The organism is Massilia sp. METH4, from assembly GCF_037094685.1.
Classification (GTDB): domain Bacteria; phylum Pseudomonadota; class Gammaproteobacteria; order Burkholderiales; family Burkholderiaceae_D; genus Rugamonas.
Genome location: NZ_CP146614.1, coordinates 225,359 through 282,342, shown reverse-complemented (window position 1 = coordinate 282,342; position 56,984 = coordinate 225,359). Strand labels below are relative to the sequence as shown.

The following is a 56,984-nucleotide window of genomic DNA, read 5'->3' as shown; positions in this document are numbered from 1 at the left end:
CTGAGCAAGCGGGAAATACTGTCGTTACTTCCGGCAATCACGCCGGGGATAGACAAACCAGCTTGCACTCCTGCTGCGCCGCCACCAGCAGTGTCGTCTGCCTGAGCCGCAGCATGCCATCCGACGGGTGATTGAACACCCGCTCACCGCCTTCCCGATGCAGGACGGCCTGCTCCTTCCAGCAGCGCGAGAAGGCCTCGCTCCCCGCTGACAGGTCCTCGATCAGCGCGAGGAACGCCGCATCGTGCGGGCAGCGGCTGTAATCGGCCCTGAACTCGGCCGCCAGGCGCTGGCAGCGCTCCGGCCAGTCCGCGATCAAGGCCCGCGCGAGCGGCGAGAGAAAGACGAAGCGCATCAGGTTGCGATCCGCGGCGTCTTCATCCAGCCAGCCGCTGAACAGGCGCGCGGCCGGGGCATTCCAGGCGCGCACAGTCCATGTTCGATCGAGCAGGTAGGCGGGCACGGTGACCAGCGAGGGCAGGGCGAGCAGGTCCGCGGGGACGTCGGCGATGACGCTGGCAGGCGATGGGTCGCGCTTGCGGGCCAGGTCGAACATCGACGCGCGTTCGGCCGAGGTGAGCCGCAAGGCATCGGCCAGCCGGGCCAGCGCGGCGGCGGAGGCCGCAACCTCGCGTCCTTGTTCCAACCATGTGATCCAGGTGGTACTGACGCCCGCCGCGTCGGCCAGCTCCTCGCGGCGCAGCCCTGGCGTGCGGCGTCGGCCGACGCCGGAAACGGGTGGCGGCAGCCGCTCGCGGTGGGCACGAATGAAGGCGCCGAGCAGGCGGCGGGGATCAGGCTGGGTCATGGGTACGGAACATGGCGGGATTTATACCAGAATAAGCTGCTATCTTGTACCAGTTAAAAGGCGGGAACACAATGGACTTCCCAACCCTATCTTTGGAGTCTTCATGAACGCCCATAGCCACAATGAACACGTGAACAGCCAGTTCGGTCCGCAGGCACATGCCTATCTCACCAGCGCGGTCCACGCGCAAGGCGAAGACCTGGAGCGGATCGTGAACCTGGTGGGCAGCCGCCCCGATGCGATCGCGCTGGACATGGGCTGCGGCGGCGGGCATGTCACGTTCCGGTTGGCGCCGCAGGTGGGCAAGGTGGTCGCCTGCGACCTCTCCGACGACATGCTGCGCGTGGTGGCCGACGAAGCAGCCCGGCGCGGGCTCGCCAATGTCGTGACCAGGCGCAGCGCGGCCGAAGCGCTGCCGTGCCCCTCGGGTTCCTTCGACGTGGCCGTCACCCGGTACAGTGCACACCACTGGCACGACGTGCCGGCCGGCCTCGCGCAGATGCGCCGCGCGTTGAAAGCGGGCGGAACGATGATCGTGATGGACGTCGCCACGCCGGGCGTGCCTCTGCTCGACACGTGGCTGCAAAGCCTCGAATTGCTGCGCGACCCGTCGCACGTGCGCAATGCGTCGCCCGCGGAATGGCGCACCATGCTGGGCGCCGCTGGATTTTCCATCGCGGAGGAAACGCGGTTCCGCCTGCGCCTGGACTTCCCGTCCTGGGTGGAACGGATGAAGACGCCGTCCACGCATGTGGCGGCCATCCGGTCGTTGCAGCAGCGTGCGCCGAACGAGGTGCGCGATTACTTCGCCATCGAGGAAGACGGCAGCTTTACGGTGGACACGATCCTGATCGCGGCGGCAGCCACGTGACAAGAGAACACCGGTGACAGGCACCGATTCTCAGGAAATGTTTCCCAAGAGGCGGAGCCTGTCACCGGTTTTTAGGAAATATTTCCCAAGAATCGGAGCCTGTCACCGGTGTTGGCAAGGCACCGGTTCCAGGGGGCGCTTCTTAGAACTTCACATGCAGCCGCGCGAAGTACGAGGTGCCGTTCAGGCCGAACTGCACGCTGTCGTACTTGAAGCCGTTGTCGGTTTCGTCCGGGTTTTGTGCGGTCGGCTTGGCGCCCCAGATGTTGTTGGCGCCCACCGTGAACTTGATGTTCTGGGTGAAGCTGTAGGCCACCGACACGTCGGCCGACGTCTTGGCCTTGTAGTACAGGTTCGGCACGCCGGCGGCGGTGCCGCTGAAGGTGCCGAGGGTCTGCGGGCCGAAGTGGATGATGCGGAAGTCCGTATCCAGCGGGCCGGCGACGTAGTTGAAGCCCAGCGTGGCCTTGCGGCGCGGGCCGCCCTGTTCGATGAACAGGCGCTCGCGCTCGGACAGCAGCACGTCCTCGTAGCCGGCCAGCGATGCCGGGGCGTGGATGTCTTCCACCGTCGTCTTCGAGAAGTTCGCGGCCAGGAAGGTGGTCAGGCGGTTGCCGAACAGCGTGCCGCGGTGCGAGGCGGTCAGGTCCAGGCCCTGCGTCTTCGTGTCCACCGAGTTGACGAAGAACTGCGCCTGGCCCACGCCCAGCGTCGACAGGCGCGCCGCCAGTTCAGGATAGTTGTCGGCATCGAAGCGGCCGGACAGCACGATGCGGTCGCGGATCTTGATGTGGTACAGGTCGGCCGTCACGGAAATCGCCGGCGTCGGCGTCCACGTCGTGCCCAGGGTGAAGCTGGTCGACTTCTCTTCCTTCAGCTTCGGAATGCCGGCCAGCGTGGCGACGGCACCGCCGTTCGGCGCCAGCACCACGTCGGTCGGCACGCCACCGATGAAGTCGGTGAACGTGGAGGAGAAGTAGGCCTGCTGCAGCGACGGGGCGCGGAAGCCCGTGCTGGCCGAGGCGCGCAGCAGCGTGGTCGGTGCCACGCGGTAGCTGCCGGCCAGCTTGCCGGTCACGGTGGAGCCGAAGTCGCTGTATTTTTCCCAGCGCACGGCGCCCTGGAGCTTGGCCGCATCGGTCAGGTCCGCTTCCATGTCCAGGTAGGCGGCGGTGCTGTGGCGGCGCGCGTTCGTCACGTCGCCGGGCTGGAAGCCGGGGAAGCCCTGGCTGCCCGCGTTGCCGCCATTGCCCACGCCGTCGGCATCGATGTAGGAACCCGGCTCGCCGGCGAAGATCTTGTATTTCTCGACGCGGTACTCGGCGCCGAAGGCCACGTTCAGGCCCTTGCCCAGCACGCCGTCGAAGTAGCGCGCGAAGTCGGCGTTCGTCGTCCACTGCTCGAACGAGAAGCCGCCCGCATCGAAGCTGTTGGGGCTGATGCCGCGACCGCCAGCGAGCAGGTCGGCATTGGCGATGGAGGCGTTCAGCGTGTTGCTGATGTCGTACATCAGGCGGTTGTAGCCGTAGGTCTGCGAGATGTCGGCATTCCACTCGCCCAGTCGCGCGCGGTGGCCAACGATCGCGTAGCGGTCATCCATGTCGCCATTGATGAACGGGACGAAGCCTTCCGGATACATCGCGGCCGAGTTGCGGCTCGGGATATCGTCGGTACCGATGCCGCCGCGGCCAAAGGCGGCGGACGAGGCGTCGCGCTTCTGCACGCCGCCGGTGAAGTAGAACTTGCCCGTGCCGCCCGCCACGCCGGTCGGGATCTCGCCGTTCACGTACAGCGTCTGGTTTTCCGTCTTCGAGTCGCCGATGATGCGCGGGTTGCCCGGCTCGGAGCGGTCCGAACGGCCGCGATCCAGGTATTCGGCCGTGATGCCGACCACGCCGCCGCCCAGGGCGATACCGCAGTAGGCCGATGCCAGCCAGTTCTCGCCGTCGCCGGCCGAGTACTGGCCATAGCCCGTCACCGCTTCGCAGCCCAGGCTTTTCTTCAGGCCGATGTCCATCACGCCGGCGATCGCGTCGGAGCCGTACTGCGCGGCGGCGCCGTCGCGCAGCACCTGCACGTCGCGGATCGCCAGCATCGGGATCGCATTCAGGTCGGTGCCCGTGTTGCCGCGGTTGCGCGCGCCGAACAGGTTCACCAGCGAGGACGTGTGGCGGCGCTTGCCGTTCACCAGCACCAGGGTCTGGTCCGAACCCAGGCCGCGCAGGGCGGCCGAATCGACGAGGTCGGCACCGTCGGCACCGGACTGGCGGGTCGAGTTGAACGAGGGGGAAATATTGGTCAGCGTCTGCGACAGGTCAAACTGGCCGCCTTTCTCGGCGGCGCCGGTCAGCGGGATCACGTCGATCGGCACCACGGTATCGGTGGCCGAGCTGGTGGCGCGGCGCGAACCGACGATGCTCACGGTCTGCATCTGCTGGGGCGTACTAATTTGCACTGGCGCCTGCACCGGCTCCGTTGCCGCCTGGGCCTGGGCCAGCGCGGCGGGGGAGAAGGCGAGGGCGGAAGATCCATACAGGGCGGACAGGACGGCAAGGCGTAGTGTGGACAAGGGCTTCTCCGAAACGGGTAAATCGGCGATTTTATCGGCCCGTATACATTTGACCTAGGCGCAACATCCACAGTGTGACAATTTTGCAAACGACACAATTTTTATTACCGTGCAATGCCAAAATTCTGGTATGGAGCACTGCTGCCGCGTAGCGGCGCTTGAAGCGGGCCGGAGGGTATAATACTGTATGTTTATACAGTATCAGCGTCACCATGCCAGCCGCCACGCCACCCTTCGGACTGCCGCCCTATGCGGAACTGTTCTGCATGACGAACTTCTCGTTCCTGCAGGGCGCCTCGCACGCGGAGGAACTGGTGGCCCGCGCGATCCAGCTGGACTATGCGGCGCTGGCGATCACGGACGAGTGCTCGCTGGCCGGCGTGGTGCGCGCCCATGGCGAGGCGAAGGGGGCCGGCTGGCATGCCAATCTCCGCATCGGCAGCTGGTTCCGCCTGTCGAACAAGGATGGCAGCGAGGCGCTGTCGCTGCTGGCCATCGCGCAGAACCGCAACGGCTACGGCAACCTCTCGGAGATGATCACGCTGGGCCGCACGCGCGCCGCCAAGGGCGAATACCTGCTGCTCCCCGATGACTTCGCGGCGCCGCCGCCCGAGCGGACGCACCTGCGCGGCCTGCCCGACTGCCTGCTGATCGTGTTGCCTTCGTATCCCGTGTGGGAGCCGGCGGACGTCGACAGGCTGCATGCCCAGGCGGCCTGGATAGCGGCCACGTTCGGCGAGCGCGCCTGGCTCGGCCTCACCCTGTTGCAGCGCGCGTTCGACGAAGGTCACCGGCAAAGCATCGAGGAAGTGGCGGCGCAGCACCGGCTGCCTGTCGTCGCGGCGGGGCAGGTGTGCATGCACGTGCGCTCGCGCAAGCCCCTGCACGATACGCTGTCGGCGATCCGCCTCGGCAAGCCGGTGGCCGAATGCGGCTACGCGCTGGCGCAGAACGCCGAGCAGCACCTGCGCTCGCGGGTGCGGCTGGCCAACGTCTACCCGCGCGCGGCGCTGGAGGAAACGGTGCGCATCGCGGGCATGTGCGCGTTCTCGCTGGACGAGCTGCGCTACGAATACCCCAACGAATTGATCCCCGAGGGGCACACGCCATCGTCCTACCTGCGGCAGGAAACGTACCTGAGTGCGCACATCCGCTATCCCGGCGGCATTCCGGCCAAGGTGCAGCAGCAGGTCGAGGAAGAGCTGGAACTGATCGCCGAGCTCAAGTACGAGTACTTCTTCCTCACCGTGTACGACATCGTGCGCTTCGCCCGCTCGCAGGACATCCTGTGCCAGGGCCGCGGCTCGGCGGCAAACAGTGCCGTGTGCTACTGCCTCGGCATCACCGAGGTGAACCCGGCCGAGAGCACGCTGCTGATGGGCCGCTTCATCTCGCGCGAGCGCGACGAGCCGCCGGACATCGACGTGGACTTCGAGCACCAGCGCCGCGAGGAGGTGATCCAGTACATCTACGCGAAATATGGGCGGCACCGCGCCGCGCTGGCCGCCACCGTGATCTGCTACCGCCCCAAGAGCGCGCTGCGTGACGCGGGCAAGGCGCTCGGCGTGGACCTGGCCATCGTCGAGAAGGTGGCCAAGTCGCACCACTGGTTCGACAGCAAGCATGAACTGCTGAACCGCTTTGCCGAATGCGGGCTCGATCCCGATTCGCCACTGGCCAACCAGTGGGCCAGCCTGGCGCAGAAGATGCTGGGCTTCCCGCGCCACCTGTCGCAGCACGTGGGCGGCTTCGTCATCGCCCAGGACAAGCTCTCGCGCCTGGTGCCCATCGAGAACGCCACGATGAAGGACCGCAGCGTGATCCAGTGGGACAAGGACGACCTGGAGGAACTGGGCCTGTTGAAAGTGGACGTGCTGGCGCTGGGCATGCTGTCCGCGCTGCGCCGCGCCCTGGACCTGATCGGCCAGCGCCGCGGCGAGCAATTCCGCATGCAGGACGTGCCGCGCGACGACACCGCCACCTACGACATGATGTGCGAGGCCGACACCGTGGGCGTGTTCCAGATCGAGTCGCGCGCGCAGATGACGATGCTGCCGCGGCTGCGCCCGCGCCGCTTCTACGACCTGGTGATCGAGGTGGCGCTGGTGCGGCCCGGCCCGATCCAGGGCGGCATGGTGCACCCCTACCTGCAGCGCCGCCTCGACCCTTCGCTGGTCGATTACCCGGAAGGCCTGGAGGCGGCGCTGCAACGCACGCTCGGCGTGCCGATCTTCCAGGAGCAGGTGATGCAGGTGGCGATGATCGCGGCCGGCTTCTCGGCAGGCGAGGCGGACCAGCTGCGCCGCGCCATGGCCGCGTGGAAGCGCAAGGGCGGCATGGACAAATACCGCGGCCGCATCATCCAGGGCATGACCGACCGGGGCTACGACATCGAGTTCGCCGAGCGCATCTGCGAGCAGATCCAGGGCTTCGGCGAATACGGCTTCCCCGAATCGCACGCCGCCAGCTTCGCGCTGCTGACCTATGTGAGTTCCTGGATCAAGTGCCACGAACCGGCCGCCTTCCTGTGCGCGCTGCTCAACAGCCAGCCGATGGGTTTTTATGGGCCGTCGCAGCTGGTGCAGGATGCCAAGCGGCACGGCGTGGAAGTGCGGCCGATCGACATCACCGTGAGCGGCTGGGATTCGGCGCTGGAAGAGAAGGGCGAAGGCTTGCAGCCTGCGGTGCGCCTGGGCATGTCGCTGCTGCGCGGCATGCGTGCCGAGACCGCGGAGCGTATCGAGCAGACGCGCGCGCTGCGCGCGTTCGACAGCGTGGCCGACCTGGCGCGCCGCGCCCAGCTGGACCGCCACGACCTGCAGGTGCTGGCCGGCGCCAATGCCCTGCGCAGCCTGGCCGGCAACCGACGGCAGGCATTGTGGGAAGCGGTCGGCGCGGTGCCGGACAAGGACTTGCTGCGCCCCACCGAACCGGTCGAGGACACCCCGGCGCTGCGCGCGCCCAGCGAAGGCGACGACATCGTGGGCGACTACCGCTCGCACGGCCTGACCCTGGGCCGGCACCCGCTGGCCCTGCTGCGCCCGCAACTGCTGCAAAAGCGCTTCCTGCCGGCCGAGGTGCTGAACACGTTCGCCGATGGCCAGCTGGCGCGCGGCGCCGGCATCGTCACGGTGCGGCAGCGGCCCGGCACGGCGAAGGGCGTGCTGTTCATCACGATCGAGGACGAGACGGGCAACGTCAACGTGATCGTCTGGCCCGACCTCGTGGACAAATTCCGGCGCGAGGTGCTGGGCGCCTCGCTGCTGGGCGTATACGGCGTGTGGCAGCAGGAAGGCATCGTGCGGCACCTGGTGGCCAAGCGGCTGGTCGACCTGTCGCCGCTGCTGGGCAGCCTGCCCACATCGAGCCGCGACTTCTGTTGAGTGCCGGAGGGCGGACTTCGGGGGTAACATAGCGAACCAATCACCGCGAATCAATCACCGCGACCCAATCACCACGAATCCATTACCGCGAACTTATTACCAATACAAGGAGGAAAAGCCATGAACCAGCCAGAGGCGGATGAACGCGTGCTGACCACGCTGCGCATCGAAGTCGACCCGTTCCCGGAAAACGCCAGGGCCGCCCGGTTCACGATGGTGGACGAAGGCGGCGAATCGCTGACCGCGCCGATTTCACTGCGCGAAGGCGAACTGGAAAACCTGCACGACGTGTTCGCCAAGATCGCCGCGCACAACTCGCCCGCCGCCGGCGCGCTGCCATTCGGCATGCCGGACGAGGCCCGTGTCATCCTCGGTTTCGACGACTACGTGGCGCCGAACTTCCTCTTCTACTGCACCATCGCCTTGCCGTCCGGCGACGGCGGCTACCAGCCGACGACCGGGCGCGCCCTCGTGCCCGACGCCGCGCTGGCGCGGCTGGTCGACGGCTTGCGGCAGGTGAAGGATGCCGGGCAGGGCACGGTCGACTGGACCGTGGCGGACTGAATCGACATCGTGGCGGGCGCACGGCAGGCGATGCCGCGCCGCCCGCTCCGGGTGCACTGAACGTTTCCTCCATCGGCCTTTGCTGGCACAATGTGCCGATGGACAATTTGACAATACGCCCCGCCACCGTCGCCGACGCGCATGCGATCGGTTCCCTCATCAAGGACCTGCTGCCGTTCCTGACCGTGCATCCGCAAGGGCTGGGGGCGGAGCAGTTCATCGCCAATGTCGGCATCGATGCCCAGCGGCGCTACCTGGCCCAGGAGTCCTTCCGCTACCACGTCGCACTGCGTGGCGATGAGCTGGTAGGCGTCGTCGCCGTGCGCGACAACACGCACCTGTTCCACCTGTTCATCAAGGAAGCGCTGCACGGCCAGGGCCTCGGCCAGCGCCTGTGGGAACTGGCGCGCGATGATGCAATGGCGCGGGGCAATCCCGGCAATTTCACGGTAAAAGCCGCCGGACGGGCAGTGGGATGGTACCGCCGCCTTGGCTTCGTGCAGGAGGCCGAGCGGATCGAGCACGATGGCATCGTCGACGTGCCGATGCGGTGGGTGAAGGGACCGTAAAAAGACGCGAGCTCCCGAAGGAGCTCGCGTTGCGGCCGGGTTATGGCCGAAGCCGGCGGCCCGCGCAGGACACAACCGGCAAGGGAGATGACGGGGCCGGCCAGCGGCCCGTCATGCCATCAGAGCACGCGGCCGGAGTCGTGACCCAGCGGCGAGCTGCTGGTGGAAGCGCTGCCGGCACCCATGCCACCGCCGAGGCCGGTGCTGCCGCTCGTTCCATAGTAATTGTGGACTTCCGTCTGCCAGGCCTGGTTGGCCATGTCGGGCCAGCGGTCCTTGTCGAAGCCCGGGGCATTCTCGATGCGGTCCTTGTCGATGTTCAGGCGCAGCTGGTGGTTGGCCGTGTCCAGCGCCAGCGCTTCCCAGGGAATCGCGAACAGCTTTTCGCCGATCGTCAGCACGCCGCCCGATGCCATCACCACGTAGGCGACCCGGCCGCTCTGCATGTCGAGCATGATTTCCTTCACGGTGCCCAGGTGTTCATCCTGCATATTGTGGATGTGGTCGCCGATCAGCGTGTCGGCGCCCATCAGGCGCGGCCCCGGCCCCTGGTGGCCCTGGTCGACGTAGTTGCCGTATCCATCGCGTTCGAAACTCATGGTCGCCTCCTGTTGAAATAAAGATATTTTCCGTCCAGGCACGGGCGCAGTCTGTACGTTCGCGCACAATCGCTCGACCGGGGCGGCAGTCCCTGCGGATGATGAAGCCACGGAATTAAGCTATAATTTCAATTTCCCGCATCGCGCCTTTCCGGCGCCCGATCTCGCAATGACCAAATTTGTCTTCGTCACTGGTGGCGTTGTGTCGTCCCTTGGTAAGGGGATTGCCGCCGCCTCCCTCGCCGCTATTCTCGAATCGCGCGGCCTCAAAGTCACCATGCTCAAGCTGGACCCGTACATCAACGTGGACCCGGGCACGATGAGCCCCATGCAGCATGGTGAAGTCTTCGTTACCGACGACGGCGCCGAAACCGACCTGGACCTCGGCCACTACGAGCGCTTCATCAGCACCCGCATGCGCAAGGTGAACAATTTCACCACGGGCCAGATCTACGAATCCGTGATCCGCAAGGAGCGCCGCGGCGAATACCTGGGCAAGACGGTCCAGGTGATCCCGCACATCACGAACGAAATCCAGGACTACATCCGCCGTGGCGCGGAAGGCTACGATGTCGCGCTGTGCGAGATCGGCGGCACCGTGGGCGACATCGAATCGCTGCCGTTCCTGGAAGCGGCGCGCCAGCTGAGCCTGCGCGCCGGCCGCAAGAATTCGGCCTTCGTGCACCTGACCCTGGTGCCGTACATCGCTTCCGCCGGCGAACTGAAGACCAAGCCCACCCAGCACTCGGTGCAGAAGCTGCGCGAGATCGGCATCTCGCCGAACGCGCTGCTGTGCCGCGCCGACCGCAAGATTCCGGAAGACGAGCGCGCCAAGATCTCGCTGTTCTCGAACATCGAGGAGCGCGGCGTGATCTCCGTGTGGGACGTGGACACGATCTACAAGGTGCCGCAGATGCTGCACGACCAGGGCCTGGACGCGATCATCTGCGAGGCGCTGGACATCGACCCGGCGCCGGCCGACCTGTCGGTGTGGTCGAAGCTGATCCACACGCTGGAAAACCCGAAGCAGGAAGTGTCGATCGGCATGGTCGGCAAGTATGTGGAACTGACCGAGTCGTACAAGTCGCTGACCGAGGCGCTGCGCCACGCCGGCATCCACACCGAGAGCCGCGTGAACATCGAGTACATCGACTCGGAAGAGATCGAAGCGAAGGGCACGCAGGCGCTGTCGAAATACGACGCGATCCTGGTGCCGGGCGGTTTCGGCAAGCGCGGCGTGGAAGGCAAGATCAAGGCCGCGCAATTCGCCCGCGAGAACAAGGTGCCTTACCTGGGCATCTGCCTGGGCATGCAGGTGGCGCTGATCGAATACGCGCGCCACAAGGCGGGCCTGACCAACGCCAACTCCACCGAGTTCGAACCGCAGACGGATCAGCCGGTGGTGGCGCTGATCGACGAATGGCAGAACCAGGACGGCAAGGTCGAGAAGCGCGACATCAACTCCGACCTGGGCGGCACGATGCGCCTGGGCGCGCAGGCTTGCGCGGTGAAACCGGGCACGCTCGCGCACGACATCTACGGCGGTGTGGTCACCGAGCGCCACCGCCACCGCTATGAGGCCAACAACCATTACCTGTCGCGCGTGGAAGAAGCGGGCCTGGTGGTGGCGGCCCGCACGCCGACGGAAGACCTGTGCGAGATCATGGAACTGCCGCGCGACGTGCACCCGTGGTACATGGGCGTGCAGTACCACCCCGAGTTCAAGTCGACGCCGCGCGACGGCCACCCGCTGTTCACGTCGTTCATCAAGGCCGCGCTGGCGCACAAGTCGGCCAACGGCCAGGCTGCCAACAATGGTGTGGAACTGAAAGGAGATGCAGCATGAGTGGCAAGATGAATCTCTGTGGCTTCGAAGTCGGCCTGGACAAGCCGTTCTTCCTGATCGCCGGCACCTGCGTGATCGAGTCGCGCCAGATGGCCTTCGACGTGGCCGGCGCCATGAAGGAAATGACGGCCGAACTGGGCATCCCCTACATCTACAAGTCGTCGTTCGACAAGGCGAACCGTTCCTCCGGCACCTCGTACCGTGGTCCCGGCATGGAAAAGGGCCTGGAGATCCTGGGCGACGTGAAGCGCGAGCTGGGCGTGCCGGTGCTGACCGACGTGCACTCGATCGAGGAGATCGAGATCGTGTCGTCCGTGGTGGACGTGCTGCAGACGCCGGCCTTCCTGTGCCGCCAGACCGACTTCATCACGGCCTGTGCGCAGTCCGGCCTGCCGGTGAACATCAAGAAGGGCCAGTTCCTCGCGCCGCACGACATGAAGAACGTGATCGACAAGGCCCGTGCCGCCGCCCGCGCGAAGGGCCTGAACGAGAACAACTTCCTCGCCTGCGAACGCGGCGCCTCGTTCGGCTACAACAACCTGGTGTCCGACATGCGCTCGCTGGCGATCATGCGCGAGACCGGCGCCCCGGTAGTGTTCGACGCCACGCACTCGGTGCAGCTGCCAGGCGGGAACGGCACGTCGTCGGGCGGCATGCGCGACATGGTGCCCGTGCTGTCGCGCGCGGCCGTCGCCGTGGGCGTGGCCGGCCTGTTCATGGAAACCCACCCCACGCCGGCCACCGCGCTGTCGGACGGCCCGAACGCCGTGCCGCTGGGGCGCATGAAGGAGTTGCTGTCCACGCTGATCGAGCTCGATCGCATCACGAAGAAGGCAGGCTTCCTCGAAGACAGCTTCGAGTGATCCGTTTTTGAGCCTGCGTCTGGCTGGCCGCACGAGGACCCAACGGCAGTTTTCTGCCGTTGGGTTTTTTGTTTTTCAGTGGCCCTTTAAGAGTATCGACAGCCCCGCCGCGCTTCCCTCCGAGGCCATCCTCTGTTACGCTTGCTGCAATTTTTGCGCGTGGCTAATGTTGCAAGGCCTTTTACAAGCCAGCATGCAGCGAGCCCGGCCGCGCCGTCACCTGCTTTCCACCACCTTGGAGACTACACATGAGTGCAATCGTAGATATCATCGGCCGCGAGATCATCGACTCGCGCGGCAACCCGACCGTCGAATGCGACGTGCTGCTGGAGTCGGGCGTGATGGGCCGTGCGGCCGTGCCTTCGGGCGCGTCGACCGGTTCGCGCGAGGCGATCGAGCTGCGTGACGGCGATCCGAAGCGCTTCTTCGGCAAGGGCGTGCTGCAGGCATGCGAGAACATCAACACCGAGATCTCCGAAGCGATCATGGGCCTGGATGCCAACGAACAGGCCTTCCTGGACCGCACCCTGATCGACCTGGACGGCACCGAGAACAAGTCGCGCCTGGGCGCCAACGCGATGCTGGCCGTGTCGATGGCTGTCGCCAAGGCCGCCGCGGAAGAAGCCGGCCTGCCGCTGTACCGCTACTTCGGCGGTTCCGGTTCGATGCAGATGCCGGTGCCGATGATGAACGTGATCAATGGCGGCGCGCACGCCGACAACAACCTGGACATCCAGGAATTCATGATCATCCCGGTCGGCGCACCGACCTTCAAGGAAGCGATGCGCTACGGCGCCGAAGTGTTCCACACGCTGAAGAAGATCCTGCACAAGAAGGGCCTGACCACGGCGGTGGGCGACGAAGGCGGCTTCGCACCGTCCGTCGCGAACCATGAAGAAGCCATCAAGCTGATCATCCAGGCCATCGAGGAAGCCGGCTACGAGCCGGGCACGCAGATCGCCCTGGGCCTGGACTGCGCCGCTTCCGAGTTCTACAAGAACGGCAAGTACGAGCTGGAAGGCGAGGGCCTGTCCCTGACCGCGCAGGAATTCACGAACCTGCTGGCCACCTGGTGCGACAAGTACCCGATCATCTCGATCGAAGACGCGATGGGCGAAGGCGACTGGGAAGGCTGGGCGCTGCTGACGCAGGCACTGGGCAAGAAGGTGCAGCTGGTGGGCGACGACCTGTTCGTCACCAACACCAAGATCCTGAAGGAAGGCATCCAGAAGGGCATCGCCAACTCGATCCTGATCAAGATCAACCAGATCGGCACGCTGACCGAAACGTTCGCCGCCATCGAAATGGCCAAGCGCGCCGGCTACACCGCCGTGATCTCGCACCGCTCGGGCGAAACGGAAGATTCCACGATCGCCGACATCGCCGTGGGCCTGAACGCCTTGCAGATCAAGACCGGCTCCATGTCCCGCTCGGATCGCATGGCCAAATACAACCAGTTGCTGCGCATCGAAGAAGATCTGGGCGATATCGCTTCCTATCCGGGCCGCGATGCATTCTATAATCTCAAATAACTGCGTCTGAAGTAATCACCACTACAACCGGCCGGAACTCCCGGCCGGTTCTTTATTGTCTATGCGTCTGATCACCCTTGCCCTGGCGGCCCTGCTGCTGTTGATTCAATATCCATTATGGCTGGGGAAGGGCGGATGGCTGCGCGTGCAGGACCTGGAGCAGCAGGTGGAAGCCGCCCACGCGAAAAACGAGCAACTGCGGCAGCGCAATGCCAAGCTCGACTCCGAGGTGCGCGACCTGAAGGATGGCACCGGTGCCGTGGAAGAACGCGCGCGCTACGAGCTGTCGATGATCAAGCAGAACGAAATCTACGTGCAAATCCTGCGCAAGGGCCAGATCCCGGGCGACGGCGCCACGCCGGCCCCGCCGCCGGCCGAGGAACCCGCCAAGCCCGCCAAGCCCGCCCGCCCCTGACAACGCGCCTGTCCGCCGCGACCACCGCGACATCCTTTCCGCCGGTCGGTGGCTGGCACGTCACGCCGGTAGATCGCGGCGCTACGCAAAAACCCTCATTGGTTCATAGTCCCCAGGCAAGTATGATCGCTGCTTCAGCGTCGAAGCACCGCCCGTTGCAAGCCCATGCAAGCATTTGAAGAGTTCGAAAATGGCCAGTTTGGCTGCCTGATCAGCCAGCTACCCAAAGCGCTCTTCGCGGCGCCGGCAGGGAACCCCTGCCGCTGGACCTGACAAACACTCTGCTCAATGCGGGACGATAGTCCCGCCCTGACACGGCATGTTCGCCATGCCGTCGTTGGATAAGCAATTCCGAACACGTCAGCTCGCGTGCGCACCGCCCCCAGGGACGGTGGGCTGCCGCTTTCAATGATTCCTGGAAGGACCCATGCCATGACTCAAGAACATCGCAACACTCCCGCAGCGCCTGCCAAGGGCAAGCGCTTCTCCCGCCGCAAATTCCTCGGTGCCGCCGCCGGCACCGCGGCCGTACTGGGCGGCGCTTCCGTTGCATTCGGCGGCCAATACCGTGCCGACAAGGCGGATCGCAAGGTTGACGTGCTGCTGATCGGCGGCGGCATCATGAGCGCGACGCTCGGTGTCTATCTGTCCGAGCTGGAACCGAACTGGACGTTTGAAGTGTTCGAACGGTTGGACAAGGTCGCCGAAGAAAGCTCCAACGGCTGGAACAATGCCGGTACCGGCCACTCGGCGCTTTGCGAACTGAACTACACGCCGATGGACGACAAGGGGCAGGTGCATATCGACAAGGCGATCGACATCAACGAGAAGTTCCAGATCTCGCGGCAGTTCTGGGCGCACCAGGTGCGCAAGGGCGTGTTGGGCAATCCCCGCGAATTCATCAATTCGACGCCGCACATGAACCTGGTGTTCGGCCAGGAGAACCGCGAGTTCATGCAAAAGCGCGTCGCCGCGCTGAAGGCTTCGCCCCTGTTCGCCGGCATGGAACTGACCACCGATCCGGCCAAGATCGCCGCATGGGTGCCGATCATGATGGAAGGCCGCAAGCCGGACGAGGTGGTGACCTCCACCCGCTCGCCGCTCGGCACCGACGTCAACCTGGGGTCGATCACCCGCCAGTTCTACAAGCATCTCGGCGAGACGCGCGGCAGCCGTATCACGACCGGATACGAGGTGCGCTCCATCACCCGCAACGACGATGGTTCCTGGCGCGTGTCGGCCTTCGACGTCAACGACGATTCCAAGATCCAGACGGTCGATGCGCGGCACCTCTTCATCGGTGCCGGCGGCGCCGCGCTGCCCCTGCTGCAGCGGACCGGCATTCCGGAAGCGAAGCAGTACGCCGGCTTCCCGGTCGGCGGCGAGTTCCTCGTCACGGACAATCCGGCAATCACGTCGCGCCACCTGGCCAAGGTGTACGGCCTGGCGGATACGGGTTCGCCTCCGATGTCGGTGCCGCACCTGGATACGCGCGTGCTCGATGGTAAGACCGTGTTGCTGTTCGGGCCATTCGCTACCTGGTCCACCAAGTTCCTCAAGAACGGCTCGTACTTCGATATCGGCAAGGCCACCACGGCGTCCAACGTCCTGCCGCAACTCCAGGTAGGCGTGCATGAATTCGCGCTGGTGAAATACCTGGCGGAGCAACTGGAGCAGTCCCGGGAAGACAAGATGGCGGCGCTGCGCCGCTACATGCCCGAGGCAAAGGACGAAGACTGGCGCCTGTGGCAAGCCGGCCAGCGCGTGCAGATCATCAAGGACATTCCCGGCAAGGGCGGCCAATTGAAGCTCGGTACGGAAGTCGTGGTGTCGGCAGACCGCTCGGTATCGGCATTGCTGGGCGCGTCGCCAGGCGGCTCCACCTCGCCGGCGATCATGCTGTCGCTGCTGGAGAAAGCATTCCCGGATCGCGTGAAGACCGCCGCCTGGCAGGCAAAGATCCGTGAGATCGTGCCGTCCTACGGGAAAAAGCTCAACGAGAACGTGCAACTGCTGGCGGCGACCTGGGCGGCCACCGCGGAAACACTGCAGCTGGCGATCGCATCGCCAAGCCTGGAGGGCTTCGCTGGCGGCACGGCGCCGGTTGGTCAACCTGGGCAACTGAAGAAAGTGTCCGACATCGCGCTGTAACGCTGCCACGCTGACACCGTGCAGCAATCAAGAGAGTCCGCCTTCGGCGGACTCTCGCACAATACGCCGACGCGAGCCCGGCCGCCCGGCAGCCTGTCTCACCATGGATGAGCCCCATTTTGGCGCGTCAGCGCACCACTCCAGTGCTGATGAGCTGGCGATAACGGTGCGAAACATCTTTGTTCGCTATCGCGCACCATCAAAGCACTCCACTCCCCATAACGGCACAGTTCTTGCACTCCCTGCGTGCTTTTGCACTTTGTTAGGGAGTGGCTGTCGATGGAGTCGTTCAAGAGCGGTGCCGATGCCTTGTTTGTCCTGCTGGGAGGCATCATGGTGCTGGCGATGCATGCGGGGTTTGCGTTCCTCGAGCTGGGAACCGTGCGCAAGAAGAACCAGGTCAATGCACTGGTCAAGATACTGGTGGATTTTTCCGTGTCGACCATCGTGTACTTCGCGGTGGGCTATGGCATCGCGTACGGCGTGCACTTCTTCGGCCCCACCGATACGCTGGTTGCCAACAATGGCTACAACCTCGTCAAGTTCTTCTTCCTGCTGACGTTCGCGGCCGCCATCCCGGCCATCATTTCCGGTGGTATCGCCGAGCGCGCCAGGTTCTACCCGCAAATGATCGCCACGGCGCTGCTGGTGGGCTTCATCTATCCCTTCTTCGAAGGCATCGCCTGGAACAACCGGTTCGGCATCCAGGCCGCACTGGAATCCATGTTCGGGGCGCCGTTCCATGACTTCGCCGGCTCCGTCGTCGTGCATGCAGTGGGCGGCTGGGCCGCGCTGCCGGCCGTGCTGCTGCTGGGGGCGCGCCGCGGACGCTACGGCAAGGATGGCCGCATCGCCGCGCATCCGCCCTCGAACATTCCGTTCCTGGCGCTGGGCGCCTGGATCCTCGCGGTGGGCTGGTTCGGCTTCAACGTGATGAGCGCGCAGACGCTGGACAAGATCAATGGCCTGGTCGCCGTCAACTCGCTGATGGCCCTGGTGGGCGGCACGCTGGCCGCGCTGGTGCTGGGCAAGAACGACCCCGGCTTCGTCCATAACGGCCCGTTGGCCGGCCTGGTGGCCGTGTGCGCCGGCTCGGACCTGATGCATCCGCTCGGCGCCCTGGCCACCGGCGCGGTGGCCGGTGCCATCTTCGTGGTGATGTTCACGCTGGCGCAAAACCGCTGGAAGATCGACGACGTGCTGGGCGTATGGCCGCTGCACGGCCTGTGCGGCGCCTGGGGCGGCATCGCGGCCGGCATCTTCGGCAGCCACGCGCTGGGCGGGCTCGGCGGGGTTTCCTTCATGTCGCAACTGGCCGGCACGGTGCTGGGCATCGTCATCGCCGTCGCCGGCGGAGCGCTGGTGTACGGCGTCCTCAAGGCCACCGTCGGCCTGCGCCTCGACCCCGAACAGGAATTCGACGGCGCCGACCTCTCCATCCACAAGATCAGCGCCACCCCGGAACGCGAAACGCTGGCCGGCTGATGCCAATCTGCCACGGTACGTACAGAACATACCGAGCCGCGAGACCGGTGACAGGCACCGATTTTCCGGCAATGTTTCCGCAAAACCGGTGACAGGCTCCGCGTTCCAGGAAACATTTCCCGGAAAGGGGTGCCTGTCACCGGGTTTTTTGCAACATTTCTGTCTTGAAAATAAGAATCATTCGCATTAAGATGGTGGCCTTTGCCAGCCACCTGTTCCGATCCAGGAGCCAGCTCCCGACTGACTCTCTGACTGGAACATCATGGATGCACTTACCGCGCGCCGGCGCCTGCTGCCGGCGCTGATCATGTCCGCGCTGGCGCCGCTGGCTCATGCGCAATCTGCCGCCCCCACCACCACCACCGCCCTCGGCGAAATCACTGTCACCGCCGAGCGCGGCCAGGACAAGGCAGGAACGACGACCACCGTCACCGCTGCCGACCTCACGCGCCAGGCGGCGCAGAACATGCAGAACATCACGCGATACGCGCCGCTGATCAGCGTGCCGAATGCCGCAAGCGGCTCGGGCAGCGTGTGGGACAGCAGCGGCAACACGGGCTTCAATATCCGCGGCATCGACGGCAACCGCGTCAGCATGGACCTCGACGGCATTGCACTGCCGGATGCCGCCCCGAAGCCCGATGGTTCCACCCTGTCCAGCTTCGGCATCGGCCGCGATTATTTCGACCCCGAGACATTCCGTGAGGTGAACATCGCGTCCGGCACCACGACCACCGGTCCCGGCACGCCGGGCCTGGGCGGTGCGGTGCGCTTCGTCACCAAGTCCCCCGAGGATTACGTGAGCGCCGAGCGTCCCGTCCATGCCGACTACAAGTTCGGCTACGATGGTTCGAACCACATGCGCATGCACGCCGTCACGGGCGCCGCGCAGGCGGGCGACCTGCAGATCCTGGCGCTGTTCGTGCACCGCGAAGGCAGCGAGGTCGAGTCGGAAGGCAATGCCGTGCTGAACCCGGACGACTGGGATTCCGATGCCTTGCTGGCCAAGCTGGCATGGTCGCCGCTCGCCGGCCAAAAGGTCACCGCCACCATCGACGCCTACCAGGCCAGCCATACCCGCGAGTACATCAACAAGACCAGCGCGCTGTACCCGGAAGGCGTCGACCAGGCGTCCAGCACGCGGCGCAGCCGGTTCTCGCTGGACCACGAATTCATCGGCAAGGCTGCGCTGTTCGACAAGCTCGAATCGCGCATCTACGTTCAGAACGCCGAGGTGGACGACCACACGACCAGCCCCTACGTGTCGACTGGCCAGCGCTACTTCCGCTCGATCGAGACGGGTTACATCAACAAGAGCCGCGGCCTGGCCAGCAACGCCTTCAAGCAGCTCGGCGCGCATCGTCTCGCTTATGGCATCAGCGCCGAAGACGTCGACACGCGGCGGCCCTGGCGCGAAGACCGCACCGTGCTGGCCACCGGCGCGCACCAGATCACGAACAAGAACCGCATGGTCGACACGGACACGACGAAGCTGGCCGCCTTCGCCAGCGTCGACCTGGCACTGGCCGACGGGCTGACCCTGACCCCAGGCCTGCGCTACGACTGGCGTGAGATGGAGCCGAAGAATATCGAGCAGTACGTGGTGGCGGTGCCGGCAGCCCGCAATGAATTACGCAAGCGCAAGGACGACTACTTCACGCCGAGCCTGGAGCTGGCGTGGAAGTTCCAGCCCGAGCTGACGGCGTATGCGAAGTACACGCGCGGCACGCGGCTGCCGACGGCGGCGGAAATTTCCGGCACCTACGATTCGTTCAGCTATACCGGCAGCGGCACCGGCTACGCGGTGCTGGGTAACGCCGACCTGAAGAAGGAAACCAGCAACGCTTTCGAGCTGGGCCTGAAAGGCCAGCCTGCACGCGGCGTGACGATGCAGGCATCGGCCTTCCACACGAAGTACAGGAACTTCATCGAGTACGCGACGCAGCCGCTCGACCCCGTCAATTATCCGACCATCACGCAGGGCCTGTTCCGGCCGGAGAACGTGGGCGAGGCGAAGACGTGGGGCGCGGAATTCTCCAGCAGCCTTGCGCTGGGCGAATGGTACGCCGCGCTGGACGGCGCTAGCGTGACGCTGGCGGCGGGCGTCCAGCACAGCAAGGCACGCAATACCGAAACGGGTGCCGAAAGCGAACTGGCATCAACCCTGCCGCGCAAGATCAGCACCACCTTCGCGTGGGACGACCCGGGCAAGCGGGGTGGGGCGGCGCTGTCGATCTTCAACGTGCGCGGCAAACAGGCCGAGGCTGACGTGATCTCGAATTCGACCGGCGCGCGCTTCGCGGTGCCCGGCGCCACCGTGGCCGACCTGACGGCCTACTGGAATATCGGCAGGCACGCCACGATCACGGCCGGCATCTACAACCTGGCCGACAAAAAATACTGGGACTACGCATCGTCGCGCAGCCTCGCCGCCGGCACCACGGCCGCCACGCTGGCCGACATCGAACGCCAGGCCCGCCCGGGCCGCTACGGTGCCGTCACGCTCAAACTGATCTACTAAGGAGAAAACCATGAAGACCCGCCGCCGTACCCTTCAACTTCTGGCCCTGTCCGGCGCACTGCTGCTGGGTCACGCCCATGCGGCCACGCTGGCCGAACGCTGGACTGCGCTGCGCGCCGAACAGCCCAAGCTCGGCATCCGCGACGCCGCGAAGCAATTGAACGTCTCCGAAGCCGAGCTGCTGGCCACCGGCATCGGCACCACCGTCACGCGCTTGGCCGATACCAGTCATGCGCCGCGCGAGATCATGCGCCGCGCGCTGGACCTGGGCAAGGTGATGGCGCTAACGCGCAACGAGAATGGCGTGATCGAAGTCACCGGCGTGGCCACGCGCATCGCCAAGCAAGGTGACGAAGGCGCCAAGGATGCCGAACGGGAAGCGCGCGAACTGAACATCGCCGGCGGCTACCTGGGCGGGCCGATCGACCTGCGCTTCCACTTCGCCAAGTGGAAGCATGCGTTCGCCGTCGTGCAGCCGGGCAGGGACGGCGCCGTGTCGCGCAGCCTGCAATTCTTCGACGAGAACGGCACCGCCATCCACAAGGTGTACCTGAAGGATGACGGCAAGGTGGCCGTGTTCGACAAGCTGGTGGCCGACTTCCGCCATCCGCAGCAGGACGGCAAGCTGGCCATCGTGCCGATGGCACCGAAGGCCGCCGAGACGCCCGACGCGGCGGTGGACGTGAAGGAGTTCCAGCAGGCGTGGAAGGAGATGTCGGACGTGCACCAGTTCAATCGCATCGTCGCCGAGTTCAAGCTGTCGCGCGAACAGGCACTGCGCCTGGCGCCGGGCGGGATGGTGACGAAGGTGACCGCGCAAGCCGTGCGCCGGTTGCTGGAACAGGCCTCCGCGCAGCAGGTGCCGATCATGGCCTTCGTCGGCAATGGCGCCGTCACGCAGATCTACAGCGGCAAGGTGAACAAGGTGCAGGAATCGGCCGGCTACTTCAACGTGCTGGACCCGGACTTCAACCTGCACCTGCGCGACAAGGCGTTCAAGGCCGGCTATGTGCTGCAGCGGGCCGGCGTGACATCGGTGGAGTTCTACGACGACAAGGGCGAGCTGGTCGTCACCTTCTTCGGCGTGCGCGAGCGGGGCAAGCCGCAGCCGCAGGCGTGGCTGGACCTCGTGGCGGCGCTCCCGAAAGCATAATGACCGGCGCCCGCGGCCAATGGGCCGCGGTGTCCCGCGCGCCGATCGATACCCGTGGCCGATGCGTATCGGTGTCGGACACCATGCATGGTGTCCGACACCGGTTTTCCCCCGCGCTAGCCGCGACGGCGCCCCACCGGCATTGTTGCGGGTAAGAGGGAGCATGCACATGCGTCCCCATGCCGCTTTGGCGCTGGTTCGCGCCGCGCCGGCCGCTGCCGTCAGGGAACCAGCTTCTCCCGCTTCAGCCTTTCGAACAGTTCAAAGAACGCATCCGGCGTGCTCTGGTACTCCAGGAAGCCGGCCTTGCGGCTCTTCGTCATGTCGGTGATGACTTCCATCGGCCGGCCCAGGTCGGCGTCCGTGTGCCACCACGAGGCCAGCCGTGTCACGTCCGGCTCGGCAAGGCCGTGCTGTTGCGCGATCTCGCGCCACAGCGCCGGCGCATCCTGCATGCGCGATTCCAGCGGGCTGATTTGTTCCGGCAGCGGCGCCGCTTCGACACCGAAGTAGTCGGCCAGCTTCGGCCACAGCCACTGCCAGCGGAATACGTCCCCGTTCACCACGTTGAAGTCCTCGTTGCGGCCCGCCCCGCTGGTCGATGCCCACAGCAGGTGGCGTGCCAGCAGCCGGGCATCGGTCACGTCCGCCAGGCCTTCCCATTGCTGGTGGCTGCCGGGGAACACGAACGGCTGGCCCGTGTGCTTGCACAGCGTGGCGTACACGGCGAGCGTCTGCCCCATGTTCATCGCGTTGCCGACCGCAAAACCGACGATCGTGTGCGGCCGGTGCACGCTCCAGGTGAAGCCGAATTGCCGCGCCGCGTCGAACAGGCGGTCTTCCTGTTCATAGTAGAAGTTCGGCACGTCCTGCCGGCCCTGCTCCTCGCGGAACGGCGTGATCGGCACGGCGCCCTTGCCGTATGCATCGAACGGGCCCAGGTAGTGCTTCAAGCCCGTCACGAGCGCCACGTGGCGCACCGTGCCGGCGGGGCCCACGGCGTCCAGCACGTTCTTCACCATGGCGCCGTTGACGCGGATGTTCTCCTCTTCGTTCGCCTGCCGCGACCATGCGGTGATGAACACGTGGCTGGGATCCACCCCCGCCAATGCCTGGGCGACGTCCGGCGAGGTCAGGTCGGCGCTGATCTGCTTCACGCCGGCCACGCCGGGCGTGCGGCCGCGCGATACGCCGTGCACCTCCCAGCCTTCGGCCAGCAACCGCTCGGCCAGCGCACTGCCGACGACGCCGCTGCTGCCGATGATGAGTGCCTTGTTGCTCATGCTTTACTCCTCGTTGGACAAAGCAGGACTGTAAACAAAAACGGCGGCGCCCGCAGGAGCGGTGCGCCGCCCGCAGCTGTTGTAAAAATCTGGGGACAGTCCCCGAATTTTTACAACACTTTCTGTTGTTTTTTTTCGGGGACTGTCCCCAGGTTTTTTACAACACTCAGCCGGCCACGGCTTTCACACCCAGCGCCGGGTCGTCGGTGAAGAACCCGTCGAGCCCCAGCGCGAGGTAGCGCCGCATCTCGGCAATGGAGCCGGCTTCGTTGCGCGCGTGTTCGCCGGCGCCGTCGCGGAAGTCGGCGGCCAGGAAGCGGTTCTCGGGGCGGAAGGTCCACGTCTCCAGCCGCAGGCCCGCGGCGCGGGCGTCGCCGGCGAGCGCGGTGGGGGCATCGAGCCTGCCGTCTTTTTTCAGGGGAATCAGCGCGCGCGTCGGCGGCGAGAACACGTCGGCGTATTGCGCGATCGCGCGCAGGCCGGCCGGCGTGCACATCTCGGCATAGGTGAGCGAGCCGCCCGCAGCTGCCACGTCGCTGGGCCTGACTGGGCCGACGCCGACGAGCTGCATCAGCCGCAGGTTGACGCGCTTGCCCAGCTTTTCGCGCAGCATGCGCAGGTTGGCCACTTCGAAGGACTGGATCTCGACCGGGGCGCGGCGCGTGTATTCGTGCGCCGCGAGCGTGGCGACCAGGCGCTCTTCCAGCGGCAGGCCGAGGCTTGCGAAGTACGTGGAGTGCTTCAGCTCCGGTACCAGGCCGATCACGCGGCCGATGGTCGCCGACTGGGCGGCCACGAAGTCGATGACTTCCTCGAGCGTGACCACCTGGAATTGCCCGTCATATCGGGCGCTGCCCGGGCGCGATTCCGGGATGCGCTCGATCGCGCGCAAGGTCTTGAGCTCGGCCAGCGTGAAGTCTTCGACGAACCAGCCCTCGTGCGTGTCGCCGTCGATCGTCTTGCGCACGCGCCGGCCGGCGAACTCGCTTCGCCCGGCCACGTCGGTCGTCTCGGCCAGGAAGGCTTCGTGGCGGGCCACCAGCACGCCATCCTTCGTCGATACGAGGTCCGGCTCGATGAAATCGGCGCCGTCCGCAATGGCTTTCGCGTAGGCGGCAAGCGTATGCTCCGGCCGCAGCGCCGAGGCACCGCGGTGCGCGAACACCAGCGGCCGCGCGGCCGCCGCTTGCGCGCGCGGCAGCAGCAACGTGCCGGCCGCGGCGGCACCCAGGGCGATGAAGCCGCGGCGGGACAGGTGTCTGGTGCTCATCGGAAGTCGGCCATCAACGTGAGGAAGCCCTGGCGCGGAGCGATCGGGAAGGTATTGTACGTCTTGTCCGCCGCGCCCACGACGACGTTCAGGTCGCCCCGGCGGTCCGCCAGGTTCGTCACGTTCAGGCGGTAGCGCGCATTCTTCACCCAGCCGCCGTCCAGGAAGGGCAGCTTGCCGGAGATGCCCAGGCCCAGCAGGAAGTAGCTGCTCACCGAGAGGTCGTTCGTATAGGTCGCCTGGCGCTTGCCCACGTAGTCGCCCATCAACTGGAATTCGGTGCCACCGAGGTTCACCGAGGCGACGAACTTGTTCATCCATTCCGGGCTGCCTGGAACCTTCTTGCCGGCCGTCGGGACGAGCGTGGCGCCGTTCGAGTAATTGTCGTCGTACTTCGAGCGGTTGTACGAGATCGCGTCGTAGAACGAGAACGTGCGGCCGAAGTGGAACGTGCCGGACATGTCGATGCCGTCCGTCTTCACATTGCCCACGTTGGCCAGCACCGGATTGCCGCCGATGATCGCCGAGATCACGGGCGTGGGACTGATCGTCAGCAGGCGGTCCTTGAAGTTCACGTGGTAGACGTTGACCTGGCCGTCGAAGCCCGTCAACGGACCAGCGTTCAAGCTGCGGCTGGTGCGCAGGCCCGCTTCGAACGTGACCGAGGTTTCCGGCTTCGCCGTGGCCTTGAACAGGTCGAACGCGGACTGGCTGGCGAGACTCCATGGCGAGGCGCCACCGCCGCCGTACGTGACGAACTGGCGCATGTTTTTCTGCACGTTGACGAAGGCTTGATCGGTGCCCGTGATGTCCCAGCGCGCGCCCAGCTGCGGCAGGAACCACTTCTTCGTGTCGATATCGCCTTCCGGCAGGGCGGTGGAACCGCCGGCGATCGCGCCCAGCTTCGGCTGCACCGGCATGCGTCCCTTGGCGAACTGCAGGCTGGACTTGAAGCCGCCCTGCAGCACCAGGTCCGGGCGCACGCGCCACTCGTCCTGCAGGTGCAGCTGCACGACCTTGTTGTCGATCTCGCTGCCGTATTGCGTGATCAGCGGGTTCTCGGGGCGGTCATACGGCGAGCTGGGATTGTTCGCGTCCAGCGCATACCAGCGGCGGTAGGCCGAGGACTCGTTCTTCTCGAACCACAGGCCGCCCTGGATCGTGTGGTCGCCGATTTCGGTGCGCAGGGTCGACAGCCAGCCGGTGCGGTTGATGCGGTATTCGGTGGTGCGCGTGGCGTAGCCGGAATTGCCGAACACCCTCTTCAGGTTCTGGTTCGGGTAGTAGACGGCGAAGAGGGCGGGCAGGCCGGCCACGCCGATCGGGCCGGCGACGACGCCCACGCCGTCGTCATAGTGATAGTAGACCTGGTTCGACCACGTGGTGCTGTCATTGATGTTCCAGTCGTACTTCACATAGCCCAGGTAATCCTCGCGCTGCGCGTCGCTGTAGTAATTGCGGTAGTTGTTGCCTTCCGCTGCCGGCGTGGCGCCCGTGGGCGACAGGTAGTTCAGGGCGGCCTGGAAGTCCGGGTACAGGAAGGGGCGCGTGTATGGCTGGTACTTCTCGGTGGCCGAGTGGACCGTGCTGTCCTCGTTCGGCTCGATCTTGTCGCTGTAGTTGAAGAAAACGGTGAGGCGGCCGGTGGCGTTGTCGTTGACGAACTTGGCGTTGACCTGGTCGCCGCCCTGGCGGCCTTGGAAATCCCAGGCCCGTGCTTCGTGGTGCAGGGCGGAGACGTACAGGCTGGCGTCGCCCATTTTTCCCGAGTCGTAACGCAGGAAAGTGCGCGAGGTCTTGTGGCTGCCCACGGTCTGCTGGGCGGCGAAGTTGCGCTCGGCGAGCGGGTCCGACGAGAACATTTCGATGGTGCCGCCCAGGTTGCTGGTCGACGCGGTCGCCAGGTCGCCGGCGCCCGACGACAACACGACACCGCGCACGTTTTCCGAGATCACGGCGCGCTGCGGCGACAGGCCATTGTAGTTGCCGTATTGCTGGTCGCCCAGCGGCACGCCATCCATCGTGTAGCCCAATTGCTGGCCCGAGAAGCCGTGCACGAACAGCGACAGGTTCTGCTCGTTGTTGCCCCACGGGTCCGCGGTCTGGAAGCTCACGCCGGGCAGCGTCTGCAAGGCCTTCAGCGGGTTGGTGCCGGGGAGGATTTTCTGGATTTCATCCTGCTTCATCGCCACCGAGGAACGGGTGCGGCGCGTGGCCACTTCCACCGTCGCGATCGGCCCGGCCGCTGCCGCCGCCGCCTCGCCGCCCGCATCGGCCGCATTCGCCACTGCGCCGCTCTCCATCGCCGCCACCGCCATCGCCACCTGCTGCGCCATCGCCAGCGGCGCCAGCGCCAGGCTCGCCACCACGGCGGCCTTGATCTGATTCTTCATGTTTGCTCGTCGTCGAGTTGAAAATAAGTTGGTAAGAAATGCAACGACGCGCAGCGTAGCGGTGGGATGTGACGGCGTGATGACGCCCACGCAACAATGTTGCCGGAATTCGAGGACTGCTCCGGCGTTGTTAAAATTCGGGGACAGTCCCCGGTGTTGAAATTCGGGGACAGTCCCCGGTGTTGTTTTGCGACCAGCTCAGCAGTCCGGAATCAAAAACTTAGCGTGTTGTAAAAAATCGGGGACTGTCCCCGGTGTGGTTTTGCGACCAGCTCAGCTGTTGACTGCAACGAAAAAGCCCGCCGGAGGCGGGCTTGGTGTGGAGCGCGGGAGGCTCAGTGCTTGGCGCCGGTGGGGTGGATCAGCGCTTCGGCGGGGGCGTCGCTGGCGAACAGCTGGGCGCAGTCGACGGCGTCGTACTCGTAGTGCTTGCCGCAGAAGTCGCAGTTGATGCCCAGCTTGCCCTGTTCGGCGAGCGCGTCCTCGACTTCGGCCTGGCCCAGCATCTTCAGCATATTGCCCACCTTGTCACGCGTGCAGCTGCAGTGGAAGGACGGGTGCACCGGGTCGAACACGCGGATCGTCTCTTCCCAGAACAGGCGCTTTTGCAGCACGTCGATCGTGGTCGTCAGCAGCTCCTCTTCCTTCAGGGTGCGGCCCAGCATCACGGCGCGGTTCCACGTTTCCAGCGCTTCCTCGTGGGTAAGGGGATTCGCCTCGGCCTTGCCGCCGTGCAGCGGCAGTTTTTGCAGCAGCAGGCCGCGCGCCACGTCGTCGTTCGCGGCCAGCCACAGTTGCGTATCGAGCTGCTCGGAGCGCAGCATGTAGTGCTCGATGACGGTGGCCACGTCCTCGCCGTCCAGCGGCACCACGCCCTGGTACGGTTGCTGGCCCGGCACCTTCTCGGCCGGGTCGAGGGTGATGACGAAGCGGCCCTTGCCCGTCTGGTTCAGCAGGGACGTCAGGCCCGCGTTGTCGGCGATCGGCGCGTCGCCGGACAACTTGGCCGTGGCGCGCATGCGCAGCTGCGAATCGCATTCGACGACCAGCAGGCGCACCGGGCCGTCACCGTGGATCTGCATCACGATGGAGCCGTTGAACTTCAGGTTGGCCGACAGCAGGGCGGCGGCGGACACCATCTGCCCCAGCAGCCGCTTGACGGCCACCGGGTACTGGTGGCGAGCCTGGATCTCGCGCCACGTCTGCGAGATGTCGACCAGCTCGCCGCGCACGGCGGCGTTCTCGAAAATGAATTTTTGCAGCGTATCCTGGGTCATGCGTTATCCAATCTTTTTCAAATTTGTCTTGTACAGCTGCGCGCGTTCCACATAGCTGTCGGCGGCGCCTTTCAGGCGCGCCACGTCGTCCGCCGTCAGTTCGCGCACGGCCTTGGCGGGCGAACCGATGATCAGGACGTTGTCCGGAAACTCCTTGCCTTCCGTGACGAGCGCCCCCGCGCCCACCAGGCAACCCTTGCCGATCTTCGCGCCATTCAGGATCACGGCCTGGATGCCGACCAGCGCGCCGTCGCCGATCGTGCAGCCATGCAGCATTGCCTGGTGGCCGATCGTCACGTCGCGGCCGATCGTCAGCGGGTAGCCCATGTCCGTGTGCATCACCGTGTTTTCCTGCACGTTGCTGTTCTCGCCGATCGTGATCCGCTCGTTGTCGCCGCGCAGCGTGGCGCCGTACCACACGGAACTGTTCGCTGCCAGCGTCACCTTGCCGATCACCGTGGCACTGTCGGCCACGAAGGCGGAAGGATGCAGCTCGGGCGCATCCTCGCCCAACTGGTAAATCGTCATCGGTTGCCTTGTTCGGGGAAAATATTGGCGACATTTTACGCCCTTGCGCCCCGGCATTCGCCCCGTGCACGCTCGCGGGTTTATAAAGCACGATCGTGCTAATATAAGTTTTTCCCAAACGGAAGGCCCGCATATTGCGCCGCCGGCCCCCATTTCAAGACCATGACTCGTTCCCGTTCCGACTTCCTCACCATCCGCGGCCTGCGCACCCATGTCCGCCACTGGGGCCCCGAGGGCGCACCCAAGATCTTCATGCTGCACGGCTGGATGGACGTGGGCGCCTCGTTCCAGTTCGTGGTCGACCACCTGCACGGCGACTGGCACGTGATCGCGCCGGACTGGCGCGGCTTCGGCCTGACGGAGCGGTCCGGCACCGACACCTACTGGTTCCCCGACTACCTGGCCGACCTGGATGCGATCCTGCGCCACTACCAGCCGGAGGGCCAGGTGAACCTGGTCGGCCACAGCATGGGCGGCAATATCGCCGGCATCTATGCCGGCGTGCGGCCCGAACGCATCCGCCGCTTCGTCAACCTGGAAGGCTTCGGCCTGACGGGCGCCAAGCCCGAGGACGCGCCGAAGCGCTACGCGAAATGGCTCGATGAATTGCTCGACCCGCCGGTCATGAAAAGCTACCCCACGCAGGCGGCCGTGGCGGCGCGGCTGCAGAAGACCAACCCGCGCCTGACCGACGAGCGCGCCGCCTTCCTGGTGCAGCACTGGGCGGCGCCGAACGCGGCCGGAGAATGGGAAATCCTGGGCGATCCGGTGCACAAGCAGGCCAGCCCGCTGCCTTATCACGCCGAGGACATCATGGCATGCTGGCGCCGCATCACCGCCCCGGTGCTGTGGGTGGAAGCGGCCGACACCAATATGTGGCTGTGGCTGGGCGGTACGGAAGAGGGCAGGCGCGAGGTGGACCGCCGGATGACGAACATCGCCGACGTCACCGCGAAGATGATCCCGGACGCGGGCCACATGCTGCACCATGACGAGCCGGAAATGCTGGCATCGATGATCGCGCAGTTCCTCGCATAAATGGCCCGCGCCGGCGCGGCCTGGCAGGGGGCGGTACAATGACCGTTCGTTACCGTTTCGATCCCGCCATGCTGAAAGTCGACCTGCACTGCCATTCCAATGTTTCCGACGGCGTCCTCGCGCCCGCCGCCGTGGCGAAGTACGCGCGCCAGTCCGGCGTGGACGTCTGGGCGCTGACCGACCACGACGAGGTGGGCGGTATCCCCGCGGCGCGCGCGGCGGCGGCGGAGCTGGGCATGCGCTTCGTGGCGGGCGTGGAAATCTCGATCACCTGGAGTGGCGAGACCGTGCACATCGTGGGCCTGAACATCGACGAAAACAATGCCGCGCTGGTGCGCGGCCTGGCCGCGACGCGCGAGGGGCGCGACGCGCGCGGCCGCGAGATCGGCGAGCAGCTGGCCAAGGCCGGCATTCCCGACGCGTATGAAGGCGCGCTGGAATTCGTCGAGAACCCGGCGCTGATGTCGCGCACCCACTTTGCCCGCTACCTGGTGCAGCAGGGCTATTGCGCCAACACGGCCGAGGTGTTTCGCAAATACCTGTCCGAGGGCAAGCCGGGCTATGTGCCGCACCGCTGGGCCAGCCTGGAAGAAGCGGTGGGGTGGATCCATGGCGCCGGCGGCACCGCCGTCATCGCCCACCCCGGCCGCTACCGTTTCACCCAGTTGCAGCAGGGCGTGCTGTTCGACCAGTTCAAGGAGCTCGGCGGCGCCGCGATCGAAGTGGTGACGGGCAGTCATACGCCCGACCAGTATCCCGTGTACGCCCAGCTGGCCAACGCCTACGGCTTCCTCGCCTCGCGCGGCACCGATTTCCACGCGCCCGGCGAAGCGCGCGTCGACTTTGCCGCGCTGCCGCCGCTTCCTGCCACCGTCACGCCGGTCTGGCACGACTGGTTCTGACATGCGTTTCGGGGCCGAAGCGCATGGCGTCACCCCGGAAGCAAAAGGCCGGGGTCAGGGAGGAGTACTGGCCAGCAGGCCAATACCGCTACGCCGGCAAGGAGCAGAGCTCCTTGAAACCCCGGCTTCGCCCCGCTGGGGCCGACCCCAGGGTCAGGCCGCCGGGTAGCGAAGCCTGCCCTCCGCCAGCAAGACCAACCGGTAAAGACTCCGGTCGCCGCCTCGAAATACCCTTGTAATTTCGTGGGTATACCCTTATTTGACCCCTCGGATCACATCCGGAGACCCCCTACATGAAACGCATCATCCTGTTTATCGCCACCAACCTCGCCGTGATGTTGGTGTTGTCCATCGTGTTGTCGCTGCTCGGCATCGGCCGTCCCGGCGCGGGCGGACAGCTGGAGATGGGCGGACTGCTGGCGTTTTCGCTGGTGGTCGGCTTCACCGGTTCCATCATCTCGCTGCTGATCTCGAAGCCGATGGCGAAGTGGACGACCGGCGCGCGCGTGATCGACGCGCCGCAGAACTCCACCGAGCAGTGGCTTCTCGCCACCGTGCAGGGCCTGGCGCAGCGCGCCGGCATCGGCATGCCCGAAGTGGCTGTGTATGACGGCGAGCCGAACGCGTTCGCCACGGGCGCCTTCAAGAATTCGGCCCTGGTTGCCGTGTCCACGGGCCTGCTGCAATCGATGAACCGCGAGGAAGTCGAAGCGGTGCTGGGTCACGAGGTGGCACACATCGCCAACGGCGACATGGTCACGCTCACGCTGATCCAGGGCGTGGTCAATACCTTCGTGGTGTTCTTCGCCCGCATCGTCGGCTTTTTTGTCGACAAGGTCTTGCTGCGCAATGAGGACAGCCGCGGCCCGGGCTACATGATCACCGTGTTCGTGTGCGAGATCGTGTTCGGCCTGCTGGCCTCGATCATCGTGGCCTGGTTCTCGCGCCAGCGCGAATTCCGTGCCGACGCCGGCTCGGCGCGCCTGCTGGGCAGCACCGCGCCGATGCAGAATGCGCTGGCCCGCCTGGGCGGCATGGAACCGGGCGGCCTGCCGCAGAACATGGCCGCTTCCGGCATCTCGGGCGGCGGCGGCTGGTCGGCGCTGTTCTCCACCCACCCGCCGTTCGAGGAGCGCATCGCCGCGCTGCAGGCGCTGCGCGCATGAGGAACTGAATGAGTCAATTCTTCGAGATACACCCGCTCAACCCGCAGGGCCGCCTGATCAAGCAGGCGGCCCAGATCATCCACGGCGGCGGCGTCGTCGCCGTGCCCACCGACTCGTGCTATGCGCTGGTCTGCCACCTGGACGACAAGGCGGCCGTCGAGCGCCTGCGCCGCATCCGCGGCATCGACGAGAAACACCACCTGGCGCTGCTGTGCCGCGACCTGTCCGAGATCGGCGTGTATGCGCGGGTGGACAACAAGCAGTTCCGGCTGCTGAAAGCGGCCACGCCGGGGCCGTTCACGTTCATACTGGAAGCCACCCGCGAAGTGCCGCGCCGGTTGTCGCACCCGTCGCGCAAGACCATTGGGCTGCGCGTGCCGGAAACGCCGATCGTGGAAGCGCTGATGACCGAGCTGGGCCAGCCGCTGATTTCCTCCACGCTGATCCTGCCGGAGGAGACGGAGCCGTTGAACGATCCGGAAGAGATCAACGCCCGCATCGGCAAGCAGCTCGACCTGATCATCGATGGCGGAGCGTGCAGCATGGAAATGACGACGGTCGTCGACCTGACGGGTTCCGAGCCGGAACTGGTGCGTCTCGGCCGCGGCGACCCGGCCGTGGTAGGACTGTAAGCGGCCCCGTGGGCACCATCCCGCGAAGCTTTCCCCAGTGAGCCGGCCGCGCCGGCTTCTTTGCCTATCTTTACTTTCCCCCCTCTCTTGCTCTTCCAGGCCGTTCCTTGCAGTCTGGTAAAATTTTGCCCATGAGTGATTTCAGCCAAGCCATCCAGACCGTCGCGGTGTATGCGATTCCCGTCCTGTTCGCGATTTCGCTGCACGAGGCGGCCCATGGCTATGTGGCCAGGTATTTCGGCGATCCGACCGCCGCCCAGCTGGGCCGGCTGTCGATGAACCCGACCCGGCACATCGACCCGTTCGGCACGATCATCCTGCCGCTGATCCTGTACCTCACCATTCACATGCCGTTCGGCTATGCCAAGCCGGTGCCGGTCGACTACAGCCGGCTGCGCAATCCGAAGAAGCAGATGGGCTTCGTGGCGGCGGCCGGCCCGATGGCCAATTTCGCCATGGGCCTGGGCTGGATGGTCTGGCTCACGCTGATGCGCCGGATGGATGTCTCCGAGCCGTTCCTGGTCGAGATGGCGATCGCCGGCATCAAGGTCAACGCGATCATGTGCGTGTTCAACCTGCTGCCGGTGCCGCCGCTCGATGGCGGCCGCATCCTGACGGCCCTGCTGCCCATGGAGCTGGCGCGGCGCTATGCCCGCATCGAGCAATACACGCCGTGGATCTTCATCGGTTTGCTGGTGGCGATGTATTTCAATCTGCTGACGCCGCTGCTGGCGGCGATGGTGGGCGTCTTCATCCAGCTGCTGGGCTTGCTGGTGCTGCCCTTGCAGTTGCTGCTGAATATATGACAGGCGGCGTGCCGCCACGAAGGGGCCACCCGGTGGCCGGCATTGATGCGGCCCGCCTGCGCGGGCCATGTTTGAGTGATACCAGAAGGAACACATGAGCGACGTGGTTTCCCCCTGGGTGCAGCGTTTTGCACCATTGATTCCCGGCGGCGAGGTACTCGACCTTGCATGCGGCAACGGCCGTCATTCCCGCCATCTCGTCACGCTGGGCCACGCGGTGATCGCCGTGGACCGCCGGCCCGATGCGCTGGCCGCGACGGCCGGCCCGGGCATCGTCACCAGCGATATCGACCTGGAAGTCGACGGCGCCCCGTGGCCGTTCGGCCCGAACCGGTTCGCCGGCATCGTGGTCACCAATTACCTGCACCGGCCGCTGCTGTCCGCCATGGTCGGCAGCCTGGCGACCAACGGCGTGCTGATCTATGAAACCTTTGCAGACGGCAATGCGGCGTTTGGCAAGCCGAGCAATCCGGACTTCCTGCTGAAGGCGGGCGAATTGCTCGAACTGGCGCGGCAGCATGGCTTGCGTGTCATCGCGTTCGAGGATGGCCTCGTTAATGAAGACGGGAAACAGGCGCTGGTACAGCGTATCTGCGCCGTGAAGGCGGAGTTCCCCAGGGAGGCCGCGCTGCTGGGCCGTATCGAGAGCTGATACCGCCGCGAAATACCCCACGCGCGCAGGCTATCGTCTACAATCGACGTTTTCAATCTATTTGCAATTGGTTCAATATATGATTAAGGGCAGCATTGTTGCAATCGTGACCCCAATGCATGCGGACGGCAGTCTGGACTATGACAGCCTGAACCGCCTGATCGATTGGCACATTGCCGAGGGCACGGACGGGATCGTGATCGTCGGTACGACCGGTGAATCGGCCACGGTGACCGTGGAAGAACACTGCGCACTGATCAAGGCTTGCGTCGACCGCGTGGCCGGCCGCATTCCCGTGATCGCGGGCAGCGGCGGCAATTCCACGGCCGAGGCAATCGTGCTGACCCGCTATGCGAAGGAAGCGGGCGCGGATGCGACACTGCAAGTAGTGCCCTACTACAACCGTCCGACCCAGGAAGGCATGTACCAGCACTTCAAGGCGATCGCCGAGGCGGTCGACCTGCCGGTAATCCTGTACAACGTGCCGGGCCGCACGGTGGCGGACATGAGCAACGAGACGGTGCTGCGCCTGGCCTCGATCAAGAACATCATCGGCATCAAGGATGCCACCGGCAATATCGGCCGCGGCCTGGACCTGCTGCGCCAGGTGCCGAAGGAATTCGCCGTGTATTCCGGCGACGATCCCACCGCGATGGCGCTGATGCTGGCCGGCGGCAAGGGCAATATCTCCGTGACCGCGAACGTGGCACCACGGGCGATGGCCGAGATGTGCGCGGCCGCGATGGCCGGCGACATCGCCAAGGCCATCGACATCAACAACAAGGTCTTCCCCCTGCACCAGAAACTGTTCGTCGAACCGAACCCGGTACCCGCCAAATGGGCGCTGGCGGAAATGGGCCGCATGCCGGCCGGCATCCGCCTGCCGCTGGTGCCGCTCGCTCCCGAATTCCACCAGACGGTACGCGCCGCGCTGGTGGAGGCGGGCGTGCTGGCGTAAGCCCCACACGCGGCGGCCCGGCATCGCGGCCGCCGCGACGATCACCCAGCTGGATCTTCAGCTTTTATCTCAGTCACCACATGATCAAGAAAGCTTCCCTCTCCGCGCAAAGCGGCCTCGCGCTTGGCGTCCTGATGCTCAGCCTGACGGGCTGCGGCATGGTTGAATCCGTGGTCGGCAAGACCACGGTGGACTACAAATCGGCCAAGAAAGCCAGCACGCTGGACGTGCCGCCGGACTTGACCCAGTTGCAGAAAGATAATCGTTATGCGCTGCCGGACAGCGGTAGCGGTATCGCCACCGCATCCGGCTACGCGGCGCAGCGGGCCAACATGGCCGGCGGCGGCACCGCGGCCGCACCGGCCGCGGCGGCGGGCGGCAACGAAGTGGCAGCCACCGGCAACGACAAGGTACGCGTGGTGCGCGCTGGCAACCAGCGCTGGTTGGTCGTCAAGCAGTCGCCGGATACCCTGTGGCCGCAGCTGAAGTCGTTCTGGGAAGACAACGGCTTCACGCTGGCGCTGGACGATGCGACGGCCGGTGTGATGGAAACGGAGTGGAACGAGAACCGCGCCAAGATCCCGCAGGACATCATCCGCCGCACGATCGGCAAGGTGTTCGACTCGGCGTACTCTACCGGCGAGCGCGACAAGTACCGCACCCGCGTGGAACGCAATGCCGACGGCACCACCGAAATCTTCATCAGCCACCGCGGCGCCGAAGAGATCGCGCAGGGCCCGGAGAAGGAAATCGTGACGTGGACGCCGCGGCCTTCCGACCCGAACCTGGAAGCGATCTTCATGGCGCGCCTGCTGACGAAACTGGGCGGCACCGAGGAAGCGGCCGCCCGCACGGCCGTCGACAACGCGATCGTGCAGCCGCTGCACGCCTTCCTCAAGGGCGAGGGCGCCAACCGCTACGTGGAAACGGACGAAGGCTTCGACCGCTCGTGGCGCCGTGTGGGCCTGGCGCTGGACCGCGCCGGATTCACCGTGGAAGACCGCGACCGCGTGCAGGGCATCTACTACGTGCGCTACGTGGCCGACCAGGTCGAGAAGCCGGGCTTCTTCAAGCGCCTGTTCAGCTGGGGCTCGTCGGATGCCGACAAGGAAGCGCAGCGCTACCGCATCCTCGTCAAGGCCGCCGCGACCGGCAACACCAGCCAGGTCACCGTGCAGAACAACAAGGGCGAGCCGGATGCCTCGCCGACGGCAGAGAAGATCCTGACCTTGTTGCAGGACGAGCTGAAGTAATCGTAGTCGCAACGAAAAACCGGCCTCCAGGCCGGTTTTTTTTCGTGCAAACCGACCCGGGTGCGCCACCTGGGGCCGGACCCCGGCTTCTCGCCGCGGGATCGGGCATGCATCGCGTGCCTGCCGGGCCGGGCGCCGACTGAACGGCATCAGGCCGCGACGCCCCTTTTGTGTCATCCTGCCCCGTCTTTGCCCAGCCACTCCTGGTAGAACGCGACGAAGGCACGCACCTTGCGCGACACATGCCGGCCCGGCGGAAAGACGGCGAAGGTGCCGCCGGACGGCAGCGTCCACTCGGGCAGCAGGCGCACCAGCGCACCGCTGGCGAGATCGCGCCGCACGCTGTATTCGTCGAGGATCGACACGCCCGCGCCGTCCAGCACCAGCGCGCGCAGCGCGCCAGTGGAATCGGTGCGGATGCGGGCCCGCATCTGCACGGTGCGGCTGGCCCCGCCGGCTTCCGTGAAGGTCCATTTCAGCGGCGCGGGCAGGCGTGTCAGCGCGATCCAGTCCAGTTCGGCCAGTTCATCGGGCGCGCGCGGCAAGCCTGCCCGCGCCACATAGCCGGGCGATGCCACGGCGTACTGGCCGAAGTCGCCCAGCTTGACGGCACGCTGCGATGAGTCGCGCAGCCAGCCCATCCGGATGGCGATGTCGATGCCTTCTCCCACCAGGTCGGCGATGCGGTCGCCCGTCTGCAATTCGATCGCCAGGGCCGGGTGCAGCGCGGCAAAGCGCGCCAGCGCGGGTGCCACGAAATGCGCGCCGAAATCCGTGGGAGCGGTGATGCGCAGGCTGCCGGAGAGGACCGTCGAGGTCGCATGAACATCCTCGACCGCCGCATGCAACTGCCGCAGCAGGGGCGCGCAATCATCGTGCAGCGCCCGGCCCGCTTCGGTGAGTACCACCCTGCGCGTGGTGCGCACGAACAGGGCGGTGCCCAACCGGGCTTCCAGCCGGGCCACCTCCAGGCTCACCTTGGCGGGTGCCACACCGAGCCGCTGGGCGGCCTTCGAGAAGCCGCCGGCATCGGCCACGGCGGTGAAGACGACGAGGTCGTTGAGGTCGATATGTCCGGGCAGCGCCATTGCATTATTAAGAAATCCTGATGAATGAATTATGGACGCGACCATTTATCGGAGCAATGGCAGAGCGCATCATGACGGCACCACAACGTTCTTAAAGGAATCAAATGAAGATCGCATTGATTGGCGCCACCGGTTACGTCGGCGCAAAACTGCTGGCCGAGGCCGCCAGCCGCGGCCACGATGTGAAGGCTTTGGTCTCGCGACCGGAGAAGGTGCCGGCGCAACCCGGCGTGCAAGCGGCGCGCGTGGACGTGCAGGATCGCGATGGGCTGGCGGCGCAGCTGGCCGGCGTCGACGCCGTGATCAGCGCCTTCAGCGGCCATGCCCAGCAGGATGTGCGCGCGTACTACGTGCGGGGCATGCAATCCATCGTCGCGGCCACGAAGGCGGCCGGCGTGCCGCGCCTGCTGGTGGTCGGCGGCGCCGGCAGCCTGGAGGTGGCGCCAGGCGTGCAACTCGTGGATACGCCGGAGTTCCCCGCCCAGTGGAAAGGCACTGCCGAAGGGGCGCGCGACGCGCTGGCCTTGCTGCGCGCGGAGCGTGAACTGGATTGGACCATGCTGAGCCCGGCGGCACATCTCGAGCCGGGCACGCGTACCGGCATCTTCCGCCTCGGGACGGACAGCCTGCTGGCGGACGCTTCAGGGAACAGCCGCATCTCGCTGGAAGACTACGCGGTGGCGATGATCGATGAGCTGGAACGGCCTGCGCACTCGCGGACGCGGTTCACGGTCGCCTACTGATCGCGGCAAAACCGGTGGCTTGGCCGGGGTGCTGCAGGGCATGCTCTGCGCTGGCCAAGCGGTAACGACATGCAGGTCATCACCGGTGACAGGCTCCGATTCTCGGGAAACATTTCTTGGGAGTCGGAGCCTGTCACCGGTTTTCGGTACCCCAGAGGCGAGGGGCTGGGTCGGGCCCGGCGGGTCGCACCCTGGTTTCTGCACTTGGCGCCAGACTGCCGGATCGGCATACGTGGCCCACAAAAAACAAAACCGCCCACGAGGGGCGGTTGTGCGGGACGCCGTCCGGAGACGGCGGTCTCGATATTACTTGGCAGCAGCAGCAGCCGAAGCAGCTTCGGAAGCGGCGGAAGCAGCAGCGGAAGCGGCAGCAGCAGCGTCAGCAGCGGCGCCAGCGGCAGCGTCAGCAGCCGGAGCAGCAGCAGCGTCAGCAGCCGGAGCGGCAGCAGCGTCAGCGGCCGGAGCGGCAGCCGGAGCAGCAGCGTCAGCTGCCGGTGCGGTTGCTTCAGCAGCCGGAGCGGCAGGAGCTTCTTCTTTCTTCGAGCAAGCAGCCAGGGCAACAGCCAGCAGGGAGGCGATCAGCAGGGATTTTTTCATTTGTTTTCCTTAATTAATACACTAATTGATGACAGTGTTGCGATGAATAATTACCGGTAATTATCGCTCACTAGGGCGTTTCGTGGTCATTCGGACCATATGGTGCCCCAGACAACGGAAACTTCCTAACAGAATATTATAGCGATTTTAAATGAGTCGCAATAGCAACACCGGACACTTTCGCAACTTTTTCATACACACAATATTGCTACTTGGCCAAGTATCTTGATGCGAAATCATCTCAACCGTCGCAACCCGTGAAAAGCCTGCGACGGCAACGTAGAAACGCGGCGCGCGCAGGGCGTTTCGGGCACGAGCTCCCGGCTTACAAACCCGTGATGCCGGCCTGCAGGCCAGGCCTCGTTTCGGCCCAGATGGCTCCATAACGCTCGAGCTCGTTTTGGGTTGACATTGGGGCATGAAAAATTGCTTCGCCCCGGAAGTGATCGCTGTGGAAGCGGCGCACGAGATGGCGCTCGTCGCCGATGCAGAAGGAATCGGTCAGGTGGGCGATGGAGCGATTGGTCAGCCGGCACTCGACCAGATGGCTGTAGTCCTGAAGGACGCGCAGGAAGCGGGGCGCGTCGCGCTCGAGGCGGGCATTGCTGTGTGCGACCAGCCGCAGCCGCCCGCCGTGGCGCAGGAAGGCACGCAGCAATGCGTCGTTCCGGGCGCTGCCGAGCTCCCACCAGCCGAAGTCCGGATCGAACATCGCCAGCGCCAGGCGCGAGCGGGACAGGCAATCGTCCAGCGCGGCCTGGAAGCCCGCGCGGCTGTCGAAGGTTTGCCTGTCCATCGTTATCCCCTATTTATTCAGTTCGAGCCAGCCGTCCGTGTACCAGGCGTACAGCGCTTCCATCACGTCTTCCGACGCGGTGGCGACTTCCCCGCCCTCGAGCGCGCGGTTGTTGGCCAGCGCTTCCAGGGCCGCCTTGTCGGCGCGGCCGATGGCGAACGACTCGCCGTTGATGAACACGTGCTTGCCGCGGTACAGCATCTGCGTCTTGCGCGACAGCTTCACGCCTTTCTTCGCGGCGCTCTGGGCAAACCGGCCGGCGGGCAGCGGTTTTTCCGGACCGGTGAAGAACACATTGTGCTTCGGCTCGGACAGGTACTCGCCCAGGAAGATGGCGAAGTCGTCTTCCGTGAACTGCATCTTGTTCAGTTCATCGGCCAGCCGGCCCAGCATGTCCTTCGGGATCTCGGCCGGCTTGCCCGACGGTTCCAGGTCCGGGTCGGCATAGCGGCCGGGCAGGTCGATCGAGTCGGCCATGAACTGCAGGAAGGCTTCGCCCAGTTCCTGGTACGAAGGCGAGCGGAAGCCGATCGAATACGTCTGGCAATCGCCGATCGCCACGCCGTCGTGCGCGTAGTGCGGCGGCAGGTACAGCATGTCGCCCGGTTCCAGCACGAATTCCTCGGTGGGCTTGAACTTGCTGAGGATCTTCAGCGGCAGGCCTTCCACCAGCGACAGGTCCTTCTGCGGGCCGATGCGCCAGCGGCGCTGCCCCTCGGCCTGCAGCAGGAACACATCGTAGGAATCGAAGTGCGGGCCCACGCCGCCGCCGTCGGTGGCGAAGCTGACCATCAGGTCGTCGAGCCGCGCGTCGGGCACGAAGCGGAACTGGCGCAGCAGCGCATCGGCCCCGTCGTCCTGCAGGTTCGCGCCCTGCACCAGCATGGTCCATTCGCGCTGGGTGCGCGGCGGCAGCTCGTGCAGCGGACCGTGCTGCATGTTCCATTCGCCGTCCGTGAGCGTGACGAGGCGCGATTCCACGTAATCCTTGGTGGCCAGCTCGGCCAGCTGGTCGAACGGCAGCAGGGGCTTGAAGCCGGGGATCGCCTGGCGGATCAGCAGGGGTTTCTTGTGCCAGTAATCGCGCATGAACTGCGCGGGCGTAATGTCGCCGAGAAGGCGGAGCGGAGCGGATTTTTTCATGGCCGGATTATAGGCCATCCGGCAGCGCCGCCCGCGCCGGACTGCGGGCGGCGCGGGCGTTCACGTGCGGGCCGAACGGCCGCGGCGCGCGGCCATGGCGACCAGCGCCAGCCCGCCTGCCAGCATGCCGTACGTGGCCGGCTCGGGCACGGCCGACACGTGCACCGACATCGGACCGCCCGTCAGGTAGACATTGAAGCTCTGGTTGAAGCCGTGGATGCTCATCCGGAATGGCCGCGAGCCGTCCGTCGCATAGGATTGCCAGTCCGATGCCGTCGGCAGGGTATTCGGGACGTGCGTGCCCGGTGGCGCCACAAAGCCGAAGTCCACCACGAAGTATGGTTCGTCGGTGGCCGTGATGAAGCCGCCGCCGGACAGGGTCAGTCCATCGCCGGCGGCGTCGCGCGACATGGCGAGCGAAGAGTTGTCGAGGGTTACCTGCGTGCCGCTGAAGAAGAAGGTGAGCGAGTGCGAGATGACCGGCGCCGCGTAGCCGCTACTGGTCGGTTGCACGGGCGCGGCGTCGTCGTAGGTAAAGCTGCCGTAGACCGGATCGCCGAGATACGTCTGGAATCCCGGCAGGTAGGTGTTGTCCACTTCCTCGTAATAGTAGGGGTTGAGGTACTCCTCGGCGATCCAGTTGACATTGACCGAATACTCGACGGTCACGATGGCCGCCTGGGCGGTGCCGGCAACGAGCAACGATGCTGCAAACGCTAGCGCTGATTTCTTCATGATACTCCCCGGGTTGATACGGCATGGATGACATTATGAAAAGACAGTTTGCTAACCGATTGTCGGTTATCCAGCCCGGTTTGTCCATGTGGCCGGTCCGGCCGGCATCGTTGTCGCCACCATTGGCGGCAGCATGGCGATGGCGGCTGCGGGCTGGGGGTATAATCGGCGCCATCAGACCAGAAAGGAAGTCACATGAAGATCGCGAAGAACACCGTCGTCACCGTGCAATATAAATTGTCCGACGCTCAGAACAACCTGATCGAGGACGGCCGCCAGCCGATGGTGTACCTGCACGGCGGGTATGAAAACACCCTGCCGAAGATCGAGGAAGAGCTGGACGGCAAGGAAGTCGGCTATGAAAACACCATCCAGATCGAACCCGATGATGCCTTCGGCGACTACGACCCGAACCTGGTGAAGGTGGAGCCGCGCTCGCGCCTGCCGGAGCCGCTGGAAGTGGGCATGCAGTTCGAAGGCATGCCCGATGGCGAAAGCGACGAGGAAGCGATGATCTTCACCGTGACCGACATCGCCGAAGACAAGGTCGTGCTGGACGGTAACCACCCGCTGGCCGGCATGGCGCTGCGCTTCGAACTGAAGGTGCTGGACGTGCGCGAAGCCACCGAGGAAGAGATCGCCCACGAACACGTGCACGGCGCCCACGGCCATCACCACGGCGACGAGGACGACGAAGGCGAGGCGGGCGACCAGTTCCGCACCCACCCGATCCACTGATCGGGCCCTGCACAGGGCAGCGCGCGCTGCCCTGCCATGGACCTCGTTATTTGACGGGCAGCTTCGGCTGCCCGTTGTCTTTCCTGGCGCCGTTCCCTGGCTTGGCATGCCCGTTTTCATGGTCGGCAGGCTCCTGGCGCAGCGTGAACAATTGTTCGCTCCCCGGCGCCACGTGCAGCACATTCCACTCGCCCAGCAGCGTCACATGGCCCACGTTGCCGCGCCAGGTGAGCGTGCCCGGCGCCGGGTCCCCCTTGACCGGCGGTTCGCGGTTCGCATCGACGAGCAGCACCTTGCCGTCGTATTTCTCTGCCAGCGTGCGTGCCAGCCGCCGCGTCTCGGCGAAGCCATCGTGCTTGGTCGAGAAGCCGGCCAGCAGTGAAAAGCCCGGCTCGGCATGGATGCGCACGTCGCCGTCCGAGAACAGCACCAGGCCTTCCAGCTTGCGCCGCTTGGCCATGCTGAACAGCCGCTGCAGCCACGCGCGGTTGGCCACCAGCCGGTCTTCGTATTCGCTGTTGCGGCCCGCCTCGAGCAGGTAGTGGTTGTTGGCGGCGGGGAGGTTGATCGTGGCGAACAGCACGCCGCCGCGCTCCCAGTAGGCGTTCTCCGCATAGCTGCGGAATTTCGTGATCGTCGATTGCCGGTTCAGGTCGAGCATGCGCGCACCCAGCGCTTCCTGGCCGTCGTAGAAGATTTCGCGGATACGGTTCAGCCGCTCGATGGCGTTCGAGCGTCCCGCGGAATTGCGGCAGCCGGTCCAGTCGGCGCCCGTCAGCACCAGTACCAGCGGCTGGTCGGACTTGTTCAGCAGGGCCTTGCGCTGCAGGTACAGCTTGTCGCTGCACGGTTCGTCGGCCGACTTGATGCCGGCGGCGATCACGAAGGCCGGCTTTTCCATGTCGGCACGCGCGATCGTGCGTTTCAGGTCGGCGTCGCCCAGCTCGTCGGGGAAGGTATGCCCGATGATGGCGACGTCGAACGACTGTTCGGCCGCCGCCGGCGCCGCCGCGGCATGCAGGGCGGCACCCAGCAGCAGGGAGGCGAGGCCGGCGCGCCGCTTCATGCCGGCACGAGGCGCTTCAGCTGGTACAGCCGGTCCAGCGCTTCGCGCGGCGACAGGGCATCGGGGTCCAGCTCGTCCAGCGCCGCGAGCAGTCCCGCCAGTTTCGGATCTTCGGCCGGAGCCGGAGCGGCAGCCGGCTCGTCGTCAGGATCGGTGGACAGCGCCGCCGCGGGCGCGGCGAACAGGTCCAGCTGCGGCGTGGCATCGAGCGCCTGCGCCTCCAGGCGGGCCAGGTGCTTGCGCGCCGCCTTGATCACGCCCTGCGGCACGCCGGCCAGCTGCGCCACCTGCAAACCGTAGCTTTGGGAGGCCGGGCCTTCCTGCACGGCGTGCAGGAACACGATGCTGTCCTTGTGCTCCACGGCCGACAGGTGCACGTTGGCCGCCGTCGGATGGCTTTCCGGCAGCTGCGTCAGCTCGAAGTAGTGCGTGGCGAACAGCGTGAAACTGCGGCTCGTGTCGATCAGGTGGCGCGCGATCGCCCATGCCAGCGCCAGGCCGTCGAAGGTCGAGGTGCCGCGGCCGATCTCGTCCATCAGCACCAGCGAGTGTTCCGTGGCGCCGTTCAGGATCGTGGCCGCTTCCGTCATCTCCACCATGAACGTGGAGCGTCCACCGGCCAGGTCGTCGGTGGCGCCGATGCGCGTGAAGATGCGGTCGATCGGGCCGATGGTGGCGCTGGCGGCCGGCACGTAGCTGCCCACGTAGGCCAGCAGCGTGATCAGCGCGACCTGGCGCATGAAGGTCGACTTACCGCCCATGTTCGGGCCGGTGATCAGGAGCAGCCGGCGCTCGGCCAGCAGGCGGCAGTCGTTGGCGATGAAGCGCTCGATCTGGTTCTCGACCACCGGGTGGCGGCCTTCGCGAATGTCGATGCACGATTCGGCCACCAGCTTCGGGGCGCACCAGTTGTTGCGCAGCGCGTGTTCGGCCAGCGCCGTCAGCGTGTCGAGCTGGGCGATGGCCGCGGCGATCGTCTGCAGGCAGCCGATGTGCGGCGCCAGGTCGGCCAGCAGCCCGTCGTACAGCACCTTTTCGCGCGCCAGTGCGCGGTCCTGGGCCGACAGCGCCTTGTCCTCGAAGGCCTTCAGTTCCGGCGTGATGTAGCGTTCGCAGTTCTTCAGCGTCTGGCGGCGGCGGTAATCGTCCGGCACCTTGTCGGCCTGGCCGTTGGTGACCTCGATATAGAAGCCGTGCACCTTGTTGTACTCGACGCGCAGGTTGGCGATGCCGGTGCGGGCGCGCTCGCGCGCCTCCAGGTCGACGAGGAACTGGCCGGCATTTTCCGACAGGCCGCGCAGTTCATCGAGCTCGGTGTCGAAGCCGCGCGCGATCACGCCGCCGTCGCGCACCATGGTGGCCGGTTCCGGCATCACGGCGCGCACCAGCAGGTCCACGCAGGGGCCCGGCGACTCGATCTGGCCGTGGATGCGCGAAAGCAGGCTGTCGGCATTGTCCAGGCCCAGCACGCGCTCCAGCGACTTCTGCAGCTTGGGCAGTTGCTGCAAGCCGTCGCGCAGGGCCGCCAGGTCGCGCGGGCGCGCCGTCAGCAGCGCCACGCGCGTGGTGATGCGCTCGATATCGGGCACGTGCTGCAGGTGGAAGCCCAGCGAGCCCGTGGCATCGTCCTGCATCAGCGCGGCAATGGCGTCGTGCCGGCCACGGGCGACGGACTGGTCGCGGCGCGGGTGGTGCAGCCAGTGGCGCAAGAGGCGCGAACCCATCGCCGTGCGGCAGCCATCCAGCAGCGAGAACAGCGTGGGCGCTTCCTGGCCGCGGATCGTCTCCGTCAGCTCCAGGTTGCGGCGCGTGGCGGCGTCCAGCCCGATGAATTCCGTCTCCGTCTCGCACGACAGGTTCTTCACGTGCTGCAGGCCGCGCCCCTGCGTCGATTGCGCATAGCGCAGCAGGGCGCCGGCGGCGCCGAACGCGGGGCCCATGCCATCGGCGCCGAAGCCGGTCAGCGTGGCCACGCCCAGCTGGTCCAGCAGGGCCTTGTGGCCGTGCACCACATCGAAATGCCACTCCGGCATGTTGTTCACGTGGCAGATCGTGATCTCGTCGAACAGGTCGCCGCCATCGGCGCGCAGGATCTCGGCCGGCACGATGCGCTCCAGCTCCTGCTGCAGGCGCGCGTTGACGGCACGCTGGTCGCCCGAGAATTCCATCAGCTTCAGGTTGCCGGACGCCAGCGACAGCCAGGCCAGGCCGCAGGTGACGCCCTTGCGCTGCGTGAGCAGGGACAGGGCCAGCAGCGGGCGCTCGGATTTCTCGGGCAACAGGTCGGAGTCGGTCAAGGTGCCGGGCGTGACGATGCGCACGACCTTGCGCTCGACCGGGCCCTTGCTGGTGGCCGGATCGCCGATTTGCTCGCAGATCGCGCACGATTCGCCCAGCTTCACGAGCTTGGCGAGGTAGCCGTCCAGCGAATGGAAGGGTACGCCCGCCATCTTGATCGGCACGCCGTTGTTGTGGCCGCGCGCCGTCAGCGTGATGCCGAGGATGCGGGCGGCCTTCTCGGCATCGTCGTAGAACAGTTCATAGAAATCGCCCATCCGGTAGAACACGAGCATCGTCGGATGCTCGGCCTTGATGCGCAGGTATTGCTGCATCATGGGCGTGACTTTTTCGGCGGGGCCGTTCTTGACGGCGGCGGCGTTGATCTCTGCGGGGACGTTCATGGCTACGGCTGAGGAATGGTGCGGTTGGGCGTGCATTTTACCCGGTCCGAGGGGTGGATTGAGAAATAGACACCACTCGATGGCTGCCCAAGCTGTCCCGCGCGGCATGCCCGCCGCAGGATCAGCAATGGCTGTGTTGGCAAATTGATTACGGCTGAGGCATGGTGCGCTGAGGCGTGCATCTCACCCTGTCAGCGTACGGCGCTCGACGGGCTCTTCGAGGAACGAGGAGTAGAAGAAGTACAGGTCGTCGGCCAGTTCTTCCGGCGCCTCGAGTGGAACCATGTGGCCCGAGTCATCGGCGTATCCGAGGCAGGACTGCCGCACCCTGTCCGACATTTCCCGCAGGTCGTCGGCAGGGACTTTCTGGTCGAACTCGCCGCCCACGAACAACACGGGGCAACGCAACTCATGCAGCCGCTCCATCAGGTCGGCCCGCTCCATCGACGCCTCGAACTGCGCCAGCATGGTTTCCTTGCCCAGGTCCAGCGCCATCTGATGAATTACCCCCGCGATCGACGGGTCGTGCAGGTGCGGCGGGTGCACGAAGCCGCGCAGCTGGCTGGGCGGCATGCCCGCGAAGGGTTGCGTCTCCAGCGCGGCCATGGTGCGGCGGCGCCGCTCCTTTTCTTCCTCGCCGAGGCCGCGTGCCGAGGCCGCGATCAGCACGAGCGACGCCACCCGGTCCGGGTGCGCCAGCGCGTGCTCGAGGGCCAGGTAGGCGCCCATCGAGAACGCGACGATGTGCGCACGGGGCGCCGTGTGCGTGGCGATAAGCTCCTGCATCTGCGCCCGGGTGCGCGCCCCGTACAGCGGGACGTGGCGCGCCCCGAAGCCGGCCGGCAGCAGCGGCAGCAGCTTGTACCACAGGCGCTCGTCGCACAGGGTGCCGGGAACGAAGTCGATGACCATGGATATTCTCGAGTCTGGGGGACCAGGAATTCTAACGCAGGCAAGGTTTCGGCAGGGAAGTGTGTTCGCGCTTACACTAATCAGCTCTTCAACGCAGCGAAAGGAACCAACATGACCCAACCCCTGACCGTCGTCGCCACCATCACCGCCCATCCTGGCGAGGAGGCCGCCGTGCGCGCCGCCCTCGAGCAGGTGGTGCCGCCCAGCCGCGCCGAAGCCGGTTGCCTGCGCTATGAATTGCATGTCGACAATGCCGAACCGGCGAAATTCGTGATGCTGGAAGAGTGGACGGGCGAGGCGGCGCTAAAGGAGCATGAGGCGACCGCGCATTTCCTGGCCCTCGTGGCGGCGATCGGCAAGGCGGCCGACATCAAGGTCGACAAGCTGACGAAGCTGGCCTGAGCTGATTGCATGATGCAAGCCGGCACAGGCAGCTAAATATTTCTCGCCCCGCACAGGGGCGGCATACCGCCGCCATGGCGGAACAGGTATAGTTCAGCCATGGAAAAGCTCAAAGACTTCGCACAGATCGTGACCGAGGCCCAGCGCGGCGAGCTGGTATTCCCTACCAGCGTCAACGCCGCCCTGTCGTTGCAGATGACGCTGGCCGACCCGGATTGTCACGACGAGGAAGTGATCCGCAAGCTGCTGGCCGAGCCGATCCTGGCGGCGCGCGCGGTGGCGCTCGCCAACTCCGCCGTGTTCCGCTCGAACGGCGCGGCGCTGGCCACCAGCGTGCGCACGGCCGTGATGCGCCTGGGCTACCGCAACCTGTACACGCTGGCGGCCGCGATGGTGGTGCGCCAGTTCGGCGCGAAGATCCGCGATGCGCAGTTGCGCGTGCGTGCCGAGCAATTGTGGAAGTACACGGCGCACGTTGCGGCGCTGGCCTACGTGATCGCCGGCAAGGTGACGCGCACCGAGGCCGATACGGCGCTGTTCGCCGGCATCATGCACGAGGTGGGGGGATTCTACCTGCTGGCGCGCGCCGATGCGATCCCCGGCCTGCTGGACGATCCGGAAGACTGGATGGGCGCCGCGCAGGAAATCATCGCGCGCGAAATCATGAAGAAGCTGCAGGTGCCGGAGCCGGTCGCCCTGGCGATCGTGTCGCTGCGCGGTGGCGCCGTCGGGATTCCGCCCGAAGGCTTGCGCGACACGCTGCTGGTGGCGCGCTACCTGTGCCCGGTACCGTCGCCCCTGCCGCAGGCGCAGGACCATGTGCTGGCGCGCACCGCCGCGCTGGCCGGCTATCTGGAAGAGCACCCGCAGATCGCCGTGCTGATGGACGATGCGGCCGAACAGGCCAAGTCGATGAGTGCGGCGCTGCTGGTATAGAGCCGCGCCGCGCCATTCCTGCCGATCAGGCGCGCGTCTGTTCCAGGATGCGCACGAGCGATTCGATGCCGCGCGCATCCACGTCGTCGAAACGGTTCGGCAGCGGGCTGTCCAGGTCGAACACGCCGGCGATCGTGCCATTCACGAACACCGGCACCACCAGTTCCGAGCGCGACGCCGCGTCGCAGGCGATATGGCCGGGGAAGGCATGCACGTCCTGCACCACGATCGACTCGCCTTTCTCGACGGTGCTGCCGCACACGCCGCGGCCGCGCTTGATGCGGATGCATGCCGGCTTGCCCTGGAACGGGCCCAGCACCAGTTCATCCGGCGTTGGCAGGAAGTAGAAGCCGGCCCAGTTCAGGTCGGGCATCGTATTGAACACCAGGGAACTGAAGTTGGCCGTGTTGGCGATCCAGTCGGTTTCGCCGTGCAGCAGCCCGGTCAGCTGCGAGCGCAGGTCGGCGTACATGGTTTCCTTGGCTTCAAGGGTGTCGGTGCGGTAGGCGGTGTCGGAGAGGGCGAAAGTCATCGTGCGATCCTGTCTGAAAACGCGCATTCTACCGCCTGCGGCAGCAGCGTGCAGGCGGCCCGCGGCCCCGGCTTTCCGGAGGTTTCGTGTAACTTCTTGTCATCTACTTGTCGTTTCAACCATGCGCTGTCATCCTTGCAAACGTTGTAGCATTGCAGCTAATCAGGGCCGGACCGCCCACGAGGCGCCGCCCGGCCTATCCTGTTTGCCGTGAAGACCAGAACCAGTGACTGCACCGATCAATATCCTTGTCGTCGACGACATCCCGCAAAACCTGATCGCCCTCGAGGCATTGCTGGCCCGTCCGGGCCTGAACCTGTTGAAGGCTTCCTCCGGCGCCGAGGCGCTGGAAATGCTGCTCGTGCACGAGGTGGCGCTGGCGCTGGTCGACGTGCAGATGCCGGACATGGATGGCTTCGAGCTGGCCGAGCTGATGCGCGGCAGCGAGCGCACCCGCGCCATTCCGCTGATCTTCCTGACGGCCGCGTCGCGCGAAACGAACTACCGCTTCCGCGGCTACGAGGCCGGCGCGGTCGACTTCATGTTCAAGCCGATCGATGCCCAGGCCCTCGTCAGCAAGGTCAATGTGTTCGTCGAGCTGTACCTGCAGCGCAAGCAGCTGTCGCACCAGCTCGACGAATTGAAGCGCGCGCTGCACATGAACGAGATGTTCATGGCCGTGCTGGGGCACGACCTGCGCACGCCGCTGTCGGTGGTGATGAACGGCGCGATGCTGCTGCCGATGATGACCGATCATCCGAAGGTGGCGGTGACGGCGCAGCGCATCGGCGGCAGCGCCAGGCGCATGGCGCAGATGGTCGACCAGCTGCTCGACCTGGCGCGCATCCGCTCGGGCGACATGCAGCTGAAGAAGGCGCACCGCGACGTGGCCGAGCTGTGCCGCGCGATCGCAGACGAGTTCCAGGCCGCCGACAAGCCGTCGCGCGTGGTGGTCGAGGCGCACGGCGATGCGGCCGCGCCGGTCGATCCCGGCATTTTTGCGCAAGTCATCTCGAACCTGGTCGGCAACGCGCTGCAGCACGGTGAATCGGGGCACGCGGTACTGGTGAACGTGGATGGCAGCGCGCCGGAGCACCTGCGCATCACGATCGGCAACCGCGGCGTGATCCCGGCCGCCCGGCTGGCCGGCATCTTCGAACCGTACCAGCGGCTCGATGCCGCACGCAAATCCGGCCAGGGCCTGGGTCTGGGCCTGTACACCGCGAGCACCTTCGTGCATGCCCACGGCGGAGAGATCGACATCGCTTCCGACGCCGCGCTGGGCACGACGGTGGTCACGGTGACATTGCCGCGCGTGGGCGCGGGTGCCCCGACCGCGCAGGCGCTGGCATGAACGCCATCGGCGAGGCGGTGATGCGCGCTGGCGGCTACCGGCCACGCGGGGGTGGCGCCGTAGGCGAACTGGTACGTGCTTTCGACTGGGCCGCCACGCCGCTCGGCGATCCGGAAACCTGGACACCGGCCCTGCGTACCACGGTCGACATCGTGCTCAACTCGCCGATCGCCATGGTGCTCATGTGGGGGCCGCGGCACGTCATGATCTATAACGACGGCTACGTGGAAATCGCCGGCGCCCGCCATCCGGCCGCCCTGGGCGGCACCGTGCCGGACACGTGGCCCGAGATCTGGGACTGGAACCGCGCGATCCTGGAAGCGGGTTTTCGGGGCGAGACGCAGCAGCATCCGGCCACGCCGCTGACGCTGCTGCGCAACGGCGTGCCGGAAGAGGTGTATTTCGACCTGTTCTATACCCCCGTGCACGACAGCGACGGTGCCGTCGGCGGCGTGCTGTGCACGGTGGTGGACGTGACCGGGCGCGTGCGCATGGAATCGCAGCGCGAGCGGGACCGCGCGCAATTGAATCACCAGAACCGCCGCCTGCGCGAGGAAACCCAGCTGCTGCGCGAGCTGTTCGAGCAGGCGCCGAGCTTCATGGCCGTGCTGCGCGGCCCGCGGCACGTGTTCGAGCTGGCCAACCGGCCCTACCAGCGGCTGGTCGGCGACCGCGACCTGATCGGCAAGCCGGTCGCGGAGGCGGTGCCCGAAGTGCGCGACCAGGGCATCGTCGAACTGCTCGACCGCGTGTATGCCACCGGCGAACCGTACGTGGGCCGGCAGCTGAAGGTCCACCTGCTGGGCGAGGACGGCGAGCTGGAACCGCGCTACCTCGATTTCGTGTACCAGCCGCTGCGCGCGGCCGACGGCAGCGTGACGGGGGTGTTCGTCGAAGGCGTCGACGTCACCGGTCACATCCTGACCGAGGAGCGCCTGCGCATGGCGCAGCAGGCGGGTGGTATCGGCAGCTTCGAGTGGTTCCCCGCCACGGGCAAGCTGGCCGTGTCGCCCGAATACCGCCGCGTGTGGGGCTTGCCGGACGACGTGGAGGTGACGGAGGAACTGCTGGTCTCGCTGGTCGATCCGCGCGACCGCGCGCGGGTGGGGCCGGAGCGGCTGGGCGCCGATTCGAATCCGCTGGCCTATACCGAATACCGGATCCAGCGCCCGGATACGGGCGAGGTGCGCTGGCTGGCGCGGCAGGGCGAGGTGATCGAAGGAGCCACGCCGACGCGGCGGCGCTACGTGGGCGTGGCGTTCGACATCACGGCCCGCAAGCGCATCGAGCAGCAGCTGCGCACCAGCCAGGACCGGCTGGCGGCGATCTTCGGCCAGGCGTCGGTGGGCTTGTCGGAACTGTCGCTGGAAGGGCGCTACACGCGGGTGAACGGCGCGCTGTGCCAGATGCTGGGCCGCTCCGAGCAAGCGTTGCTGGGCATGCACATGGAAGACCTGATCCACCCGGACGACCTGGAGGAAAACCGCGCCCAGGTCGCGCGGCTGCGCGAGACCGGCGTTCCGTTCACGCTGGAGAAACGCTACGCGCGGCCGGACGGCCAGTGGGTGTGGGTCTCCAGCAGCATGAGCCGGCTGGACGACGAGGCCGGCCAGCCGGTGGCGCTGATCGCCGTGAAGACCGACATCACCGAGCGCCGCCGCATCGAAGTGGCGCTGCGCGACCTGAACGACACGCTGGAGCAGCGCGTGAGCCGCGAGGTGGCCGAGCGCGACAAGGCCGAGGAAGCATTGCGGCAGGCACAGAAGATGGAAGCGGTGGGCCAGCTGACGGGTGGGGTGGCGCACGACTTCAACAATGTCCTGCAGATCATCTCCGGCAACCTGCATTTGCTGGCGCAGCAACTGGGCGGCGACGACGCCGCACGGCGGCGGCTCGACATGGCGATCGCCGCCGTGGAGCGCGGCGCCAAGCTGTCGTCGCAATTGCTGGCGTTCGCGCGGCGCCAGCCGCTGCAACCGGTGGTCACCGACCTGGGGCGGCTGGTGGCGAACATGGACGAGCTGCTGCGCCGCGCGCTGGGCGAGGCGGTCGACCTGCAACTGGTGGTCGGCAGCGGCTTGTGGAACACGCAGGTCGACCCGGGCCAGCTGGAGAACGTGATCCTGAACCTGGCGATCAACGCGCGCGATGCGATGGAGGGTGCCGGCCGCCTCACCATCGAGCTGGGCAACGCGGTGCTGGACGAGCGCTATGTCAGCAAGCTGGTCGACGTGCCGGCGGGCCAGTACGTGATGCTGTCGGTGACCGATACCGGTTGCGGCATGACCCCCGAGGTCCTGCAGCGGGCCTTCGAACCGTTCTTCACCACCAAGCCGGAAGGCGAGGGCACCGGGCTGGGCCTGTCGATGGCGTATGGCTTCGTCAAGCAGAGCCGCGGGCATATCCGCATCTACAGCGAGCCCGGCCAGGGCACCAGCGTGAAGATCTACCTGCCGCGCACGATGCTGGCCGACAGCGACGGCGAGGCGGAGAGCAACAGCGCGCGCACCGGACCCGTCACGGGCGGCAGCGAAACCATCCTCGCCGTGGAAGACGATCCCGGCGTGCGCGCCGTGGTGCTGGACATGCTGGGCGCGCTCGGCTACCGCGTGCTGTCCGCCGAGAATGGCGAACAGGCGCTGCGCATCCTCGAATCGGGCGAACACGTGGACCTGCTGTTCACCGACGTGGTCATGCCTGGTCCGCTGCGCAGCCCCGAGCTGGCGCGTATCGCCCAGCAGGTATTGCCGAACCTGGCGGTGCTGTTTACGTCCGGCTACCCGCAGGACGCAATCGTGCATGGCGGCCGGCTCGATGCCGGCCTCGAACTGCTGAGCAAGCCCTACCGCCGCGAAGACCTGGCGCGCAAGCTGCGCCATGTGCTGAACAACCGCCGGCAGCAGGTCCAGGCACGCGAGCGACAGCTGGCCGCCCAGCACAGCCTGCTCGAACCGCAGCCGCAGCACCCGCAACATGCCTCGCTGCGCGTGCTGGTGGTGGAGGACAACCAGGATTCGCTGCAGATGGTGTGCGAGCTGGTGGGCATGCTGGGGCACACGGTTTCCGGCGTCTCCGATGGCGAACAGGCCTGGCAACTGATGCAGGAGCAGGACTTCGATGTGCTGTTCACCGACGTGAGCCTGCCGGGCATGTCCGGCATCGAGCTGGCACGCAAGGTGGCCAGCTCGATGCCGGTGCGCATCATCTTCTCGACCGGTTACGGCAAGGAAGCGCTCGACCACCTGGAATTCGAGGCGGCCTGCCTGCGCAAGCCGTACGACCTGATGGACCTGCAGGCGGCGCTCGACAAGGTAGAGCGGCCGGCCTGAACGATTTTTTCACTCACGCGGAGGAGCACATGAGCACCGAACTGGTTTTGCTGGGCTGGACCCTCGTACTGGCGATCGTGCAGATCATGCTGCATGCCTCGCTGCGCAACCGCGAGACAGGGATCGATTACAACGCCAGCGCGCGCGACGAGCCGGCCCCGCCGCCCGGCAAGGTCACCGCGCGACTGGAGCGCGCCAAGCTGAACCTGTTCGAAACCCTGCCGCTGTTCATCGGCGCGGTGCTCGCCACCCACGTGGCCGGCGTGACCGGCACGCTGACCTGGTGGGGTTGCTGGCTGTATTTTGGCGCCCGCGTGGTCTACGTGCCGCTGTACGCGTTTGGCGTGCCGGTCGTGCGCTCGCTGGTCTGGCTGGTCTCGATGGCCGGGCTGGCGATGGTGCTGTTCGCACTGCTTCGCGCCGCCTGACATGCGCTGATTTTCCCGGGAAAGGCCTCCTACATGCAGAGTAGGCAGTGTCCTATGGCGGCTGGTCAGTAAGCGAACTATCGTGTTCTTACGACAGTCCACGGACGCCACGGCGCACCTCATTGGAAGAGAACATGGTAACGAGAAACCTGAGCGCCAGCGAACAACGCGGCGCGCAACGGGCGGGTGCGGCGCTCACGCGGCGCATTCGCAACCTGCTCCACAACGTCTTCGGCGTCGACGCGCTGCGCGCCGGCCAGCAGCACGTGATCGACAGCGTGCTCGAAGGGCGCGACACGCTGGCCATCATGCCTACCGGCGGCGGCAAGTCGCTGTGTTACCAGATTCCCGCCTCGATCTTCAAGGGCACCACGGTGGTGGTATCGCCGCTGATCTCGCTGATGAAGGACCAGCTGGAAAAGCTGGAGGAAATCGGCATCGGCGCGGCGCAGCTCAACAGCAGCCTGTCGCGCCAGGAAGAGCTGGACGCGCTCGAGAGCATCCGCAACCACCACAGCCGCATCGTGTTCTGCACACCCGAGCGCCTGGTTACCCCGGAATTCATCGAGGTGCTGCAGGAAACCCACATCTCGCTGCTGGTGGTGGACGAAGCGCATTGCATTTCGCAGTGGGGCCATGATTTCCGTCCGGCCTACCTGGAGATCGGCGCCGCATTGCGGGCCCTCGGCCAGCCCCCCGTGCTGGCGCTCACGGCCACGGCGACCGAGGCGGTGATCGAGGATATCTCCCAGCAACTGGGTGCGCGGCGCATGAACGTGATCAACACGGGCGTGTTCCGGCCCAACCTGCATTACCGCGTCATCCAGGTCACCAATCCCGCCGAGAAAACGGCCGAGGCGCTGCGCCTCGTGCGCGAAACGGCCGGTGTCGGCATCGTGTACGCGGCCACCGTCAAGGCGGCCGAGGAAATGCACGCCGCGCTCGAACAGGCCGGCGAAAGCGTGGCGCTGTACCACGGCCGCCTGCCGGCAAAGGAGCGCAAGGAAAACCAGGACCTGTTCATGGCGGGCGAGCGGCGCGTGATGGTGGCCACCAATGCCTTCGGCATGGGCATCGACAAGAGCGATACCCGCTTCGTGATCCACCTGCAGGTGCCGGCCAACCTGGAAGCGTATTACCAGGAATCGGGCCGGGCGGGGCGCGACGGCGAACGGGCCGAATGCACGCTGCTGTATTTCCAGGACGACAAGCGCCTGCAGCAATTCTTCCTCGTCAAGCATTACCCGACCGCACAGGAATTGCGCGAGGTGTATGAAGCGGCGGCGGCACGGGTACCTTGCCAGTCGTCCGTGATCTGCGAGGCGGTGGCCGACATCCCCGATGCGCAGCTGAAGGTGTGCCTGAAGTTGCTGAAGGATGGCAAGCTGCTGCGCCAGAACCGCAAGCTCGACTGGTTGCTGACGAACCGCGACGCGAAAGCGGCCGACTTCGCGCAACTGGCTACGGTCTACGAGCAAAAGCAGGAGCGCGACCACGAGTCGCTGGAGCAGATGGTGGCGTATGCCCAGAGCGGCTACTGCCGCTGGAAGCTGCTGCTCGACTACTTCGGCGACGAGACGGAAGGGCGCAAGGCCGCCGGCTGGTCGTGCGGCTGCTGCGACAACTGCGTATCGCCCCCCGCGGTGCAACCGATCGAGGATGAGGAGCCGCTGTTCGAGGACCCTCCCGAACCGGTCGCGCCACAGCCCCCCGCGTTTACCGTGGGCAGCCAGGTGAAGGTGCCGAAGTTCGATATCGGCACCGTGCTCGCGGTGGCCGGCGACCAGATCACCATCGAGTTCCCGGAAAATACGACCAAGACCTTCATGGCGGAGTTCGTGCAGCCGGTTTGAGGGCGCTGCGGTTGAAACGCCGGCTTCGCATGATGTAACCCCGACAGCGAAGAGCCGGGGCCAGAGAGGAGTGCAGGCATGCATGCCTGCACCGTTTCCCAGGCGCGGAGCATGCTCCGCGAAACCCCTGCTGCACCCCGGCGGCGCATAGCCCGGAATTCAAGGAGCACCGCTCCTTGCCCGCGCAGCGATGCTGGCCCGCAGGCGGGCATACCTCGCTGACCCCTGCTTTGCAGCGGGTGAAATGGCTTGACCCGGAATCGACCCGCCCAGAAGTTTGCCCGTGCGACACTGTGCGCTGGCGGACAGATCACCAACCTTCCGCTGGCTAGAATGGCTATAAGGAGGAGCACTTTATGGCCGGGGACATGGTCGTGGTGCGCAGGGAAGGGCTGTACTGCGTGCCGGGAGATTTCTATATCGATCCTTGGCGGCCCGTCGACCGTGCCGTCATCACCCATGGCCATGGCGACCATGCCCGCGTGGGCCACGGCCACTATCTGGCGGCCGAAGGCGGCGTGGGCATCCTCAAGTCGCGCCTTGGCGACATTGCCGTGCAGGGCTTGCAGTACGGCGAGACGGTCGAGCACAACGGCGTGCGCATCTCGCTGCATCCGGCCGGCCACGTGCTGGGCTCGAGCCAGGTGCGCATGGAATGCGGCGGCGAAGTCTGGGTCGCTTCCGGCGACTACAAGGTGGAGGGCGACGCCACTTGCGCGCCGTTCGAACCGGTGCGCTGCCATACCTTCATCACCGAATCCACGTTCGGCCTGCCGATCTACCGCTGGGAACCGCAACAGCAGATTTTCGACGACATCAACGCCTGGTGGCGCCGCAACGCCGAGCAGGGGCGCGCCAGCCTGATGCTGTGCTATGCGTTCGGCAAGGCGCAGCGCATCCTCTCGGGCCTCGACCCGTCGATCGGGCCCATCGTCTGCCATGGCGCCGTCGAGCCGCTGAACCGCGTGTACCGCGAGGCAGGCGTGCCGCTGCCGGAAACGCGCATGGTCAGCGAGGTGGACAAGGCCGACCTGAAGCGCGCGATCGTCATCGCACCGCCCTCGGCCGGCGGCTCGCCCTGGGTGCGCCGTTTCGGCGACTTTTCCGACGCCTTCGCCAGCGGCTGGATGCTGCTGCGCGGTGCGCGGCGCCGGCGCGGCGTCGACCGCGGCTTCGTGCTGTCCGATCACGCCGACTGGCCGGGGCTGATGTCCGCCATCAAGGCCACCGGCGCCGAGCGCGTGGTGGTCACGCACGGCTCGATCCCGATCATGGTGCGCTGGCTGTGCCAGAACGGCTACGACGCCAAGGGCTTCGATACCGAATACGGCGACGACGAGGCCGAGGATGCGGCGGCCGCCGGGCCGGCTGCGGATGGCGTGAAGGCGCAGCCCGTGGTCCCGCCCGATCCCCACCCGGACGCCAAGCGCTGGGCCGTGCCGGAGAAGGCGGAAGCGGCCCGCGCCGCCGGTACCGCCGACCGGTCCACGGCCGACGGGGAGGAGGACGCCGATGCGTGAATTCGCGCGCCTGTACGCGGAGCTGGACGAGACCACCGCCACCAACCGCAAGCTCGAGGCGCTGAAGAGCTACTTCAGCCATGCCGCGCCCGAGAACGCCGCGTGGGCCGTGTATTTCCTGGCCGGCGGCAAGCCGCGGCAGGCCATTCCCGTGAAATTGCTGCGGCAATACGCGACCGAATACGCGATGCTCGACGAATGGCTGTTCGACGAGTGCTACAACGCGGTGGGCGACCTGGCCGAGACCATCGCCCACATCCTCCCGGAGCCGAAACAGCGCAGCGACATCGGCCTGGCCGAATGGATCGAGCAGCGCATCGCGCCGCTGCGGGGCGCCGCGCCGGAAACCATCCGCGCCGCGCTGTTCCAGTACTGGGACGAGCTGGAAACCCGTGAGCGCTTCCTGCTCGTGAAGCTGATCGGCGGGGGCTTTCGCGTGGGGGTGTCCAAGCTGCTCGTGACGCGCGCCCTGTCCGGCATTGCCGCCGTCGATGCGAAGCTGATCGCCCAGCGCCTGATGGGCTGGACCGACGGCAGCGTGCGGCCGACCGCGAAAGGTTTCCTGCAACTGATCGCGCAGGAGTCGCCGGACGAGCATGCGCAGCGGGGCGGCCAGCCGTACCCATTTTTCCTGGCGCACCAGC

At 66.0% G+C, this 56,984-nt stretch carries 47 protein-coding genes (1 of these 47 cut by a window edge); 30 read left to right on the top strand and 17 right to left on the bottom strand.

Annotation, left to right across the window (positions count from 1 at the left end):
* Positions 1–37: 37 nt before the first annotated feature.
* Complete coding sequence (locus V6Z91_RS01320) at positions 38–808, bottom strand: helix-turn-helix domain-containing protein (RefSeq protein WP_338765601.1); 771 nt, start codon at positions 806–808, stop codon at positions 38–40.
* A 103-nt stretch (positions 809–911) separates the two neighbouring features.
* On the opposite strand from V6Z91_RS01320, the gene V6Z91_RS01315 reads away from it, so the two are divergent.
* Positions 912–1,679: a class I SAM-dependent methyltransferase gene (locus tag V6Z91_RS01315; protein WP_338765598.1), complete on the top strand. Its 768-nt coding sequence runs from the start codon at positions 912–914 to the stop codon at positions 1,677–1,679.
* Positions 1,680–1,821: 142 nt separating this feature from the next.
* On the opposite strand, the gene V6Z91_RS01310 is transcribed toward V6Z91_RS01315, so the two are convergent.
* On the bottom strand, positions 1,822–4,110 hold the full coding sequence (locus tag V6Z91_RS01310) for a TonB-dependent receptor (RefSeq protein ID WP_338772141.1): 2,289 nt from the start codon (positions 4,108–4,110) through the stop codon (positions 1,822–1,824).
* 350 nt (positions 4,111–4,460) lie between these two features.
* On the opposite strand from V6Z91_RS01310, the gene V6Z91_RS01305 reads away from it, so the two are divergent.
* The 3 genes from V6Z91_RS01305 (at position 4,461) to V6Z91_RS01295 (ending at position 8,764) form a co-directional block, all read left to right on the top strand.
* Positions 4,461–7,631, top strand: coding sequence for an error-prone DNA polymerase (locus V6Z91_RS01305; RefSeq protein ID WP_338765595.1), 3,171 nt, complete (start codon positions 4,461–4,463; stop codon positions 7,629–7,631).
* Positions 7,632–7,751: 120 nt separating this feature from the next.
* The gene (locus V6Z91_RS01300) at positions 7,752–8,195 is read left to right on the top strand and encodes a hypothetical protein (RefSeq protein WP_338765592.1); all 444 of its coding nucleotides are present in this window, start codon (positions 7,752–7,754) and stop codon (positions 8,193–8,195) included.
* Positions 8,196–8,293: 98 nt separating this feature from the next.
* Entirely contained in the window at positions 8,294–8,764 is a 471-nt protein-coding gene (locus V6Z91_RS01295) for a GNAT family N-acetyltransferase (protein ID WP_338765589.1), read from the top strand.
* A 119-nt stretch (positions 8,765–8,883) separates the two neighbouring features.
* Here the strand turns inward: V6Z91_RS01295 and V6Z91_RS01290 are convergent, their stop codons facing one another.
* A complete protein-coding gene (locus tag V6Z91_RS01290; RefSeq protein WP_338765587.1) occupies positions 8,884–9,363 on the bottom strand; it encodes a PRC-barrel domain-containing protein in 480 nt (159 codons plus the stop codon).
* 169 nt (positions 9,364–9,532) lie between these two features.
* Here V6Z91_RS01290 and V6Z91_RS01285 point away from each other — a divergent pair, with 169 nt between their 5' ends.
* The 8 genes from V6Z91_RS01285 to V6Z91_RS01250 all read left to right on the top strand — a co-directional run bounded on the left by V6Z91_RS01285 (position 9,533) and on the right by V6Z91_RS01250 (position 21,329).
* Entirely contained in the window at positions 9,533–11,209 is a 1,677-nt protein-coding gene (locus tag V6Z91_RS01285) for a CTP synthase (protein ID WP_338765583.1), read from the top strand.
* Between the two features lie 8 nt (positions 11,210–11,217).
* A complete protein-coding gene (kdsA, locus tag V6Z91_RS01280) occupies positions 11,218–12,072 on the top strand; it encodes a 3-deoxy-8-phosphooctulonate synthase (protein WP_338772140.1) in 855 nt (284 codons plus the stop codon).
* A gap of 248 nt (positions 12,073–12,320) precedes the next feature.
* A complete protein-coding gene (eno, locus tag V6Z91_RS01275) occupies positions 12,321–13,604 on the top strand; it encodes a phosphopyruvate hydratase (RefSeq protein WP_338765580.1) in 1,284 nt (427 codons plus the stop codon).
* A gap of 61 nt (positions 13,605–13,665) precedes the next feature.
* Positions 13,666–14,019 (top strand): cell division protein FtsB, encoded by a 354-nt coding sequence (gene ftsB / locus V6Z91_RS01270; RefSeq protein WP_338765577.1) that lies wholly within the window; start codon positions 13,666–13,668, stop codon positions 14,017–14,019.
* Positions 14,020–14,451: 432 nt separating this feature from the next.
* Positions 14,452–16,170 (top strand): malate dehydrogenase (quinone), encoded by a 1,719-nt coding sequence (gene mqo, locus V6Z91_RS01265; protein WP_338765574.1) that lies wholly within the window; start codon positions 14,452–14,454, stop codon positions 16,168–16,170.
* 279 nt (positions 16,171–16,449) lie between these two features.
* Positions 16,450–17,655: an ammonium transporter gene (locus V6Z91_RS01260; protein WP_338765572.1), complete on the top strand. Its 1,206-nt coding sequence runs from the start codon at positions 16,450–16,452 to the stop codon at positions 17,653–17,655.
* A 262-nt stretch (positions 17,656–17,917) separates the two neighbouring features.
* A complete protein-coding gene (locus V6Z91_RS01255; RefSeq protein ID WP_338765570.1) occupies positions 17,918–20,176 on the top strand; it encodes a TonB-dependent receptor in 2,259 nt (752 codons plus the stop codon).
* Positions 20,177–20,186: 10 nt separating this feature from the next.
* Positions 20,187–21,329, top strand: coding sequence for a ChuX/HutX family heme-like substrate-binding protein (locus V6Z91_RS01250; RefSeq protein ID WP_338765568.1), 1,143 nt, complete (start codon positions 20,187–20,189; stop codon positions 21,327–21,329).
* 221 nt (positions 21,330–21,550) lie between these two features.
* On the opposite strand, the gene V6Z91_RS01245 is transcribed toward V6Z91_RS01250, so the two are convergent.
* The 5 genes from V6Z91_RS01245 to V6Z91_RS01225 form a co-directional block, all read right to left on the bottom strand.
* On the bottom strand, positions 21,551–22,612 hold the full coding sequence (locus tag V6Z91_RS01245; protein WP_338765565.1) for an SDR family oxidoreductase: 1,062 nt from the start codon (positions 22,610–22,612) through the stop codon (positions 21,551–21,553).
* A gap of 166 nt (positions 22,613–22,778) precedes the next feature.
* The gene (locus V6Z91_RS01240) at positions 22,779–23,882 is read right to left on the bottom strand and encodes a glycerophosphodiester phosphodiesterase (protein WP_338765562.1); all 1,104 of its coding nucleotides are present in this window, start codon (positions 23,880–23,882) and stop codon (positions 22,779–22,781) included.
* Positions 23,879–26,275 (bottom strand): TonB-dependent receptor plug domain-containing protein, encoded by a 2,397-nt coding sequence (locus V6Z91_RS01235; protein WP_338765559.1) that lies wholly within the window; start codon positions 26,273–26,275, stop codon positions 23,879–23,881. Before V6Z91_RS01235 ends, V6Z91_RS01240 begins: the two co-directional genes overlap by 4 nt.
* A gap of 335 nt (positions 26,276–26,610) precedes the next feature.
* Entirely contained in the window at positions 26,611–27,552 is a 942-nt protein-coding gene (gene hslO / locus V6Z91_RS01230; RefSeq protein WP_338765557.1) for an Hsp33 family molecular chaperone HslO, read from the bottom strand.
* Positions 27,553–27,555: 3 nt separating this feature from the next.
* Positions 27,556–28,080, bottom strand: coding sequence for a gamma carbonic anhydrase family protein (locus V6Z91_RS01225; RefSeq protein WP_338765555.1), 525 nt, complete (start codon positions 28,078–28,080; stop codon positions 27,556–27,558).
* 162 nt (positions 28,081–28,242) lie between these two features.
* Between V6Z91_RS01225 and V6Z91_RS01220 the strand changes: the two genes are divergently transcribed.
* From V6Z91_RS01220 to bamC, 8 genes are all read left to right on the top strand, one after another.
* Positions 28,243–29,118: an alpha/beta hydrolase gene (locus V6Z91_RS01220; protein WP_338765553.1), complete on the top strand. Its 876-nt coding sequence runs from the start codon at positions 28,243–28,245 to the stop codon at positions 29,116–29,118.
* A gap of 68 nt (positions 29,119–29,186) precedes the next feature.
* Positions 29,187–30,020, top strand: a complete 834-nt coding sequence (locus V6Z91_RS01215) for a 3',5'-nucleoside bisphosphate phosphatase (protein ID WP_338772139.1) — start codon at positions 29,187–29,189, stop codon at positions 30,018–30,020.
* A 293-nt stretch (positions 30,021–30,313) separates the two neighbouring features.
* A complete protein-coding gene (gene htpX / locus V6Z91_RS01210; RefSeq protein WP_338765551.1) occupies positions 30,314–31,186 on the top strand; it encodes a protease HtpX in 873 nt (290 codons plus the stop codon).
* A gap of 8 nt (positions 31,187–31,194) precedes the next feature.
* Positions 31,195–31,818 carry an L-threonylcarbamoyladenylate synthase gene (locus V6Z91_RS01205; RefSeq protein WP_338765548.1) on the top strand — a complete coding sequence of 208 codons (624 nt, stop codon included), beginning with the start codon at positions 31,195–31,197 and terminating at the stop codon, positions 31,816–31,818.
* Positions 31,819–31,949: 131 nt separating this feature from the next.
* The gene (locus V6Z91_RS01200) at positions 31,950–32,624 is read left to right on the top strand and encodes a site-2 protease family protein (RefSeq protein ID WP_338765546.1); all 675 of its coding nucleotides are present in this window, start codon (positions 31,950–31,952) and stop codon (positions 32,622–32,624) included.
* Positions 32,625–32,718: 94 nt separating this feature from the next.
* On the top strand, positions 32,719–33,276 hold the full coding sequence (locus tag V6Z91_RS01195; RefSeq protein ID WP_338765543.1) for a methyltransferase domain-containing protein: 558 nt from the start codon (positions 32,719–32,721) through the stop codon (positions 33,274–33,276).
* A 79-nt stretch (positions 33,277–33,355) separates the two neighbouring features.
* Positions 33,356–34,234, top strand: coding sequence for a 4-hydroxy-tetrahydrodipicolinate synthase (gene dapA / locus V6Z91_RS01190; RefSeq protein ID WP_338765540.1), 879 nt, complete (start codon positions 33,356–33,358; stop codon positions 34,232–34,234).
* A gap of 80 nt (positions 34,235–34,314) precedes the next feature.
* Positions 34,315–35,487 carry an outer membrane protein assembly factor BamC gene (gene bamC, locus V6Z91_RS01185; protein WP_338765538.1) on the top strand — a complete coding sequence of 391 codons (1,173 nt, stop codon included), beginning with the start codon at positions 34,315–34,317 and terminating at the stop codon, positions 35,485–35,487.
* Between the two features lie 173 nt (positions 35,488–35,660).
* On the opposite strand, the gene V6Z91_RS01180 is transcribed toward bamC, so the two are convergent.
* Positions 35,661–36,575 carry a LysR family transcriptional regulator gene (locus V6Z91_RS01180; protein ID WP_338765535.1) on the bottom strand — a complete coding sequence of 305 codons (915 nt, stop codon included), beginning with the start codon at positions 36,573–36,575 and terminating at the stop codon, positions 35,661–35,663.
* Between the two features lie 104 nt (positions 36,576–36,679).
* On the opposite strand from V6Z91_RS01180, the gene V6Z91_RS01175 reads away from it, so the two are divergent.
* Positions 36,680–37,318: an NAD(P)-dependent oxidoreductase gene (locus V6Z91_RS01175; RefSeq protein ID WP_338765532.1), complete on the top strand. Its 639-nt coding sequence runs from the start codon at positions 36,680–36,682 to the stop codon at positions 37,316–37,318.
* A 306-nt stretch (positions 37,319–37,624) separates the two neighbouring features.
* Here V6Z91_RS01175 and V6Z91_RS01170 read toward each other — a convergent pair whose 3' ends face one another.
* The 4 genes from V6Z91_RS01170 to V6Z91_RS01155 all read right to left on the bottom strand — a co-directional run bounded on the left by V6Z91_RS01170 (position 37,625) and on the right by V6Z91_RS01155 (position 40,589).
* The gene (locus tag V6Z91_RS01170) at positions 37,625–37,915 is read right to left on the bottom strand and encodes a hypothetical protein (RefSeq protein WP_338765529.1); all 291 of its coding nucleotides are present in this window, start codon (positions 37,913–37,915) and stop codon (positions 37,625–37,627) included.
* Between the two features lie 325 nt (positions 37,916–38,240).
* On the bottom strand, positions 38,241–38,711 hold the full coding sequence (locus V6Z91_RS01165) for a hypothetical protein (RefSeq protein WP_338765526.1): 471 nt from the start codon (positions 38,709–38,711) through the stop codon (positions 38,241–38,243).
* A gap of 9 nt (positions 38,712–38,720) precedes the next feature.
* A complete protein-coding gene (locus V6Z91_RS01160; protein WP_338765524.1) occupies positions 38,721–39,854 on the bottom strand; it encodes a cupin domain-containing protein in 1,134 nt (377 codons plus the stop codon).
* Positions 39,855–39,914: 60 nt separating this feature from the next.
* The gene (locus tag V6Z91_RS01155; protein WP_338765521.1) at positions 39,915–40,589 is read right to left on the bottom strand and encodes a PEP-CTERM sorting domain-containing protein; all 675 of its coding nucleotides are present in this window, start codon (positions 40,587–40,589) and stop codon (positions 39,915–39,917) included.
* 195 nt (positions 40,590–40,784) lie between these two features.
* Between V6Z91_RS01155 and V6Z91_RS01150 the strand changes: the two genes are divergently transcribed.
* Positions 40,785–41,327 carry a peptidylprolyl isomerase gene (locus tag V6Z91_RS01150; protein ID WP_338765518.1) on the top strand — a complete coding sequence of 181 codons (543 nt, stop codon included), beginning with the start codon at positions 40,785–40,787 and terminating at the stop codon, positions 41,325–41,327.
* 46 nt (positions 41,328–41,373) lie between these two features.
* Here the strand turns inward: V6Z91_RS01150 and V6Z91_RS01145 are convergent, their stop codons facing one another.
* The 3 genes from V6Z91_RS01145 to V6Z91_RS01135 form a co-directional block, all read right to left on the bottom strand.
* The gene (locus V6Z91_RS01145) at positions 41,374–42,393 is read right to left on the bottom strand and encodes a hypothetical protein (RefSeq protein ID WP_338765515.1); all 1,020 of its coding nucleotides are present in this window, start codon (positions 42,391–42,393) and stop codon (positions 41,374–41,376) included.
* Positions 42,390–45,074 (bottom strand): DNA mismatch repair protein MutS, encoded by a 2,685-nt coding sequence (gene mutS, locus V6Z91_RS01140; protein WP_338765513.1) that lies wholly within the window; start codon positions 45,072–45,074, stop codon positions 42,390–42,392. The genes V6Z91_RS01145 and mutS overlap by 4 nt, the downstream gene beginning before the upstream one ends.
* 183 nt (positions 45,075–45,257) lie before the next feature.
* Entirely contained in the window at positions 45,258–45,986 is a 729-nt protein-coding gene (locus tag V6Z91_RS01135; RefSeq protein WP_338765511.1) for an alpha/beta hydrolase, read from the bottom strand.
* A gap of 111 nt (positions 45,987–46,097) precedes the next feature.
* Here V6Z91_RS01135 and V6Z91_RS01130 point away from each other — a divergent pair, with 111 nt between their 5' ends.
* Both V6Z91_RS01130 and V6Z91_RS01125 read left to right on the top strand, forming a co-directional pair.
* Positions 46,098–46,388 carry a putative quinol monooxygenase gene (locus V6Z91_RS01130; RefSeq protein WP_338765509.1) on the top strand — a complete coding sequence of 97 codons (291 nt, stop codon included), beginning with the start codon at positions 46,098–46,100 and terminating at the stop codon, positions 46,386–46,388.
* A gap of 99 nt (positions 46,389–46,487) precedes the next feature.
* Positions 46,488–47,324 carry an HDOD domain-containing protein gene (locus V6Z91_RS01125; protein WP_338765507.1) on the top strand — a complete coding sequence of 279 codons (837 nt, stop codon included), beginning with the start codon at positions 46,488–46,490 and terminating at the stop codon, positions 47,322–47,324.
* Between the two features lie 25 nt (positions 47,325–47,349).
* On the opposite strand, the gene V6Z91_RS01120 is transcribed toward V6Z91_RS01125, so the two are convergent.
* Positions 47,350–47,796, bottom strand: a complete 447-nt coding sequence (locus V6Z91_RS01120) for a GAF domain-containing protein (RefSeq protein ID WP_338772138.1) — start codon at positions 47,794–47,796, stop codon at positions 47,350–47,352.
* A gap of 286 nt (positions 47,797–48,082) precedes the next feature.
* On the opposite strand from V6Z91_RS01120, the gene V6Z91_RS01115 reads away from it, so the two are divergent.
* The 6 genes from V6Z91_RS01115 to V6Z91_RS01090 all read left to right on the top strand — a co-directional run.
* Positions 48,083–49,210 (top strand): hybrid sensor histidine kinase/response regulator, encoded by a 1,128-nt coding sequence (locus V6Z91_RS01115; protein WP_338765504.1) that lies wholly within the window; start codon positions 48,083–48,085, stop codon positions 49,208–49,210.
* Positions 49,207–52,539 (top strand): PAS domain S-box protein, encoded by a 3,333-nt coding sequence (locus tag V6Z91_RS01110; protein ID WP_338765502.1) that lies wholly within the window; start codon positions 49,207–49,209, stop codon positions 52,537–52,539. The genes V6Z91_RS01115 and V6Z91_RS01110 overlap by 4 nt, the downstream gene beginning before the upstream one ends.
* A 29-nt stretch (positions 52,540–52,568) precedes the next feature.
* Complete coding sequence (locus tag V6Z91_RS01105) at positions 52,569–52,967, top strand: MAPEG family protein (RefSeq protein WP_338765500.1); 399 nt, start codon at positions 52,569–52,571, stop codon at positions 52,965–52,967.
* Between the two features lie 134 nt (positions 52,968–53,101).
* Positions 53,102–54,820, top strand: coding sequence for an ATP-dependent DNA helicase RecQ (locus V6Z91_RS01100; protein ID WP_338765498.1), 1,719 nt, complete (start codon positions 53,102–53,104; stop codon positions 54,818–54,820).
* A 356-nt stretch (positions 54,821–55,176) separates the two neighbouring features.
* A complete protein-coding gene (locus tag V6Z91_RS01095) occupies positions 55,177–56,340 on the top strand; it encodes a ligase-associated DNA damage response exonuclease (RefSeq protein WP_338765496.1) in 1,164 nt (387 codons plus the stop codon).
* Positions 56,333–56,984, top strand: partial view of an ATP-dependent DNA ligase gene (locus tag V6Z91_RS01090; protein ID WP_338765493.1) — the beginning only. The gene runs 983 nt beyond the window's last position; only the first 652 of its 1,635 coding nucleotides appear in the window; the start codon lies at positions 56,333–56,335; its stop codon lies off the right edge, out of view. The genes V6Z91_RS01095 and V6Z91_RS01090 overlap by 8 nt, the downstream gene beginning before the upstream one ends.

Bases quoted from the DNA above. Each gene is read 5' to 3' on its own strand.
- V6Z91_RS01125 (WP_338765507.1), top strand. From the start codon at position 46,488: ATGGAAAAGCTCAAAGACTTCGCACAGATCGTGACCGAGGCCCAGCGC.
- V6Z91_RS01095 (WP_338765496.1), top strand. From the start codon at position 55,177: ATGGCCGGGGACATGGTCGTGGTGCGCAGGGAAGGGCTGTACTGCGTG.
- ftsB (WP_338765577.1), top strand. From the start codon at position 13,666: ATGCGTCTGATCACCCTTGCCCTGGCGGCCCTGCTGCTGTTGATTCAA.
- V6Z91_RS01105 (WP_338765500.1), top strand. From the start codon at position 52,569: ATGAGCACCGAACTGGTTTTGCTGGGCTGGACCCTCGTACTGGCGATC.
- V6Z91_RS01180 (WP_338765535.1), bottom strand. From the start codon at position 36,575: ATGGCGCTGCCCGGACATATCGACCTCAACGACCTCGTCGTCTTCACC.
- V6Z91_RS01315 (WP_338765598.1), top strand. From the start codon at position 912: ATGAACGCCCATAGCCACAATGAACACGTGAACAGCCAGTTCGGTCCG.
- V6Z91_RS01160 (WP_338765524.1), bottom strand. From the start codon at position 39,854: ATGAAAAAATCCGCTCCGCTCCGCCTTCTCGGCGACATTACGCCCGCG.
- V6Z91_RS01310 (WP_338772141.1), bottom strand. From the start codon at position 4,110: ATGCAGACCGTGAGCATCGTCGGTTCGCGCCGCGCCACCAGCTCGGCC.
- V6Z91_RS01135 (WP_338765511.1), bottom strand. From the start codon at position 45,986: ATGGTCATCGACTTCGTTCCCGGCACCCTGTGCGACGAGCGCCTGTGG.
- hslO (WP_338765557.1), bottom strand. From the start codon at position 27,552: ATGACCCAGGATACGCTGCAAAAATTCATTTTCGAGAACGCCGCCGTG.
- mqo (WP_338765574.1), top strand. From the start codon at position 14,452: ATGACTCAAGAACATCGCAACACTCCCGCAGCGCCTGCCAAGGGCAAG.
- V6Z91_RS01130 (WP_338765509.1), top strand. From the start codon at position 46,098: ATGACCCAACCCCTGACCGTCGTCGCCACCATCACCGCCCATCCTGGC.
- V6Z91_RS01225 (WP_338765555.1), bottom strand. From the start codon at position 28,080: ATGACGATTTACCAGTTGGGCGAGGATGCGCCCGAGCTGCATCCTTCC.
- kdsA (WP_338772140.1), top strand. From the start codon at position 11,218: ATGAATCTCTGTGGCTTCGAAGTCGGCCTGGACAAGCCGTTCTTCCTG.
- V6Z91_RS01255 (WP_338765570.1), top strand. From the start codon at position 17,918: ATGGATGCACTTACCGCGCGCCGGCGCCTGCTGCCGGCGCTGATCATG.
- V6Z91_RS01145 (WP_338765515.1), bottom strand. From the start codon at position 42,393: ATGAAGCGGCGCGCCGGCCTCGCCTCCCTGCTGCTGGGTGCCGCCCTG.
- V6Z91_RS01100 (WP_338765498.1), top strand. From the start codon at position 53,102: ATGGTAACGAGAAACCTGAGCGCCAGCGAACAACGCGGCGCGCAACGG.
- V6Z91_RS01215 (WP_338772139.1), top strand. From the start codon at position 29,187: ATGCTGAAAGTCGACCTGCACTGCCATTCCAATGTTTCCGACGGCGTC.
- V6Z91_RS01170 (WP_338765529.1), bottom strand. From the start codon at position 37,915: ATGAAAAAATCCCTGCTGATCGCCTCCCTGCTGGCTGTTGCCCTGGCT.
- V6Z91_RS01200 (WP_338765546.1), top strand. From the start codon at position 31,950: ATGAGTGATTTCAGCCAAGCCATCCAGACCGTCGCGGTGTATGCGATT.
- mutS (WP_338765513.1), bottom strand. From the start codon at position 45,074: ATGAACGTCCCCGCAGAGATCAACGCCGCCGCCGTCAAGAACGGCCCC.
- V6Z91_RS01110 (WP_338765502.1), top strand. From the start codon at position 49,207: ATGAACGCCATCGGCGAGGCGGTGATGCGCGCTGGCGGCTACCGGCCA.
- V6Z91_RS01250 (WP_338765568.1), top strand. From the start codon at position 20,187: ATGAAGACCCGCCGCCGTACCCTTCAACTTCTGGCCCTGTCCGGCGCA.
- V6Z91_RS01260 (WP_338765572.1), top strand. From the start codon at position 16,450: ATGGAGTCGTTCAAGAGCGGTGCCGATGCCTTGTTTGTCCTGCTGGGA.
- V6Z91_RS01120 (WP_338772138.1), bottom strand. From the start codon at position 47,796: ATGTACGCCGACCTGCGCTCGCAGCTGACCGGGCTGCTGCACGGCGAA.
- V6Z91_RS01175 (WP_338765532.1), top strand. From the start codon at position 36,680: ATGAAGATCGCATTGATTGGCGCCACCGGTTACGTCGGCGCAAAACTG.
- V6Z91_RS01240 (WP_338765562.1), bottom strand. From the start codon at position 23,882: ATGAGCACCAGACACCTGTCCCGCCGCGGCTTCATCGCCCTGGGTGCC.
- V6Z91_RS01300 (WP_338765592.1), top strand. From the start codon at position 7,752: ATGAACCAGCCAGAGGCGGATGAACGCGTGCTGACCACGCTGCGCATC.
- htpX (WP_338765551.1), top strand. From the start codon at position 30,314: ATGAAACGCATCATCCTGTTTATCGCCACCAACCTCGCCGTGATGTTG.
- V6Z91_RS01155 (WP_338765521.1), bottom strand. From the start codon at position 40,589: ATGAAGAAATCAGCGCTAGCGTTTGCAGCATCGTTGCTCGTTGCCGGC.
- V6Z91_RS01290 (WP_338765587.1), bottom strand. From the start codon at position 9,363: ATGAGTTTCGAACGCGATGGATACGGCAACTACGTCGACCAGGGCCAC.
- V6Z91_RS01150 (WP_338765518.1), top strand. From the start codon at position 40,785: ATGAAGATCGCGAAGAACACCGTCGTCACCGTGCAATATAAATTGTCC.
- V6Z91_RS01235 (WP_338765559.1), bottom strand. From the start codon at position 26,275: ATGAAGAATCAGATCAAGGCCGCCGTGGTGGCGAGCCTGGCGCTGGCG.
- V6Z91_RS01220 (WP_338765553.1), top strand. From the start codon at position 28,243: ATGACTCGTTCCCGTTCCGACTTCCTCACCATCCGCGGCCTGCGCACC.
- dapA (WP_338765540.1), top strand. From the start codon at position 33,356: ATGATTAAGGGCAGCATTGTTGCAATCGTGACCCCAATGCATGCGGAC.
- V6Z91_RS01245 (WP_338765565.1), bottom strand. From the start codon at position 22,612: ATGAGCAACAAGGCACTCATCATCGGCAGCAGCGGCGTCGTCGGCAGT.
- V6Z91_RS01305 (WP_338765595.1), top strand. From the start codon at position 4,461: ATGCCAGCCGCCACGCCACCCTTCGGACTGCCGCCCTATGCGGAACTG.
- V6Z91_RS01295 (WP_338765589.1), top strand. From the start codon at position 8,294: ATGGACAATTTGACAATACGCCCCGCCACCGTCGCCGACGCGCATGCG.
- eno (WP_338765580.1), top strand. From the start codon at position 12,321: ATGAGTGCAATCGTAGATATCATCGGCCGCGAGATCATCGACTCGCGC.
- V6Z91_RS01195 (WP_338765543.1), top strand. From the start codon at position 32,719: ATGAGCGACGTGGTTTCCCCCTGGGTGCAGCGTTTTGCACCATTGATT.
- bamC (WP_338765538.1), top strand. From the start codon at position 34,315: ATGATCAAGAAAGCTTCCCTCTCCGCGCAAAGCGGCCTCGCGCTTGGC.
- V6Z91_RS01205 (WP_338765548.1), top strand. From the start codon at position 31,195: ATGAGTCAATTCTTCGAGATACACCCGCTCAACCCGCAGGGCCGCCTG.
- V6Z91_RS01285 (WP_338765583.1), top strand. From the start codon at position 9,533: ATGACCAAATTTGTCTTCGTCACTGGTGGCGTTGTGTCGTCCCTTGGT.
- V6Z91_RS01320 (WP_338765601.1), bottom strand. From the start codon at position 808: ATGACCCAGCCTGATCCCCGCCGCCTGCTCGGCGCCTTCATTCGTGCC.
- V6Z91_RS01165 (WP_338765526.1), bottom strand. From the start codon at position 38,711: ATGGACAGGCAAACCTTCGACAGCCGCGCGGGCTTCCAGGCCGCGCTG.